The sequence below is a fragment of the Streptomyces sp. 7-21 genome (genome assembly GCF_016741785.1).
In the GTDB taxonomy this organism is placed as follows: Bacteria; Actinomycetota; Actinomycetes; order Streptomycetales; family Streptomycetaceae; genus Streptomyces.
In genome coordinates, this window is record NZ_JAERRL010000016.1 from 57672 (window position 1) to 110356 (window position 52685).

Annotated in this window: 37 protein-coding genes, 1 tRNA gene and 1 pseudogene (1 of these 39 only partly in view); 32 read left to right on the forward strand and 7 right to left on the reverse strand. The window is 74.7% G+C overall.

The genetic code is table 11. From position 1 onward, the window contains the following. A protein-coding gene (locus tag JK356_RS18790) for a hypothetical protein (protein ID WP_201869830.1) crosses the window boundary here: on the forward strand, positions 1–1025 show its 3' portion. Its footprint begins 4 nt before the window's first position; the window shows 1025 of its 1029 coding nt (coding positions 5–1029); its start codon lies off the left edge, out of view; its stop codon occupies positions 1023–1025. Here the strand turns inward: JK356_RS18790 and JK356_RS18795 are convergent. Further along, positions 1001–2125, reverse strand: a complete 1125-nt coding sequence (locus JK356_RS18795) for an LLM class flavin-dependent oxidoreductase (protein WP_201869831.1) — start codon at positions 2123–2125, stop codon at positions 1001–1003. The two genes, JK356_RS18790 and JK356_RS18795, sit on opposite strands and share 25 nt — an antisense overlap. Before the next feature lie 119 nt (positions 2126–2244). Here JK356_RS18795 and JK356_RS18800 point away from each other — a divergent pair, with 119 nt between their 5' ends. Continuing rightward, the gene (locus tag JK356_RS18800) at positions 2245–3144 is read left to right on the forward strand and encodes an inositol monophosphatase family protein (RefSeq protein WP_201869832.1); all 900 of its coding nucleotides are present in this window, start codon (positions 2245–2247) and stop codon (positions 3142–3144) included. Here JK356_RS18800 and JK356_RS18805 read toward each other — a convergent pair. Then, the gene (locus JK356_RS18805; protein ID WP_201869875.1) at positions 3132–3377 is read right to left on the reverse strand and encodes a hypothetical protein; all 246 of its coding nucleotides are present in this window, start codon (positions 3375–3377) and stop codon (positions 3132–3134) included. The two genes, JK356_RS18800 and JK356_RS18805, sit on opposite strands and share 13 nt — an antisense overlap. Positions 3378–3481: 104 nt before the next feature. On the opposite strand from JK356_RS18805, the gene JK356_RS18810 reads away from it, so the two are divergent. Next, entirely contained in the window at positions 3482–5884 is a 2403-nt protein-coding gene (locus JK356_RS18810; protein ID WP_307815730.1) for a SpoIIE family protein phosphatase, read from the forward strand. Between the two features lie 126 nt (positions 5885–6010). Here JK356_RS18810 and JK356_RS18815 read toward each other — a convergent pair whose 3' ends face one another. The 3 genes from JK356_RS18815 to JK356_RS18825 all read right to left on the reverse strand — a co-directional run bounded on the left by JK356_RS18815 (position 6011) and on the right by JK356_RS18825 (position 8255). Then, entirely contained in the window at positions 6011–6253 is a 243-nt protein-coding gene (locus tag JK356_RS18815; RefSeq protein WP_307815740.1) for a DUF397 domain-containing protein, read from the reverse strand. 159 nt (positions 6254–6412) lie between these two features. Then, a complete protein-coding gene (locus JK356_RS18820; RefSeq protein WP_201869834.1) occupies positions 6413–7276 on the reverse strand; it encodes a helix-turn-helix transcriptional regulator in 864 nt (287 codons plus the stop codon). Positions 7277–7457: 181 nt separating this feature from the next. Then, positions 7458–8255 carry a GPP34 family phosphoprotein gene (locus tag JK356_RS18825; protein WP_201869835.1) on the reverse strand — a complete coding sequence of 266 codons (798 nt, stop codon included), beginning with the start codon at positions 8253–8255 and terminating at the stop codon, positions 7458–7460. Between the two features lie 235 nt (positions 8256–8490). Between JK356_RS18825 and JK356_RS22435 the strand changes: the two genes are divergently transcribed. The 11 genes and pseudogenes from JK356_RS22435 to JK356_RS18880 all read left to right on the forward strand — a co-directional run bounded on the left by JK356_RS22435 (position 8491) and on the right by JK356_RS18880 (position 32109). After that, entirely contained in the window at positions 8491–10815 is a 2325-nt protein-coding gene (locus JK356_RS22435) for a serine hydrolase (protein WP_307815731.1), read from the forward strand. A gap of 192 nt (positions 10816–11007) precedes the next feature. Continuing rightward, positions 11008–11187 (forward strand): hypothetical protein, encoded by a 180-nt coding sequence (locus tag JK356_RS18835; protein WP_201869836.1) that lies wholly within the window; start codon positions 11008–11010, stop codon positions 11185–11187. A 262-nt stretch (positions 11188–11449) separates the two neighbouring features. After that, a pseudogene (gene fabI / locus JK356_RS18840) lies at positions 11450–12217 on the forward strand (enoyl-ACP reductase FabI); the annotation flags it as partial. Between the two features lie 270 nt (positions 12218–12487). Continuing rightward, a complete protein-coding gene (locus JK356_RS18845) occupies positions 12488–13507 on the forward strand; it encodes a zinc-binding dehydrogenase (RefSeq protein WP_236671565.1) in 1020 nt (339 codons plus the stop codon). A gap of 33 nt (positions 13508–13540) precedes the next feature. Continuing rightward, entirely contained in the window at positions 13541–14887 is a 1347-nt protein-coding gene (locus tag JK356_RS18850) for an NAD(P)/FAD-dependent oxidoreductase (protein ID WP_201869837.1), read from the forward strand. Between the two features lie 114 nt (positions 14888–15001). Further along, positions 15002–23578 carry a type I polyketide synthase gene (locus JK356_RS18855; protein ID WP_201869838.1) on the forward strand — a complete coding sequence of 2859 codons (8577 nt, stop codon included), beginning with the start codon at positions 15002–15004 and terminating at the stop codon, positions 23576–23578. Then, positions 23575–27969 carry a type I polyketide synthase gene (locus JK356_RS18860; protein WP_201869839.1) on the forward strand — a complete coding sequence of 1465 codons (4395 nt, stop codon included), beginning with the start codon at positions 23575–23577 and terminating at the stop codon, positions 27967–27969. Before JK356_RS18855 ends, JK356_RS18860 begins: the two co-directional genes overlap by 4 nt. Continuing rightward, the gene (locus JK356_RS18865) at positions 27966–29732 is read left to right on the forward strand and encodes an NAD(P)/FAD-dependent oxidoreductase (RefSeq protein WP_201869840.1); all 1767 of its coding nucleotides are present in this window, start codon (positions 27966–27968) and stop codon (positions 29730–29732) included. The genes JK356_RS18860 and JK356_RS18865 overlap by 4 nt, the downstream gene beginning before the upstream one ends. Before the next feature lie 6 nt (positions 29733–29738). Beyond that, positions 29739–29993: an acyl carrier protein gene (locus JK356_RS18870; protein ID WP_201869841.1), complete on the forward strand. Its 255-nt coding sequence runs from the start codon at positions 29739–29741 to the stop codon at positions 29991–29993. Next, complete coding sequence (locus JK356_RS18875; RefSeq protein WP_201869842.1) at positions 29990–31237, forward strand: beta-ketoacyl synthase; 1248 nt, start codon at positions 29990–29992, stop codon at positions 31235–31237. Before JK356_RS18870 ends, JK356_RS18875 begins: the two co-directional genes overlap by 4 nt. Positions 31238–31416: 179 nt before the next feature. Then, positions 31417–32109, forward strand: coding sequence for a response regulator transcription factor (locus tag JK356_RS18880; protein WP_201869843.1), 693 nt, complete (start codon positions 31417–31419; stop codon positions 32107–32109). Between the two features lie 67 nt (positions 32110–32176). Here the strand turns inward: JK356_RS18880 and JK356_RS18885 are convergent, their stop codons facing one another. Together JK356_RS18885 and JK356_RS18890 are read right to left on the reverse strand one after the other, a co-directional pair. Further along, entirely contained in the window at positions 32177–33688 is a 1512-nt protein-coding gene (locus JK356_RS18885) for an amino acid adenylation domain-containing protein (RefSeq protein WP_307815733.1), read from the reverse strand. Further along, positions 33685–34821 (reverse strand): acyl-CoA dehydrogenase family protein, encoded by a 1137-nt coding sequence (locus JK356_RS18890; protein ID WP_201869873.1) that lies wholly within the window; start codon positions 34819–34821, stop codon positions 33685–33687. The genes JK356_RS18885 and JK356_RS18890 overlap by 4 nt, the downstream gene beginning before the upstream one ends. Before the next feature lie 388 nt (positions 34822–35209). Here JK356_RS18890 and JK356_RS18895 point away from each other — a divergent pair, with 388 nt between their 5' ends. From JK356_RS18895 to JK356_RS18980, 18 genes are all read left to right on the forward strand, one after another. After that, the gene (locus tag JK356_RS18895; RefSeq protein WP_201869844.1) at positions 35210–36529 is read left to right on the forward strand and encodes a cation:proton antiporter; all 1320 of its coding nucleotides are present in this window, start codon (positions 35210–35212) and stop codon (positions 36527–36529) included. Continuing rightward, positions 36526–37377 (forward strand): 4'-phosphopantetheinyl transferase superfamily protein, encoded by an 852-nt coding sequence (locus JK356_RS22440; protein WP_201869845.1) that lies wholly within the window; start codon positions 36526–36528, stop codon positions 37375–37377. The genes JK356_RS18895 and JK356_RS22440 overlap by 4 nt, the downstream gene beginning before the upstream one ends. Positions 37378–37489: 112 nt before the next feature. Further along, positions 37490–37780 (forward strand): acyl carrier protein, encoded by a 291-nt coding sequence (locus JK356_RS18905; RefSeq protein ID WP_201869846.1) that lies wholly within the window; start codon positions 37490–37492, stop codon positions 37778–37780. An 82-nt stretch (positions 37781–37862) separates the two neighbouring features. Then, positions 37863–38564, forward strand: a complete 702-nt coding sequence (locus JK356_RS18910) for a helix-turn-helix domain-containing protein (RefSeq protein WP_201869847.1) — start codon at positions 37863–37865, stop codon at positions 38562–38564. Between the two features lie 6 nt (positions 38565–38570). Then, complete coding sequence (locus JK356_RS18915) at positions 38571–39203, forward strand: TetR/AcrR family transcriptional regulator (protein WP_201869848.1); 633 nt, start codon at positions 38571–38573, stop codon at positions 39201–39203. A gap of 52 nt (positions 39204–39255) precedes the next feature. Next, on the forward strand, positions 39256–39921 hold the full coding sequence (locus JK356_RS18920; protein WP_201869849.1) for an HAD family hydrolase: 666 nt from the start codon (positions 39256–39258) through the stop codon (positions 39919–39921). A gap of 221 nt (positions 39922–40142) precedes the next feature. Beyond that, positions 40143–42203 carry a PEP/pyruvate-binding domain-containing protein gene (locus tag JK356_RS18925; RefSeq protein WP_307815737.1) on the forward strand — a complete coding sequence of 687 codons (2061 nt, stop codon included), beginning with the start codon at positions 40143–40145 and terminating at the stop codon, positions 42201–42203. Continuing rightward, positions 42200–43129 carry a hypothetical protein gene (locus JK356_RS22255; RefSeq protein ID WP_201869851.1) on the forward strand — a complete coding sequence of 310 codons (930 nt, stop codon included), beginning with the start codon at positions 42200–42202 and terminating at the stop codon, positions 43127–43129. Before JK356_RS18925 ends, JK356_RS22255 begins: the two co-directional genes overlap by 4 nt. A gap of 121 nt (positions 43130–43250) precedes the next feature. Then, positions 43251–43991 carry a dual specificity protein phosphatase family protein gene (locus tag JK356_RS18935; RefSeq protein ID WP_307815738.1) on the forward strand — a complete coding sequence of 247 codons (741 nt, stop codon included), beginning with the start codon at positions 43251–43253 and terminating at the stop codon, positions 43989–43991. Between the two features lie 121 nt (positions 43992–44112). After that, the gene (locus JK356_RS18940; RefSeq protein WP_201869852.1) at positions 44113–44571 is read left to right on the forward strand and encodes an Rrf2 family transcriptional regulator; all 459 of its coding nucleotides are present in this window, start codon (positions 44113–44115) and stop codon (positions 44569–44571) included. A gap of 234 nt (positions 44572–44805) precedes the next feature. Then, the gene (locus JK356_RS18945; RefSeq protein ID WP_201869853.1) at positions 44806–45783 is read left to right on the forward strand and encodes a sulfite exporter TauE/SafE family protein; all 978 of its coding nucleotides are present in this window, start codon (positions 44806–44808) and stop codon (positions 45781–45783) included. 35 nt (positions 45784–45818) lie between these two features. Continuing rightward, the gene (locus JK356_RS18950) at positions 45819–46526 is read left to right on the forward strand and encodes a DUF2267 domain-containing protein (RefSeq protein WP_201869854.1); all 708 of its coding nucleotides are present in this window, start codon (positions 45819–45821) and stop codon (positions 46524–46526) included. Positions 46527–46593: 67 nt separating this feature from the next. Beyond that, positions 46594–47640 (forward strand): glucose 1-dehydrogenase, encoded by a 1047-nt coding sequence (locus tag JK356_RS18955; RefSeq protein WP_201869855.1) that lies wholly within the window; start codon positions 46594–46596, stop codon positions 47638–47640. A 114-nt stretch (positions 47641–47754) separates the two neighbouring features. Further along, entirely contained in the window at positions 47755–48561 is an 807-nt protein-coding gene (locus JK356_RS18960; RefSeq protein ID WP_201869856.1) for a glycoside hydrolase, read from the forward strand. 155 nt (positions 48562–48716) lie between these two features. Next, positions 48717–49211: a TIGR02611 family protein gene (locus JK356_RS18965; protein WP_201869857.1), complete on the forward strand. Its 495-nt coding sequence runs from the start codon at positions 48717–48719 to the stop codon at positions 49209–49211. Between the two features lie 69 nt (positions 49212–49280). Continuing rightward, positions 49281–49356, forward strand: a tRNA-Arg gene (locus JK356_RS18970). A gap of 598 nt (positions 49357–49954) precedes the next feature. Further along, positions 49955–50287, forward strand: coding sequence for a trypco2 family protein (locus JK356_RS18975; protein ID WP_201869858.1), 333 nt, complete (start codon positions 49955–49957; stop codon positions 50285–50287). Between the two features lie 568 nt (positions 50288–50855). Then, a partial coding sequence (locus tag JK356_RS18980) for an ATP-binding protein (protein WP_201869859.1) occupies positions 50856–52685 on the forward strand: 1830 nt, incomplete at its 3' end.

Consider the following 52685-nt stretch of genomic DNA (forward strand, 5'->3'; position numbering starts at 1 on the left):
CGGCCTATGGCACGGCCCACACGACGGCCTGTTTGACGGCTGGCTTGACGGCCGGCGCGCCAGCGGACCTGGCGGCGCTGCGCGGCGGCAGCTCCGCGGGCGCCGCGGCGTACGCGGCACGCGTGCGCGCCGTCTCGCGGCGGCTGGTGGCGCTGGACAACGAGCCGGGCGCGCCGCCCGTCGCCCCGCTGGCCGTGCGGGCATTCGCGGACGTGCGCCGCGTGCTGCGGCAGGGCGGTGCGACGCGTGCGACGCGTGACGTCCTGGCGGCGGCCGCCGAGCTGGCGGAGATCGCCGGGTGGGCGCTGTTCAGCGCGGGACGGTTCGCCGCCGCGCGGCGGGCCAACCGGGAGGCGCTGCGCCTGGCGCGGCTGGCCGGCGACCGCCCCATCGAGCTGCTGGTCTACCAGAACATGGGCCTGCTGGCCGGGTGGACCGGCCGGTCCGGCGAGGAGCTGGCCCTGGCGCGGACCGTGCTCGACGGCCGCCGGCTACCGCCCCGCGTCGAGGCGCTGTTCCGCGCCCGCGAGGCCCAAGGCCTCGCGGGCACCGGGCGGGCGTGGGAGGCGCGCCGCTCCTTCGCCCGCGCCCGGGGGCTGCTGGAGGAGAGCGCGCCGGCGTCCACGCCCGGCTGGGCGTGGTGGATCACCCCCGAGGAGATCGACCGGCAGGAGGGCGGCGTGCTGCACCGGGCGGGCGAGTGGCGCGAGGCTATCCCCGTGCTCCGCCGGGCGACGGCGGACACGGACGTGCGCGTCGGCTACCACAGCGTCGCGGCCGTCCGGCTGCTGGCGTCCCTCGTCGAGGTGCGGTCCTGGCGCGAGGCGGAGCGGGTGGCGGCGGCGCTGCCGCCCGCCGTGGCCCAGACGACGTCCCGGGTGACCCTCGGCCTGCTGGCGGACGTGGCCCGGCGCGGGCTGCGCCAGTGCCGCGCCCCCGGCGCGCTGCGCGAGGCCCTGCACGGTGTCCTGCGCGCCGCGGACGCCCGCGCGGCAGCGGGTTACGCGGCGTTGGGCAGCCCGTAGGCGTCGGCGATCAGCTCGTAACTGCGCAGGCGTGCCTCGGGGCTGTGCGCGTTGGCCGTGATCATCAGCTCGTCGGCGCCGGTCCGCTTGGCCAGCTCGTTCAGGCCCTCCCGCACCGCGTCCGGGGTGCCGTAGACGACGTTGGCGAGCCAGCCGTCCACGATCTGCCGCTCGACGGGGCTGTAGGGGTGCGTCTCGGCCTCCTCGGGCGTCGGCACCAGCCCCGGCCGGCCGGTGCGCAGCCGCACCATCGACAGCGCCCCGGTCAGCACCTGCCGGTGCGCCTGCCGCTCGTCCTCGGCGGCCAGCGCCGAGACGCCGATCAGCGCGTACGGCTCCGACAGCACCTCGGACGGCCGGAACACCCTGCGGTACAGGTCGAGGGCGGGCAGCGTGTTCTCGGCGGAGAAGTGATGGGCGAAGGCGAACGGCAGGCCGAGCCGTCCCGCCAGCTCGGCGCTGAACCCCGAGGAGCCCAGCAGCCACACCGGCGGCCTGGCCGGGGACTGGGTGCCGCCCGGCACCGTGCCCTGCACCGGCCCCGGCACGGCGTGGATCCGGGAGTAGGGGTGATCGGCCGGGAAGTCGTCGTCGAGGAACCGCACCAGCTCGGCGAGCTGCTGCGGGAACTCATCGGCGCCGTCGGCCCGCCCGCGCCGCAGCGCCGCCGCCGTGGCGGGGTCCGTGCCGGGGGCGCGGCCCAGGCCCAGGTCGATACGGCCGGGCGCCAGCGCCTGGAGCGTGCCGAACTGCTCGGCGATCACCAGCGGGGCGTGGTTGGGCAGCATCACGCCGCCGGAGCCCAGCCGGATCCGTTCGGTGAGCGCGGCGAGGTGGGAGAGGATCACGGCGGGAGAGGAACTGGCCACCCCCGGCATCGAGTGGTGCTCGGCCACCCACATCCGGTGGTAGCCGCGCCGCTCGGCGGTCCGGGCCAGCCGCGCGGTGGTGCGCAGCGCGTCCGTGGCCGTCAGGCCGCTGCCGACCACCGCCAGGTCCAGCACGGACAGCACCGCCGGCGCGGTCCCCTGCGGCTTCCCCCTCACTGGATCAGCCTCGCCGCCCCCGCCGCTGTGCCGTTCCGCAACGCTATTGGCCACTGCTGCTCGCCTCCCTGAAACGTTCGGGCCCAAGAATGGGCAACCAGCGCCCGGCCGGGGGCATTCCTTACGCAGGGAGATGTGCGGGGAGACCAGCGAGAACCACGAAGGAGGGGGACGTGCTAAACGTGCTGAACGTGGTGAGTGCAGCCCTGAACGACCTGTCCGCCGTTCCGCGCACCGAGCGCCTGATCGCGGTGGCCCGTGACGCCTGCCGTGAGGCCGCCGCCCTGCTGCGCCGCCGCGCGGCCGAGGGCACGCGGGCGCGCGCCAAGAGCGACTACGAGCGGGTCTCGGACGCCGACGTGGAGGCGGAGGCGCTGCTGCGCACCGCCCTGCGCGCGGCCGTCCCGGGCTCGGGCGTGGTCGGTGAGGAACTGCCCGAGGACCCGGTGCAGGCGGGCCCTGGCGCCCCCGGCCCGGCGGTGACCTGGTACGTGGACCCGCTGGACGGCACCCACAACTTCCTGCGCGGGCTGCCGTTCGCCTGCGTGTCGGTCGGCGTCGCCGTCGACGGCCGGCTGGTCGGCGGGTGCGTGCACGACATCTTCCGGGACGAGTCCTTCACCGGCGGCGACGGCGTGCCGCTGCGGGTGGAGGGCGCCGCGGGCCCGGTCGCCGGCGCCGCGCCGCCCGACCCGGCGCAGGCGCCGCTGGTGCTGACCGACGTCCCGATGCCGGGCCGCGACGGCCCGGCGGAGGCCCGGTTCTTCGCCGATCTGGTCAGCCGGGCCGAGCCGCGGCGGCTGTACTGCACCGCGCTGTCGCTGGCCTGGGTCGCGGCGGGCCGCGCCGACCTGGCGTGCAACCTTCCCATCAGACCGTGGGACGTGGCCGGCGGGGCCGCCCTGGTGCGGGCGGCCGGCGGGCGGTGCGTTCCGGTCGGCGGTCCGGAGGTCACCCATGCCCCGGGCTTCGTGGCGGTACGGGCGGAGGCGGGCGAGCAGGCCGAGCGCGCCGGGCACTGGCTCCAGGCCCGCCTGACCGCCCTGTACCTGCGACGCGACTACGGCAGGTAACGCTCGGCCGCGGCCGGTCCTTCCTCCTTGAGGAGTCTGCGCGCCTCGGCGATGCGTTCCGGGGTCGGCTCCAGGCCCTTGAGCCGGACCAGGTCCTCGGGATCCATGGGCCGCTCGCCACCGGTATGGAGCAGCCGGTCGGGGGTGGGCCGCGACGTGTCGCCGCGCCGCTTCTCGCCGGCCTCGTCGGGTGCCGGCTCGTGCTTGTCGGGCGTGCCGGGTGTCTCGGGCATGAGGTAACACCTCCGTGCGTCACGTGCCAGCCTATGCCCCGATACCACCTCTATGCACCTGGATCAGAGCAAAAAACCCGACCATCGCATTTACGCTGTTTGTCGTGACCCAACCGGAGGCGAATGCCGCCGCGTTCACCGCGACCGCCGTCGTTGACATGACCGGCACGGTGACCGGCTGGAGCGAGGGCGCCGAGCGGCTGCTCGGCTGGACGGCGGCCCAGGCCGTGGGGCGCCCGGCGGCCGAGCTGCTCGGCGGCCCGCCGCCCGCACTGCCGGACCCCGGCGCGCGCACGGAGCTGCGCGCCACCGTTGTACTCCGGCGCAGCGAGGGTCCGGCGCTGGAGACCGAGGTGACCGCGCATCCCTGGCTCGACGCCTCCGGCAGCCCGCGCGGCTACCTGCTCACCGCCCCCTCCGAGGAGCTGCGGCTGCGCGAGCGCGACCGCGCCATCGTCGAACGCGCGATGCGGAAGGCCCCGATGGTGCTCGGCGTCTACGACGCGCGGCTGCGCAGCTGGTGGGGCAACGAGGCGGCCGAGACCGCCGCGGGGCTGGACCTCGGCACGGTACGGGGCCGCCGCTACGAGGAGCTCTTCCCCGAGCAGGAGAACGACGACTACCTCGCCGCGCTCAACGAGGCGATCACGACCAAGAAGCCCGTCCACCGCCTGTCCTTCGGCCGCGCCCCGACCGAGACCTACGACCGCGCCTGGGCGATCAGCGTCTGGCCGCTCAAGGACGAGGACGGCCGCGTCGAGGCCGTCGCCAACTGGGTGTTCGACATGAGCGCCGAGCACTGGGCCCGGCAGCGGCTCGCCGTGCTCAGCGAGACCAGCGCCGCCATCGGGCGCACGCTGGACGTGCGGCGCACCGCCCGGGAGCTGGCGGAGGCGGCCGTGCCGCGGTTCGCGGACCGGGTGACCGTCAACCTGGTCCCCGGGATCACCCGCGGCGACGAGCCGTCGCCGCGGCTGTCCCGCACCGTGGTCCTCAGCCGCACCGTCGCGCTGCCGGAGCGGGACGGCGAGACGGACCGCGAGATCACCTACGACGCCGGCACCGCCGTGGCCCGCTGCCTCGCCAGCGGTACGCCGTCCGTGCGCCTGACCACCACCGCCACTCCAGAGCCGCGGTTCGGCTTCGGCCCGGCGAGCGCCTCCGACCCCGCCCGCTGGCCGCCCGGCCAGCCCGTGACCGACGACGGACTGCGCGAGGAAGGCGTCCGCAGCCGCATCATCGTGCCGCTGCGCGCACGGGGCGCCACCCTGGGCGTGGCCCTCTTCGAGCGGACCGAGCGGCCCGAGCCGTTCACCGCCGACGACCTGACCCTCGCCGAGGAGCTGTCCGCGAAGGCCGGCATCGCCCTGGACAACGCCCGGCGCTTCGCCCGCGAGCGCACCACCGCGCTCACGCTCCAGCGCAGCCTGCTGCCGGAGCGGATGCCGGGGCAGGCCGCCGCCGAGGTCGCCTCCCGCTACCTGCCGGCGGGCGGCGGCGTGGGGGTCGGCGGCGACTGGTTCGACGTCATCCCGCTCTCGGGCACCCGCGTGGCGCTCGTCGTCGGGGACGTCGTCGGTCACGGCCTGCACGCCTCCGCCAGCATGGGGCGGCTGCGCACGGCCGTGCGGACGCTGGCCGACGTCGACCTGCCGCCGGACGAGCTGCTGACGCACCTGGACGACCTGATCCTCCACCTCAGCGACGACCTGTCCGGCGAGCCCGCCGAGGCCGGCGCCACCTGTCTGTACGCCGTGTACGACCCGGTGGCGCGCAGCTGCACCCTCGCCAGCGCCGGGCACCCGCTGCCGCTGATCATCCCGCCGGACGGCCCCGCCGACGTGGTGCCCGGCTCACCCGGGCCGCCGCTGGGCATCGGCGGGCTGCCGTTTGAGGTCTCCGAGTTCGACGTGGCCGAGGACAGCCTGCTCGCGCTCTACACCGACGGCCTGACCCGGGCGCGTGAGCGCGCGTCGGGCGACGGGCTTGACGAGCTGCGGCGCGTGCTCTCCGGCCGCCCGCGGGGCGGCTCGCTCCAGGACGCCTGCGACGCCGTCTTCGACGCGCTGCGGCCGGACCATGGCGCCGACGATGCCGCCCTGCTGCTGGCCCGCACCCGCGCCCTGCGGCCGGACCACGTCGCCAGCTGGGACATCCCCTTCGATCCGGCGGAGGTGACGCGGGCCCGGCAGCTCGCCGAGGAGCAGCTCGCCGCGTGGGGGCTGCCGGAGGCGTCGTTCGTCACCGAGCTGGTCGTCAGTGAGCTGGTGACCAACGCGCTGCGGCACGGCCTGCCGCCGGTGCGGCTGCGGCTCATCCGCGACCGGAACCTGATCACCGAGGTCTCCGACGGCAGCAGCACCGCCCCGCACCTGCGCCGCGCCCGGCTCTTCGACGAAAGCGGACGCGGCCTGCTCCTCGTCGCCCAGCTCACGCGCGGCTGGGGCACCCGCCACACCACCACGGGCAAGACGATCTGGTGCGAACAGCCGCTTCCGGACACGTGAGCCGGAGCGGCCCGGCCAGATGCCGCCGGAGGCCGGATGCGGTGGCGTCGTGCCAGCGGACCGGGCCCGGGGCGCGCCGGGTCCGGTCCGCTGGGCGTGAGGGGCCGCGCGGCCGGACCGGCCGCGTCAGCGCCGGTGCCCGGCCCGGGCCAGCGCGCCGCCGTCCACGGCGCCGATGAAGGCGGACCAGGCCGCGTACGGGAAGCCCAGGCGCGGCCCGGCGGGCGACTTGGAGTCCCGGACGGCCAGCAGATCGCGCGACCGGGGCCTCACCTCCAGGCAGGCACCCTGACCGGCAGAATAGGACGACTTGACCCAGGCTGCCGTTTCGCCTCGCACAATTGCCATAGCTGCTCCGGAGTGTGACATCACGGGGTAGGTCCCGTCGGTACGCTGATACGCCCGCGACCGTACTAGTCCAGGCAGCCGGGCAATGCCCTGCTTTCACTCAACCGGATGTATTTCCAGGGCATGTGACAGCCTGACGGCCCATCACGTGTATGTTGCCCCGCCCTTGTGCGGCGCCGGCTAGGCCCGGTGCTCCACGGCGATCTGCTCGATGAAGTCCCGCGTCTGCGCGGGACTCAGCGCCTGCGCCCGCAGGTGCTCGTACATGACGCTGTAGTGCTGCACGTCGTGCGGCTTTTCCAGGTACAGGTCGCTCGTGCCGCCCTCCAGATAGATGACCGTCGAGTCGGTCGCCTCGGGAAACTCCATGATCGTGTACTGCCCGTTGACGCCGGGGTGAGCGCCGATGGAGAACGGCAGCACCTGGAGCGTCACGTGCGGCAGGCGCGAGACCGCGACGAGCCGGTCGAGCTGCTCGGCCATGATCTCGGGGCTGCCCACGAGCCGCCGCAGCGCGGCCTCGTCCACGACCGCCCACAGCCGCAGCGGGTTGTCCGGGTCCTGGATCCGCTGCTGGCGGCGCATCCGCACCTGGACCCGGCTGCTGACCTCCTCCTCGCTGACCTCAGGCAGGGCGCCGGAGATGACGGCCGCCGCGTACTCCGGCGTCTGGAGCAGCCCCGGCACGACCTGCGGCTCGTACACCCGCAGCGAGGAGGCGTCCGTCTCCAGCCCTATGTAGACGCTGTAGGAGGGCGACAGTTCGGCGAACGCGTGCCACCAGCCCTGCTGGCGCGACTCCCGTGCCATCTGCATCAGCGACTCGACCAGCTTCTTGTCCTGGACCTCGTACACGCCGCACAGGTCCCGCACGTCACGCGGGCTGATGCTGCGGCGGCCGTTCTCCAGCCTGCTGATCTTCGACTGGGAGACGAGCAGCCGGTCGGCGACCTCCTCCGCGGTCATGCCGCGGTCCTCTCTCAGGCGCCGCAGCTCCTGACCCAGCCTGCGGCGCCGGACAGTGGGATTGACGTTTCCCGCCACGAACTGTGCACCTCCGTCGAGTTGGCGATAACTCGCTGCTGCCAGCAGCCTGCCATCTGGGGCACCCCGTCCGTGCGGAATCCGTAAGGACAGGCAGGGCGGCGGCCGTTCGACGGCCACCGCCCCAACCCGCCGCATTGCGGCTCCCGTTGTGGTCAGCCTTTTCTTCAGGTGCGGCTGCCTAGCGCGACAGCGAGGGACGCGCGGCGGCGCGGGTCACTCCTCTCCGCCTGGCTTGCTCGGAGACCGCCCGCGACGGCTGCCCGACCGCAGCCATCGCCGCCGCTGGCGCTGAGGCCCTGGCCCGTCCCGTCTTGCGGCCGCCCGACGGCGAGCGGCGCGCCGCGGCCTGCCCGGCCACCCCGTTCTGGACGTCCATCACGGCGTGTGCCACGAGGCCGCCCATGGGGTCGTGCCGGATCAGGTCCCGGAGCCGGGAGCGGGACGACCGCCCCTCGTTCCCGGGATACAGGTGCTTGCCGAGACCGACCGCGTGGGCCAGCGCCGCGAGCGCCGCGGTCCGCGCGTCCGGCGGCGTGCCGGTGCGGATCGCGGTGTCGAGCCGGGCCTTGATCTGCCTGCTGACGGCGGTGTCCGTCGCCTGGTACCGCGTCGTCGGCAGCACCCCGCACATCTGGTTCTCGACCGCGGCGACCATGCCGCAGCGCTCCAGGTGTGTGAGGTAGGTCTGGCGGAGCCCGAGCCTGGGCCCGCCGATCCAGTGGACCGCGCGCACGGGCGCGCCGCGCCTGCGCAGCAGCTCCAGCGCCGTGTCCAGCGTGGGATCACCGGTCGGCCGTGCCAGTATCACGGCTATTCGGTCCCCGTCTGGGGCTATGCGTCCCGCGAGAGCCAGCTCCACGAGCTGCGCCCCGGCGAGACCAAGGTCGAGCGACTGCGGCTGCGCGGTGGTACCCGTGGCCGGGTCCAGCGCGAGCAGCAACAGCTCCTCCGGAATGGTTCTACGACTCCTGCCCATCCATGCCTCCCCGCGTGGATGAAAGACAGGGTGACGCCTCTCACATTGTTCTGTCGAGAGTGCGTGGTTGTTTTGTGCGGGAACCCGTAGATATGTCGTTGTCGTCCCACAGAGGGAGCGAGCGGATCCCGCCAGGGCGGGTGCCGCAAACCCAGGTGCACAGGGCCAGGCAGACTGGTATGGCGACCGGCCAGCTCATTGGCGGGTCATTTTCCGAGGTGTGAGGGAGGTACGGGTGGCGGGCGAGTCCCCGGACACGACGGAACGGGAACGGGTGCGGCAGCGGGCGTCATCGGCCGCTGAGGCGGAGGGGCAGTCGTCCGGGAAGACGTCCGAGGGGGGGCGAACGGTTCCCCGGCAGGACGGTGTTTCCGGGGATTCCGGCGACGGCGGCGACGGCATCGGCCAGGCGACGGCGGTGCTGCGGCTGCCGGACCAGCCGGACCAGCCAGAGCAGCGTCAGGCCCCTGAGGATCCCGGGGCCTCGCAGGCGCCTGAAGCACCCGAAGAGAACACCTCTCCCGCTCCGGCGGCGACGGCCCCTCGGGGCGAGGACAGCAAGGGCAGCGAGGGCAGCAAGAACCGCGAGAACCGCGAGGAGCGCGAGCGGGCCGGGGAGTCCGGGAAGCCCGCCGCCGTGCCGGCCCAGAAGACCGGAAAGGCCCCGGCGGAGCCCGCCGGCGACGCCGCCGCGGGCGGGTCTGGCGGCGCTGCTGAAGGCGGTTCCGGCGACGCGTCCCCCGGCGCGGGCGACCGCACGGACAGGAACGGTTCTGCTTCCGGCAGTGACGGCGAGGACGTGTCCGAAAACCGCCCCTCCGGCGGCGCCGGCGCTGACGGCGGGGAGCGCGGGAGGACCGGCGCGTCCGGCGGCCCTGGCACCAGCCCCGGCAGCAGCTCTCACACCAGCAGCCCCAAGAGCGACGAGGACAGCGGCATGGCAGGCGGGAAGAGCGCCGGATCCACGGACCCCAGACCCGGCGCGCCCGGCGAGAAGACCGGCGAGAAGTCCCGCGCCGTGGCGGAGGCGAAGAGCGACAAGCCCACCAAGGACCTCAGGCCGGCGGAGGCCACCCGCGCCCTGAGCGGGGCCGCCGTTGACCAGGCGACGACCACCCTGCGCGCCCCCGCCCAGGACAGCGCCCCGCCGGCCCCGCCCCGCCCGTCCTCACCGCCGGCGGACAGCCCCTCCGGCGACTCCGCGACGGCGATGCTGCGCACGCCGCCCAAGCCGGCGGTGCCGCCGCCCCCGTCTCCCGAGGAGGAGGCCGACCCGCTCCAGCTGCTGGCGCGGCTGACCAACAAGCCGGCGCCGCCGGAGACGCCGCTGCGCACCGCCGTGCGCCGGATCAAGATCTGGTCCCCGCTGGTGGTCCTGCTGCTGGTGGTGCTCGCGGTCGTCCAGCTGTTCCGCCCGCTGCCGGACCCGTCGCTGGAGCTGACCGCGGCGGAGACGCACACCTTCGCGGGCGAGGCGCCCCAGGTGCCGTGGCCCGACGCCGGCCAGGCCGTGCTCGACGTCGACGGCGTGGGCACGTTCGGCTCCTCCGGCGAGATGGAGCCGGTGCCGATCGCGTCCGTCGCGAAGGTGATGACGGCCTACGTCATCCTCAACGAGCACCCCATGGAGCCCGGCGCCGAGGGCGAGATGATCCCGATCGACCAGCAGGCCGAGGAGGAGGGCCAGGTCGACGACGGCCAGTCCATCGTCGAGGTGCACGCCGGTGACGAGCTGAGCCAGCGTGAGCTGCTCCAGGCGATCATGATCGCCTCCGCCAACAACGTGGCCCGCCTGCTGGCCCGCTGGGACGCCGGCTCGGAGGAGGCGTTCGTCGAGAAGATGAACCAGACCGCCGAGGAACTCGGCATGGAGAACACCACGTACACCGACCCCAGCGGTCTGGAGGAGTCCACCGTCTCCACCGCCGCCGACCAGGTGATCCTGGGCCGGGCCGTGATGGAGATCCCGGTCTTCCGGGAGCTGGTCGGCGTCTCGTCCTACACCGACAGCTACGGCACCGTGCACACCAACTACAACTACCTGGTGCCCGTCGACGGCGTGATCGGCATCAAGCCCGGCACCACGTCGGCGGCCGGCGGGAACCTGCTGTTCGCCGCCGAGCAGGAGGTCGCCGGGACGACGCAGCTCATCGTCGGCGCGGTGCTGGCGCAGCCCCCGCACCCGTCCGACAACTCCATCCTCACCGGCGCCCTGACGGCGGGTGACCAGCTGATTGACTTCGCCCAGGACGCCCTGCTGTCCGAGAACATCTTCGAAGCGGGCGACGTCGTCGGCGAGGTGGACAACGGCCTCGGCGGCAGCACGCCGGTCGTGGTCACCGAGGACGTGCCGGCCGTCGGCTGGAGCAGCCTTCAGGTGCGCCTGGAGCTGACGGAGGCCGAGGACGGCGTGCCTGGCTCGGCCGAGGCGGGCACGGTCGTCGGCCATCTCGTCGTCGGGGAGCCCGGCAGCGGCACCGGCGGCACCACGGTCCCCGTGGCGCTCGGGGAGGACATGAGCGAGCCGGGGATCGGGGACAAGCTGCTCCGGCTCGGCTGACGCTGTCACGCGCCGCGGTGGATTCCGCCTGGTGCGGGGTCTGCCGCGGCGCGCCGGCGCGCGCTACAGTCGGGTCTCTCTACGGGACTCGGATGCGACTCCAGCGTGAGGGGGCAGCCGGCGTGGAGTGTCCATCGTGCGGCTCGGGAGCGGGCCGCAGGCTCAACAACGGTAATTGGGTGTGCAACGACTGTGGCTCGGTCACCGCAGGATGAGGCCGCCTGGCTGGATCTCGATCCGGCTACGCGGGAACGCTTCGACTTTCTGGACCCGGAGGACTTCACCGTGGGCCCGACGCCCGAAGCAGCTGAACGGTGGGCGCGTTTCACCGCGATCCTCGACAAGGCCGAGAACTACCGGCCGCCGCAGTAAACCGATCACCTCGGCGGCGTTGATCTGACGTTCCTTCAACCCTGTGGGTGGTCAGCTGACCGAGAGTCATGACCGCGAGGGCGCCGACGATCGCGGCGGCGGTTTCCCTTTTTCGGGCCGCAGCCGGCTCCGGTGCGGGTGGGGCAGTCGGCTGAGCGCTGCCGGCGGGGCCGGTTCTCCCGCCGGGCCCCGGTTTTCCTGCCCGCGGACTCGGTCGTGAGGGGGAACCGCCCGCGGCGGACGGCTGTTAGCGTCGAAAGCTGTGCTGCTTCAGAACAAGCGGTTTCTCATCACCGGGGTATTCAATCAGTCGTCCATCGCCTTCGCGGTCGCGCGCCTCGCGCAGGAACAGGGCGCCGACATCGTGCTCAGCGGCTTCGGGCGCGGGCTGCGGATCACCAGACGGGTGGCACGCCGCCTGCCCGACCCGCCGGAGGTGCTGGAGCTCGACGTCACCCGCGAGGAGCACATCGCCGCCGTAGCCACGGCGCTCGGCGAGCGCTGGGGGCGCGTGGACGGGGTGCTGCACGCCGTGGCGTTCGCGCCGCGCACGGTCATGGGCGGCGGTTTCCTCAGCGCCGAGTGGGGTGATGTCGCCACGGCACTGCGGGTCTCGGCCTACTCGTTCGTGGCGCTGGGCCGGGGCCTGCGGCGTCTGCTGGCCGCCGCGGGCGGCGGGTCCGTGGTGGGGCTGGACTTCGACGCGACGGTCGCCTGGCCCGCCTACGACTGGATGGGCGTCGCCAAGGCGGGCCTGGAGTCCTGCTGCCGGTACCTGGCGCGGGACCTGGGCCCGCAGGGCACGCGCGTGAACCTGGTGGCGGCGGGCCCGCTGCACACGGCGGCGGCGCGCGGCATCCCGGGCGCGGAGGTCGTCAGCGGCCCGTGGCCCGGCCGGGCGCCGCTGGGCTGGGACCCGTCGGACACCGAGCCGGTGGCGCGGGTGGTCTGCGCCCTGCTGTCGGACTGGATGCCGGCCGTCACCGGTGAGATCGTCCACGCGGACGGCGGGCATCACGCGGTGGGGGCGGGCGGCGGCGCGCTCCCCCGCAGGGATGACTTTTCCTCCTTTGGTGGTGACGGAGGAGTTCATCAGGGCGACTGAAGACGCCCTGCGTGTCCAGTCCCTAGCATTTTCTGCGTGATCACCACGGATGCTTGGGTGTTGCACGCCGGTCCCCCGGACATGGATCCAGAAAATCCCGAGCCCGGGGAACTCAGCCGGGAAGAGTTCACTTTCCCCGATATCGCGGGTAACGAGGCCCTCGTGGAGCCGCTTTACGGTTCCTGGGAGGCCAATATGAGCCACGCCCTTGACCGCAGTCCGGTGGACGTATGCCGTCAGCGCGGCGAGGACCGCATCGTTATCGGCAATTTCGCCGCGGTCCGCGTGATCCGCACCGGCAGGGACGTGACCCGGGTGAAAGAGGGCGACCTGTGCCTGCTCCAGGCGTTCGCCCGCACCGACGCCCTGGGATACGTGCGCCTGGTGCACGCCTACGACGCGCCGGGCACCATCGGCGTGCTGGCCAAGCGCACGAAGATCGGTGAGCACCTGCTGCTGCCGATGCGCGGCGACAGCCGGTTCTCCGTCCGCCAGTGGGCGGCCGGGTACGGGCGGTACTGGACCGCCTGGGACAACTGGAAGGTGGCGTACGCCTGCTGGCGCTCCCAGGTCCGGTACCCGCCGCAGGACCTGCCGGTGCAGCCGCTCGTCTTCGGCTGGGGCGGCGGCGTGACGCTGGCCGAGCTGGAACTGGCCAAGCGCGACGGGTTCGCCGTGGCCATGGCCTCCGGCAACCCGCGGCGGCTGGCCGAGTTCGAGGCCAAAGGCATTATCCCCGTGGACCGCGGCCTCTTCCCCGACCTGGACCACGACGAGGAACGCCTGGCCGCCGACGCCGGTTTCCGGCGCCGGTACCGCGCTTCCGAGCGCGCCTTCCTGCGGATCATCGCTGAGCTGAGCAAGGGGCAGGGCGCGGCGGTGATCATCGACAACATCGGCCGGCCGGTGTACCGCGCCTCGCTGCGGGCGCTGGGGCGGCAGGGCGTGCTGACGACGGTGGGCTGGAAGCACGGCATGCGGCTGGAGACCGCGCGGGCGACCGAGTGCATCAAGCGCCACATCCACGTGCACACCCACGCGTGCTGCTTTCACGACATGGAAGAGATCCGGGATTTCCAGGAGCGGACCGGCTGGATTCCTGATCTCGGCGACCAGCGCGTCTACCGGTTCGACGACATTCCGCAGCTCGCCCGCGACTACGCCGCCGGACGGCTCGACACGTATTTCCCGCTGTTTCAGGTCAACGACAACTGACGCGTTCCTGCGCTACGAGATTGGGGAACAGCTGTGCCTGACGTCGACTTCGACATCGGTATTATCGGCGGCGGCCCGGCCGGGTCCACGGCCGCCTCGTATCTGTCCAAGGCCGGGCTGAGCGTCGCCGTTTTCGAGGGCGATATCTTCCCGCGCGAACACGTCGGCGAGTCGCTGATCCCCGCGACCACACCGGTGCTCGATGACATCGGTTTCCTGCCGCAGATGGAGGCGGCGAAGTTCCCCCGCAAGTACGGCGCGGCCTGGACGTCGGCGGCCCAGAAGAACATTCCCACCCTGGGTTTCCAGGGCAGCTCGCACGGTTTCGGCCTGGCGGAGATCGAGTTCCACGAGCGGGAGCAGCTGGGCGTCAACCAGGACTACACGTACCACGTGGACCGCGGGAAGTTCGACCTGATGCTCCTGCAGCACGCCCACTCGCTGGGGGCCAAGGTGTTCCAGGGCACGCGGGTGCGGCGGGTGGACTTCTCCGAGAAGGAACCGCGCGTGATCTTCCCGGTGGGCCGCTCCGAGGCCGCCGTGCGGGTGCGGATGGTGGTCGACGCCAGCGGCCGGGGCACGTTCCTGGGCCGGCAGCTGAAGCTGAAGGTCAACGACCCGGTGTTCAACCAGTACGCGATCCACACCTGGTTCGACAACCTCGACCGCACCGCCCTGGCGGTCAACAAGGAGCAGGCCGACTACATCTTCATCCACTTCCTGCCGGTGACCGACACCTGGGTGTGGCAGATCCCGATCACCGACACGATCACGAGCGTCGGCGTCGTCACGCAGAAGAAGCACTTCTCCGCCTCGAAGAACGACCTGCCCGGTTTCTTCTGGGAGTGTGTCGGCAGCCGGCCCGAGCTGAAGAAGGCGCTGGAGCAGGCCGAGCAGCTGCGGCCGTTCAAGCCCGAAGGCGACTACAGCTACGCGATGAAGCAGATCTGCGGCGACGGCTGGGCGCTCATCGGCGACGCGGCGCGGTTCGTCGACCCGATCTTCTCCAGCGGCGTGAGCGTGGCGCTGAACGGGGCGCGGCTGCTGTCGCGGGACATCATCGCCGCCGCCGAGACCGGCGACTTCAGCAAGCCGTCGTTCACCACCTACGAGACCAAGCTGCGCCGCGCCGTCGCCAACTGGTACGAGTTCATCTCCATCTACTACCGGCTGAACATCCTGTTCACGGCGTTCGTCCAGGACCCCAGGTACCGGCTGGACGTGCTGAAGATGCTCCAGGGCGACGTCTACGACGACACCGAGCCCAAGGCGCTCCACGCGATGCGGGAGATCACCCGCCAGGTCGAGGAGAACCCCGACCACCTGTGGCACAAGCACCTGGGCTCGCTGCGCGCCCCGAGCGCCGCACCGATGTTCTGACCAGCGCTGTTTCGCGAACGACCAGACGTGAGCCTGCGGACGGAGGGGGCCGGGCAGATGGGTGAGGGTGTCCCGGGGACGCGAGGAGACCGAGGCGTCCGGGAAGTCCACAGCGTGGGCCGGGGAGATCCGCCGGGCGCCGCCGGCGGCGAGCCCATCGCGATCATCGGGGCCGGCTGCCGGTTCCCGCGCGGGGCGCGCGACCTGGCCGGCTTCTGGCGGCTGCTGCGGGAGGGCACCGACGTCATCGGGGAGGTGCCGCCCGACCGCTGGGACGTGTCACGCTACTTCGACCCCGACCCCGGCAAGCGCGGCACGATGTACACGCGCAGCGGCGGCTTCCTCGACGGCGTCGACCAGTTCGACCCCGGCTTCTTCGGGATCGCGCCGCGCGAGGCGCACGAGATGGACCCGCAGCAGCGGCTGCTGCTGGAGGTCGCCTGGGAGGCGCTGGAGGACGCCGGGCAGGACCCGTCCGCCCTGTCCGGCACCAGGACGGCCGTGATCAACGGCATCATCGGCATGGACTACACCCTGCTGCACAGCAGGGCCAACGGCCCCTCGGGCATCGACGCCTGGTACGCCAGCGGGCGGGAGTTCAGCTTCGGTCCCGGGCGGCTGTCCCACCTGCTCGGGCTGCGCGGCCCCAGCCTGTCGGTGTCCACGGCGTGTTCGTCGTCGCTGGTCGCGGTGCACCTGGCGTGCGCCAGCCTGCGGTCGGGCGAGTCCGACCTGGCGCTGGCGGGCGGCGTCAACCTGATCCTGTCGCCCGAACTGACCATCTTCCTGTGCAAGGTGCGGGCGATATCGCCGCGCGGCCGGTGCACGCCGTTCGACGCGGCGGCGGACGGCATCGTGCGCGGCGAGGGCTGCGCGATGGCCGTGCTGAAGCGGCTGTCGGACGCCGAGGCCGACGGCGACGACGTGCTGGCCGTGATCCGGGGCAGCGCCGTCAACCACGACGGCGCCAGCGCCGGCCTGACCGCGCCCAGCGGCGCCGCGCAGCAGGAGCTGCTGCGGCAGGCGGCGGCCGCCGCCGGGGTGGACCCGCGCGAGGTGGCGTACGTCGAGGCGCACGGCACGGGCACCCCGCTCGGCGACCCGATCGAGGTGGCGGCGCTGCGGAACGTGCTGGGCGAGGGCCGCCCCGCCGACCGGCCGCTGCTGCTGGGCTCGCTGAAGACGAACTTCGGGCACATGGACTCCGCCGCGGGCATCGCCGGGCTGCTGAAGGCGGCGCTCGTGCTGCGGCACGGCGAGGTCCCGCCCACGCTCCACCTGCGCGAGCGCAACCCGCGGGTGCCGTGGGACTGGCCGGTGGACGTGCCGGTGGAGGTCACGCCGCTGCCGCCGGGCGACGGGCCCCGGCTGGCGGGCGTCAGCGCGTTCGGCCTGAGCGGCACCAACGCGCACGTGGTGCTCCAGGCCCCGCCGCGCCGCGCGCCGCGTCCGCCGGAGCCGGACGGCACCGGGGTGCCGGTGCTGCTGCCGCTGTCGGCGCGCCACCCCGACGCGCTGCGGGACCTGGCCCGCTCCTACCGTGACCGGCTCACCGGCGCGGACGCCCCCGCAGCGCGGGACGTGGCGCACACGGCGGGCGCGCGCCGGGCGCACCACCGCGAGCACCGGCTGGCGGTGACGGGCACGAGCGCCCGCGACCTCGCCGGGCAGCTGGCGGCGTTCCTCGACGGCGAGGCCGTGCCCGGGGCCGCGGCCGGCGGCAGCGACGAGGAGCGGCGGCCCCGCGTCGCGTTCGTCTACGCGGGCCAGGGCTCGCAGTGGGCGGGCATGGGCCGCGACCTGCTCGACCAGGCACCGGCGTTCGCCGAGGCCTTCGCAGCGTGCGAGGCCCTGGTCGCGGCGCACGCCGGCTTCTCGCTCCGCGAGGAGCTGACGCGGCCGGCTGAGTCCTCGCGGCTGGCGCGCACCGAGATCGCCCAGCCGGTGCTGTTCGCGGTGCAGACCGCGCTGACGGCGCTGTGGCGGTCCTGGGGCATCGAGCCGGTGGCGGTAGCCGGGCACAGCATGGGCGAGGTGGCCGCCGCGCACGCGGCGGGCGCGCTGGACCTGGCGGACGCGGTGCGCGTCATCACCGCGCGGGGGCGGCTGCTGGCGGACGCCGCCGGGTCCGGCCGCATGGCGGCGGTGGACCTGCCGGAGGACGAGACGCGCGCCGCGCTCGCGCCGTTCGAGGGCCGGCTGTGGGTGGCGGCGGTCAACAGCCGCCGGTCGACGGTGGTTTCGGGCGAGGCCGCGGCGCTCGCGGAGCTGGCCGGGCAGCTGGCGGAGCGCGGCGTGGCGTGCCGGACGCTGGCGGGCGACGGCGAGGGGTACGCGTTCCACACCCCGCTGATGGCGCCGTACGAGCCGCGGCTGGCACGGCTGCTGGCCGGGCTCGAGCCCCGGGAGCCGGAGGTGTTCACGGCCCCGGCGACCCCGGGCGGCGCCGCGCCGTTCACGGCGGCGTACTGGGGCGCCAACGTGCGCCAGCCGGTGGCCTTCGCCCAGGCGGCGCGGGCGCTGCTGGCGCGCGGCTGCGACGCGTTCGTCGAGATCGGGCCGCACCCGGTGCTGGCCGTGCCGCTGGCGCACGAGGCCGACGCGGCGGGCGTGCCCCAGGCGCTGGTGGTGCCCTCGCTGCGGCGGGACGTGCCCGCGCTGACCACGGCGCTCGGCTCGCTGGGCGCGCTGTACGCGGCCGGCGCCCAGGTGCGGTGGCGGGAGGTGCCGCCGCGCGGCGGTCGGCCCGTGAAGCTGCCGGGGTACCCGTTCCAGCGCAGGCGGTTCTGGCTGCGCACGGGCGTCGGCAGCCCCGGGCCGGACGCCGCCCCGGCCCCGGAACCGGCCGGGGCACCCGCGCCGGAGCCCGCCGCCGCATCCGCGCCCGAGCCCGCGCCGCGGCCCCCGGCGGCCGCCCGGCCCGCCGCGGCGCTGGCGGACCAGCGCGCCGCCGAGGACCTCGTCGCCCGGGCCGTGGCGCGCGTGCTCGGCCACGAACCGCAGGCCATCGGCCGCCGCCAGGGCTTCACCGAGCTGGGCATGGACTCGATCACCGCCGTCGAGCTGCGGACCCTGCTCCAGCGCGAGACCGGCGGCCCGCTGCCCGCCACGGTCGCCTTCGACCACCCCACCGTGGAACGGCTCGCCGCCCACCTGCGGCAGCGGGCACACCGCGGCACCGCCGGCGCGGCCCCCGCGCCCGCCGCGCCGCGCGCCGGGGGCGGCGCCGGCCGGGAGCCGATCGCGGTCATCGGCATCGGCTGCCGCTTCCCCGGCGGCGCGCACGGCCCCGACCGCTACTGGCGGATGCTCGCCGCGGGCACCGACGCCGTCACCGTCTCCCCCGAGGGCCGGTTCGCCGACGGCTCCCGCTGGCTGGGCTCGTGGCTGGAGGACGTGGACCGCTTCGACGAGCGGTTCTTCCGGGTGCCGCCCGTCGAGGCCCGGGTGATGGACCCGCAGCAGCGGCTGTTCCTGGAAACCGCCTGGGAGGCGCTGGAGCACGCCGGGCAGCCGCCCGCGCGGCTGCACGGCAGCGCGACCGGCGTGTTCGTCGGGATGAACTCCCACGACTACGCCGAACTGATCGCCGCCACCCCCGGGAACGTCGACGCCTTCTACGGCACCGGCAACTCGTTCTGCGCGACCGCCGGACGGCTGTCGTACCTGCTCGGCGCGCACGGCCCGAGCCTGGCGGTGGACACGGCCTGCTCGTCCTCGCTGGTCGCCGTCCACCTCGCGGTGCGGTCCCTGCGCTCCGGGGAGTGCGACCTGGCGCTCGCGGGGGGTGTGAACGTCATCGTGCGCCCCACGATCCACCGCGCCAGCGAGGCGGCGGGCGCGCTCGCGGGCGACGGCCGCTGCAAGACGTTCGACGCCGCCGCCGACGGCTACAACCGCGGCGAGGGCTGCGGCGTGGTCGTGCTCAAGCCGCTGGCGAAGGCGCTGGCCGACGGCGACCCGGTGCTCGCCTGCGTACTGGGCTCGGCGATGAACCAGGACGGCCCCAGCAGCGGCCTGACCGTGCCGCACGCCCCGGCCCAGGAGGCGCTGATCCGGCAGGCGCTGGCGGACGCGGGCGCCGCCCCGGCGGACATCGGCTACGTCGAGGCGCACGGCACCGGCACCCCGCTGGGCGACCCGATCGAACTCCAGGCGCTGGGCGCGGCGCTGGGCGAACGCCCCGGCGGTGCGCGCTGCTGGGTCGGCTCGGTGAAGACCAACTTCGGTCACCTGGAGGCGGCGTCGGGCATCGCCGGGCTCATCAAGGCGGTGCTGGGGCTGCAACGCGGCGAGATCCCGCCGCACCTGCACTTCCGCCGGCCCAGCCCCGAAATCCCATGGGACGAGCTGCCGTTCGAGGTGCCGGTGACGGCGACGCCGTGGCCGGACGGCGGGCGGGCGCTCGCCGGGGTCAGCGCGTTCGGCTTCAGCGGCACCAACGCGCACGTGGTGCTCGGCCCGGCGCCGCCGCGCCCGGAGCTGCCCAGCCACCCGGACGACGGGCCGGGCCAGCGGCCCTGGCTGCTGCCGCTGTCGGCCAGCAGCCGGGAGGCGCTGCGTGAACTGGCCGGCTCCTGTGCGTCGCTGCTGACCGAGTCGGCGGAACCGGCGACGCACGACGTGTGCTACACGGCGAGCGTCCGCCGCGCCCACCTCCCGCACCGGCTCGCGGTCACCGGCCGCACCCGGGCCGAACTCGCCGAGCGGCTTGCCGCGTTCGCCGCCGAGGGCGAGGCCGCGGCCGGCACCGGGCTGGTGGTGGACCGCGTCCCGGCCAGCGGCGAGGGGCGGCGGCTGGCGTTCGTCTTCTCCGGCCACGGCTCGTACTGGCGCGGCATGGGGCAGCGGCTGCTGCGCGAGGATCCCGCGTTCCGCGAGGAGGTGGAACGCTGCGACGAGGGGCTGCGCCCCCATCTCGGCTGGTCCGTGCGGGACGTGCTGGCGGCCGGCGCGGACCCGGGCTCCGGGCCGCGCGTGCAGGAGCTGACGTTCGCGCTCCAGGTGGCGCTGGCCCGCCGCTGGCGCGCGCTGGGCGTGGAGCCCGCGGCCGTCGTGGGGCACAGCGTCGGCGAGATCGCCGCCGCGCACGTGGCCGGGGTGCTGCCGCTTCAGGACGCGGCGCGGCTGGCGCACGCCCGCGCCACGGTCCAGGAACGGCTGGTCGGCAGCGGCGAGATGGGCGTCGTGGGGCTGCCGGCGGACGAGGCCGCCACGGTGGTCGCCGACGCCGGACTGGACGACCGGCTGTGGGTGGCCGTCAGCAACAGCGCCCGCAGCACGGTGCTGTCGGGCGACCCGGAGGCGCTGGCCGAGGTGATGGCCGCGCTGAAGCGCCGGAACGTCTTCTGCCGGCGGGTGCGCGCCGCCGGCGCGGGCCACTGCCCGCTGGTGGAGCCGCTCGACGCTGAACTGACCGCCGCGCTCGGCTGGCTGACGCCGCGTCCGGCCGAGGTGCCGCTGTATTCGTCGGTGACGGGCGGGCGGGTGTCCGGCGAGGAGCTGGACGCCGCCTACTGGGGGCGCAACCTGCGGCAGCCGGTGCGGTTCTCGGCGGCGGTGCGGGCGCTGGCCGGCGACGGGTGCGACGCGTTCGCCGAGATCTCGCCCGACCCGGTGGTGCTGGCGTTCCTCGAGCAGGACCTGCGGCAGCCGGGCGGCGGCGGCCCGCTGCTGGTGCCCTCACTGCGGCGCGACGCCGACGAGTTCGCCGTGATGCTCACCTCGCTCGGCGCGCTGCACGCCGGGGGCTACCCCGTCGACTGGGAGCGGCTGTACCCGACGGGCGGCCGGGTCGCGGCGCTGCCGACGTACCCGTGGCAGGGCCGGCGGCACTGGCTGGACACCAGCGCCGCCGCGGGCGGCGGTCCGCGCCCCGGCGTCCACCCGCTGCTGGCGCGGGCGCTGCGGCCCGGCAGGGGCGCGGGCGGGGCGCGGCTGTGGGAGGCCGACCTGGATGAGGCCACGCTCGGCGCGCTGCCGGCCGGGCGGCTGTGGGACGCGCGGCTGGTCCCGGGCGCCGCCTGGCTGGAGATGGCGCTGGCGGCGGGGCGGCAGCGGTTCGGCGACGGGCCCCTGGCCCTGGCCGGCGTCCGGCTCGGCGAGCCGCTGCTGCTGCCCGGCCCCGCGCCGGAGGACGCGCCGGAACCGGCAACGGACACCGCGCCGGAAACCGCACAGCTGACGCTGCGCGGCGAGGAGTTCACCCTCGACACGCTGCCGGGCGAGGGCGGCGGCGACGGCGGATACGACGGCGGCGGCACGGCGGCCGGCGCGGGCGGTGCCGCCACCGAGCGTGCGCGGGGGCGGCTGCGCGCGGTGCCGCCGCCCCCGCTCCCCTCCCCCGCGCCGTGGGCGCGGCCCGGCGCGGAGCGCGACCCGGCCGAGGCCGCCGCCGCGCTGGCCGCGCACGGCGTGTGTCTCGACGGGCTGCGGGTCACCGCCGCCCGCGCCAGCGACCGGACCCGCACCCTCACCCTGGCCTGGGAGCCGGGCGGCGCCGTCACCACTCCCTGGGTGCTGCCGCCCGGCATGCTCCAGGCGGCGCTGACGGCCATCGCCCTCGCCGCGGAGCCCGCCGCCGGCCCGCTGCTGCCGGTCGCCGTGGCGCGGCTGACCGTGGCCGCGCGCCCCGAACCGGGGCGGCGGGTCACCGTCCACGCCCGCCTCACCGGGCGCGACGACGGCGCGGTGACCGGGGAGGTGTGGATCGCGCGCGACGGTGACGGGCACAGCGACGGCGCCCCGCTGGTGGCGCACGCCTCGGGCGTCGAGCTGCGCACCCCCGCCGCCGAGCCGCTGGCCGAGGAGCGGCGCGCGCGCCTGAGCCGCGTGCTGTACACCGAGACCTGGCACGCCCGGCCCCGCCAGGACACCGCCAGGGCGGCGCCCGACCCGGCCAAAGCGTGGCTCGTCCTCGCCGACCGCGGCGGCGTCGGCACGGAGCTGGCCGGGCAGCTGACGGCGCGCGGGCACCGTGTCGTGCTCGTCGGCCAGGACGAGGCGGCCGGCCCCGACGGGCTGGAGAAGCTGGTCCGCGAGACGCTGCGCGACCCGGGCTGCGCGGGCGCCGTGCACCTGTGGGCGCTCGACCTGCCGGACGGTCCCGCCGGCCTCGCCGACGGCGGCGCCGGGGCCGCGTACGACTCGGTGCTGCGCCTGGCGCGGGCGCTCGGCGCAGGCCCGCCGGCCGGCGGCGCCCGGCCGCCCGCCCGGCCCGCCTGGTACGTCACGCGCGGCGCCCGCGCCCTGGGCGAGGAGGGGGCGCACGCGCCCGCGCAGGCCCCGCTGTGGGGGCTCGCGGCCACCGCCGCGCTCGAACACCCCGCCGCCTGGGGCGGCCTGCTCGACCTCGACCCGCGCGCCTCCGCCCGGGAGGCGGCGGCGGACGTGCTCGCCGAACTCCTCGCGCCGGACGGCGAGGACCACGTGGCGCTGCGCGGCGGCCGCCGCCTGGTGCCGCGCGTCGCCCGGGCCCGCGTCACCGAACCCGCCGTCACCTGGCCCCGGCTCGACCCGGCGGGCACCTACCTCGTCGCCGAGGGAGGCGGCGCGCTCGGCGCCCGCGTCGCCGGCTGGCTGACCGGGCGCGGCGCCCGGCACGTGCTGCTCGCCTCCCGGCACCGCACCCCGCCGGGAGACGCGTACCCGGCCGGCGTCCGCGCCGTCACCTGCGACCTGGCGGACCCGGCCGCCACCGACCGGCTGCTGGCCGCGCTGGCGGCCGAGGGCAGGCCGCTGCGCGGCGTCGTGTGGCTGGCCCCCGACTGGGAGCTGGGCGACTCCGCGGACCTGGGCGCCGCCGCCCTGACGGCCGCCGTGCGCGACCGCGCGCTGGGCGCCTGGCTGCTGGACCAGCGGTGCGGCGACCAGCTCGGCCTGTTCACGGTCTTCGCCGGCGTCGCCTCCGGCTGGGGCTCGCTCGGCGTCGCCCGCCAGGCGCCCGCCGACGCACTGCTGGCGGCGCTGGCCGCGCACCGCCGGGCGCGGGGCCTGCCCGGGCAGTGCGTGCGGTGGGCGCCGTGGGACGGTGTCGGGCTGCTCGGCGAGCCGAGCCGCTCGATGATGGTGCGGGCCGGCCTGACCCCCCTGGCGCCGGACGCGGCCGTCGAGGCGCTGGACTACCTGACCGCCACCGGCCGCACCGGGATGGGCGTGTGCGAGGTGGACTGGGGGATCATGCTGCCGCTGTACCGGCAGACCGGCTGGCCCCTCTTCGACGGCCTCGACGCCGACAACCCGGCCGCCTCCGGCGAGGCGGAACAGCTGCGCCAGCGCCTGGCCGCGCTGCCCGGCCCCGAGCGCAAGGCCGCGCTCACCGACGCGGTGCTGGCCGAGACGGCCATCGTGCTCGGCGCCGCCTCGGCCGACGAACTCGACGCCAGGGAAGGCTTCTTCGACCTCGGCATGAGCTCCATCACCGCGCTGGAGCTGAAGGTCCGCCTGGAACGGCGCTTCGGCGCGGCGCTGCCGAACACCCTCATCTTCGAGTACCCCACGCCCGAGGCCCTGGCCGGCTACCTGGACAGCGACGTGCTCGCCCTCCCCGGCCCGGACGGCGGGCCCGCGCCCGGCCCCGGCGGCGGCCCGGCGGCCGGGGCGGACGACGACGACCTGCTGGCGCGCTTCGACCGCGAGATGGCGGCGGCGGCGCATCTGACGGCACGCACGGAGAGGCGGACGACGCGATGACCGGTGCGGAACCCGACTACCGGGCGCGGCTGGGCCGCGCGCTTGACACGATCTCCCAGCTGAGGGCCCGCCTGGAGGAGCTGACGGACCGGGACGGGCCCGGCCACGAGCCGGTGGCGGTGACCGGCGTGGGCTGCCGGTTCCCCGGCGGCGCCGACTCACCCGAGGCGTTCTGGCGCCTGCTGCGGGACGGCACGGACGCCATCACCCGTTTCCCGGCCGAACGCGGCGACGCCGGCGCGGTGTTCGACCCGGACCCGGACGCGCCGGGCAAGGCGTACTGCGTCGACGGCGGCTTCATCGACGGCGTGGACGCCTTCGACGCCTCGCTGTTCGGCGTCTCTCCCACCGAAGCGGTCGCCATGGACCCGCAGCAGCGGCTGCTGCTGGAGGTGACGTGGGAGGCGCTGGAGCGGGCCGGCATCGCGCCCGACTCGGTGCGGTCGACGGCGACCGGCGTGTTCATCGGCGCGAGCACCACCGACTACGTGCGGCTGCGGCAGGAGCTGACGTCGCCCGAGGACGTCGACCCGTACCAGCTGATGGGCGAACCGGCGTTCCTGGCCGGGCGCGTGGCCTACCACTTCGGGCTGCGCGGCCCGGCGCACGTGGTGGACACCGCCTGCTCGTCGTCGCTGCTGGCCACCCACCTCGCGGTGCGCAGCCTGCGGTCCGGCGAGTGCGACATGGCGCTGGCGGGCGGCGTCAACCTGATGCTGACGCCCTACGGTTTCGTGCTGGTCTCCAAGGCGCGGGCGCTCGCACCCGACGGCCGGTGCAAGACGTTCGACGCCTCGGCCGACGGCTACGGACGCGGCGAGGGCGTCGGCGTCGTCGTGCTCAAGCGGCTCTCGGACGCGCTGGCGGCGGGCGATCCGGTGCTCGCCGTGATCCACGGCTCGGCGGTCAACCACGACGGCCGCTCCAGCGGCATCTCCGTGCCCAGCGGCACCGCACAGCAGGAGGTGGTGCGGGCCGCGCTCGCCGACGCCCGGCTGGACCCCGGGCGGATCGGCTACGTGGAGGCACACGGCACGGGCACGGTGCTGGGCGACCCGATCGAACTGCGTGCGCTCCACGCGGTCCTGGGCGGTGACCGGCCCGGCGGGCGGCCGGTGTGGGTCGGCTCGGTCAAGACGAACGTGGGCCACCTGGAGGCGGCCGCGGGCGTGGCGGGCCTGGTGAAGCTCGCGCTGTCGCTGCGCCACCGCGAGATCCCGCCGCACCTGCACTTCACCCGCCCCAACCCGAACGTCGACTGGGACGAGCTGAGCCTGGCCGTGCCGGTCAAGCCGGTGCCATGGCCAGAGGAAGAGCCCTACGCGGGGCTGAGTTCGTTCGGCGTCAGCGGCACCAACGTGCACCTCGTGCTCGGGCCGCCGCCGGCCGCGCCCCGGGGCGGCCGGCCAGCCGGCCAGCCGGCCGAGGAGCAGGGCGGGACGCGGCACGAGGTGCTGGTGCTCTCCGCCCGCACCGGCGCGGCGCTGCGCGGCCTGGCGGCCCGGTACGCGCGGCTGCCGCAGGAGCTGGCCGGCACGCCGCTGCGCGAGGTGTGCCGCGGCGCGGCGCGGGGGCGGGCTTCGCTGCCGCACCGGCTCGCGGTGGTGGCGGGCTCGGTCGAGGAGGCGGCCGAGCGGCTCGGCCGCTACGCGGAGGGCCGCGCGGCGCCGGGGCTGGCGGCCGGCCGGGCCACGTCGCGGCGGCGGGCGCGGGTGGCGTTCCTGTTCTCGGGGCAGGGCAGCCAGTACCCGGGCATGGGGCGGGAGCTGTATGAGACGGAGCCGGTGTTCCGGGCGGCCGTGGACCGCTGCGAGGAGGCGCTGCGGGACGCCTGGGACGTGCCGCTGACCCGGCTGCTGTACGGGGACGGCAGCGGTGCGGAGCTTGACCGCACCCGGTACACGCAGCCCGCGCTGTTCGCCGTCGAGTACGCGCTGGCGGAGCTGTGGCGCTCCTGGGGGGTGCGGCCGGGCGCCGTGCTCGGGCACAGCGTCGGCGAGTACGTCGCCGCGTGCGTCGCGGGCGCGCTTCCGGTCGAGGACGCGCTGGCGCTGGTCGACGCGCGGGCCCGGCTGATGGAGGAGCTGGCGGCGCCGGGCGCGATGCTCGCGGTCCGCGCGGGCGAGGACGAGGCGCGGGCCGCGCTGGCGGCGGCGGGAGCCGGCGAGCGGGTGGCCGTCGCGGCCGTCAACAGCGACCAGGACGTGGTGCTGTCCGGCCCGCCGGAGGACATCGGACGGCTCGCCGGCCGGCTCACCGGCGACGGCGTGCGGGTCACCCGGCTGCGCGTGGCGCGGGCGTTCCACTCCCCGATGGTCGAACCCGCGCTCGACGGGCTGCGGCGCGCGGCGGCCTCGGCCCGCTTCGCCGCGCCCCAGGTGCCGCTCATCTCCAATCTGACTGGGCGTCAGGTTACGGCGGCTGAGCTGGCGGACCCCGGCTACTGGTGCCAGCACGCCCGGCAGCCGGTGCGGTTCCGCGACGGCATGCGGACGCTGGACGACCTGGGCTTCGCCACGTTCCTGGAGGCGGGCCCCGGCCGGGCGCTGCTGGGGATCGGCGCCGCCTGCCTGCCCGGCGCGGAGCGGGCGTGGCTCGCCAGCCTGCGGCGCGGCGTGCCCGCGACCGAGCAGATCCGCACGGCGCTGGGGGAGCTGCACGTGCTGGGCGTGGAGGTCGACTGGCCGGCGGTCTACCCGGGCGAGGGTGCCGGGCCGCCGCTGCCGGTGTACGCGTTCGACCGGGAGCGGTACTGGTTCACCGCCACGCGCGACCCCGCCGCCGCGGCGGCGGCCGGCCCCGGCAACGGCGCTGGCGCGGCGGACGGCGGGGAAGCGGCCGGCGGGGAGGAGCCCGCGCTGCTGCGGCGGCTGCGGGCGGCCGGGCCGGCCGAACGAGCCGTGCTGGTCGCCGACTACCTGCGCGATGTGCTGGCCGCCGCGCTGTGGACCCCGGCTGAGGAGATCGACACCGACGCCGACCTGCTGAAGCTGGGCGTCGACTCGCTGCTGGTGATGCAGGTCGTGACCGCCTGCAAGAGCGACCTGGGCGTGGTCTTCTCGCCGCGCGAGCTTTTCGAGAACGCCACCGTGGACGAGTGGTCGGCGCTGGTGACGGACCGCGCCGAGCGGGAGCACGGCCTGCCGGGCGCGGGCACGCGCGGCGGCCCGGCGGCCGTGCGGGACTGGAGCGATCCGGCGCAGCTGCTGCCGGAGGCCCGGCTCGACCCGGCGATCCGCCCCGCCGCCGCGCTGGACGGCGGCTGGCGGGATCCGGAGCACGTGCTGCTCACGGGCGCGACGGGCTTCGTCGGGGCGTTTCTGCTGGAGGAGCTGCTGCGGTCGACGCGGGCGCGCGTGCACTGCCTGGTGCGGGCCCGCGACGCGGCGGCCGGGCTGGCGCGGCTGCGGGCCAACACCGAGCGGTACATGCGCTGGCCCGAGGAGCACGCCGACCGGATCACGGTCGTGCCGGGCGACCTGGCGCAGCCGCGGCTGGGGCTCGGCGAGGAGGAGTTCGGCGCGCTGGCCCACCGCGTCGACGCGGTGTACCACAACGGCGCCAGCGTCAACTTCGTGCAGACGTTCCGGCAGCTGCGGGACGCCAACGTCGGCGGCACCACCGAGATCCTGCGGCTGGCCTGCACCGGGCCGCTGACGCCGGTGCACCACGTCTCCACGTTCGCGGTGTGGGGCGTGCCGGAGGACCTGACGAGCACGTTCGCCGAGGACGACGATCTCAGCCGCGCGGGGCGGCTGCCCAACGGCTACCTCCAGACCAAGTGGGTCACGGAGAACGTCGTGCGGGCGGCGCGGGAGCGCGGCGTGCCGGTCAACGTCTACCGGCTCGGCCAGATCATGGGCGACTCCCGGGGCGGCGCCTGCGTCACCTCCAGCTTCACCTGCGCGGTCATCAAGGGCTGCATCCAGTTCGGGGCCGCACCGGAGCTGGACATGCTGGTCGAGATGACGCCCGCCGACTACGTCAGCCGGGCGCTGGTGCACATCTCGCTCACCGACGACGGCGCGTTCGGCAAGACGTTCCACCTGCTCAACCCGGAGCGGCTGCACTTCAGCGACCTGATCGGCTACATCCGCCGCAGCGGCTGGGCCGTGGACCGGCTGCCGGGCGAGGAGTGGGTGGAGCGGTTCCGGGCCCGGCTCGGCACGGGGCCGGCCAACGCGCTGGACCCGCTGATCGACACCATCAGCGAGATCGTCCGCACCGGCCAGGACTCGATGACGTACCTGACGGACCGGCTCAGCGCGGCCCTGGCGGGCAGCGGCATCACCTGCCCGCCGCTGGATGACGCGCTGCTCGACACCTACTTCCGCTGGATGGTCTCCACCGGTTTCCTCGACCGGCCGGACGCCCGCAGGGAGGGCACGTGAACGCAGCAAGGACAGACCTGGACACCGAGTGCGACGTGGCGGTGATCGGCCCCGGCCTGGGCGCGTGCGTGCTCGCCGCGGCGCTGGCGCGCGGCGGCCTGCGCACGGTCCTGATCGGCGGCCCGCGGACCGCCCCGCCGTTCGGCGAGATGCTGGGCCGTTACGCGGCGCTGCTGCTGGAGGTGATCGCCGAACGGTACGGGGTGCCGGAGCTGACGCGGCTGACGCTCTTCGACGAGGCGAACGAGGTCACCGGCGGCGCCTGCGGCGCCGAACGCTGCCACGGCTTCGTCTACCACCGTGAGGGCCAGGCCCAGAACCCGGCCGAGCTGACGCAGCTGAGCCCGCCGCGGGGCGTGCCGCCGGAGCCGCTGCTGGCCCGGCCGGAGGCGGACGACTACCTGTGGCGGGTGGCGGTGGGGCACGGCGCCGTGCCGCTGCGGGGCGAGGGCGCCGCCGTGGTGGCGGCGGACACCGGCGGCGAGGGCCCGTCGGTGACGCTGGCCGGCGGCGGACGGGTGCGGGCGAGGTTCCTGGTGGACGCCAGCGGCCGGGAGTCGGTGCTGGCGGCGCGGGTGCGGGCGCGGGAGGAGCCGGCGCGGCTGGTGTCGCGGACCCGCACGATCGCCACGCGCTTCACGGGCGTGCGGGACCTGGCGCAGGCGGCCGGGCAGCCCCGGGCCTACAAGATGCCGGTGCCGTGGGGGCAGGGCAGCACGCAGCACCTGTTCGACGGCGGGTACCTGTGGGTCTTCCCGTTCGGGAACCACCCGGGCGCGCGCAACCGCACCACGAGCGTGGGCCTGACGCTGGACGCCGACCGCTTCCCGGAACGGGAGCCGCCGCAGCGGGAGTTCGCCGCGTTCCTGCGCCGGTTCCCCACGCTGGCCGCGATGTTCGCCGACGCCGAGCCGGTCCAGCCGTGGACGTCGACGGGGCGGCAGCAGTACTCCTCGGCGGTCACGGCCGGGGACGGCTGGTGCCTGATCGGCGAGGCCGCCGGGTACGTGGACCCGTTCCTGAACCGGTCGCTGATCAGCACGCTGGAGGGCGTCAACGCGCTGGCGTGGCGGCTGCTGGCGGCCGGCCGGGACGGCGACTTCTCGGCGCGGCGGTTCACGGCGGTGGACCGGATCAACCAGCAGGTGCTGGCGGAGAACGACGCGCTGGTGTCGATGGTGCTGGCGGCCACCCGGGACCACGCGCTGTGGAAGGCGGTGCTGCTCGTGCTGGAAGCCGGCCTGCGGTACGGGCAGTTCCCCGCGCAGATCGCGCTGGGCACGCTGCGGGCGGGCGGGGGCGACGGGGAGCTGCGGCGGCTGGAGGAGGTGCCGTACTTCGGCTCGCCGTTTCCCGGGCACGAGGGGTACCACCGGCTGTTCACGGCGGCGGCGGCGCAGTGCGCGGAAGTGCGGTCGGGCCACGCCGATCCGGTGGCGGCGGCCGAGCGGATCGTGGCGGCGCTGCGCGAGGCGGACTTCGTGCCGCGGTTCTTCGGGCTGAGTGATCCGCAGCGGCGGGTGCTGCGCCTGAACCCGGTGATCCTGCTGCGGATGCTGCTGTGGGCGCGCCGCTCGGCGCCGCCGGACATCGGGCCGCTGGTGCGGACGGCGGTCGCGACGCTCGCCCGGGAGCGGCGCGAGAGCAAGCGGCGGGCCCGGCGCGGGCGCCAGGCGGCAACCCAGCGGGGACAGCAGGCGGAACAGCGGGCCGGGGACGCACAACGCGAAGCGGGCAAGCAAACGCACAGAGAAGGGGTCTGACAGGGCATGGCTCTCAGCGAGCAGGAGATTCTCAGCGGGGTGACGGAGATCCTCGGCGACGCCGCGGGCGTCCCCGCCTCCCGGGTGCGGCCCGAGCGGACCTTCGCGGGCGACCTGGAGGTGGACTCCCTGTCGATGTACGAGGTCGCGATGATGACGCAGGAGCGGTTCGGCGTGGAGGTCCCGGACGAGGACATGAAGGCCCTGCGCACCGTGGCCGACCTGGTGGCGTACATCAGGCGCGAGAGCGCCGCGGTATGAGGCCGCGCGAGGCGGCGCCGCGGGGCCCGGGGCGCCGCCGGGTGGTCGTCACCGGGCTCGGCGCGTACGCCCCGGTGGGCGAGGACGCGGCCGGGGTGTGGGGAGCGGTGTGCGCGGGGCGTTCGGGGGTGCGGGCCCTGGCCGAGCCGTGGGCCGCGTCGCTGCCGGTGCGGATCGCCGCGGCGGCGGCCGGGGATCCGGCGTCGCGGCTGACGGCGTTCGAGTGCCGGCGTCTGGACAGGGTGCAGCAGTTCGCGCTGCTGGCGGCGCGCGAGGCGTGGCGGGACGCGGGGGCGCCCGAGGCGCCGCCCGAGCGGTTCGCCGTGGCGGTGTCCTCCGGGGGCGGCGGGCTGGGCGGGATGCTGCGCCAGCACGACGTGCTGCGCGAGGAGGGCTGGCAGCGGGTCTCGCCGATGACGATGCCGATGTACATGGCGAACGGGCCGGCGGCGTGGCTGTCGCTGGAGTTCGGCGCGGCGGCTGAGGTGCAGGCGCCGGCGAGCGCCTGCGCCTCGGGGGCGGACGCGATCGGGCGGGGGCTGGAGCTGATCCGCACGGGGCGGGCCGACATCGTGCTGGCGGGCGGCGCGGAGGCGATGATCCACCCGGTGGTGCTGGCGGGGTTCGCCGCGATGCGGGCGCTGTCCCGCCGTAACGGCGAACCCGCCGCCGCCTCCCGGCCGTTCGACGCCGACCGGGACGGCTTCGTGCTGGGCGAGGGCGCCGCGGTGCTGGTGCTGGAGGCCGAGGAGCACGCGGTGTGCCGGGGCGCCCGGATCTACGCCGAGCTGGCGGGCGTGGGCCGCTCGGCCGATGCGTTCCACATCGCCAACCCCGAGCCCACGGGGGCGGGCGCGGCCGAGGCCATGCGCCGGGCGCTGGCCGATGCGGGGCTGGCGGCGGCCGCGGTGGGGCACGTCAACGCCCACGCGACGGGCACGCCCCTGGGGGATCTCGCGGAGGCGTCGGCGGTCCTTGGGGTGCTGGGCCGGGCGCGGGTGACCGCGGTGAAGTCAGTGACGGGGCATCTGCTGGGCGCCAGCGGGGCGCTGGAGGCGCTGGTGACGGTGCTGAGTCTGCGCCACGGCGTGGTGCCGCCCACCGTCAACGCCGTCAAGCCGGACGTGCCGGAGGGACTTGAGGTGGTGCGGGAGCGCGTGGCGGCGGGCGAGGCCGCCCTGAGCAACTCCTTCGCGTTCGGCGGCCATAACGTCACTCTGGCCTTCCGGCGTCACTCCGGGTGACTCACATGACGGTTTTTCCCTGACGCGCTCATGCTTAAATCGCCAGCAGAAACGACACTGCATTTTTTCTGTCGAAAATTAGTCTTATCTGACCACGAACGAATTAAACGCACAATACCAAGACGGCCCGACGCTGTGCTAGTTTGAGTAAACGATGATATCTCCGATCGGGGGTGCTGGTGCAGCAAGGAGCGATCACACGAGTTCTCATCGTCAATGACCGTGCCGTCACCCGCGCCGGTTACCACATGCTCTTCGACCGGAACGCGGACTTCGCGGTAGCCGGAGAAGCCGCGGACGTGTCCCACGCCCTTTCCGCCATATCCACCCTCCGCCCCGACGTCGTCCTCGTCGACGCGCACCCGCAGACCTTCGACGTGGTCGACGCGGTGAGGCGGCTGACCCACGCGCGCGATCCCGGCACCGCGCCCGTCCTCGTCCTCATCGACGCCTTCGACGAGCGCGCCAACCGGCTGCTGCGGGCCGGGGCGCGCGGCCTGCTGCTGAGCCAGGCGTCCCCGGCGGAGATCCTCGCCGCCGTGCGCCTGATCGCCGCCGGTTACGCGCTGGTCTTCCCGCACAAGGGCCGGGGCAGCCTCGACCCCGCGCCGGTGACCGGCGGCGGAGGGCGCGACGCCTCGCACTTCTCCCTCGACCACCTCACCCGCCGGGAAGCCGACGTGCTCCGGCTCATCGCCCGCGGCTTCAGCAACGCGGAGATCTCCGCCGCGCTGTTCGTCAGCGAGTCCACCGTCAAGTCCCACGTGCAGCGGATGCTCGTGAAGCTGGAGCTCCGCAACCGGGTGCACGCCGTGATCTACGCCTACGAAGCGGGCCTGGTGCGCTCCGGTGCCGCCTGGGCACCCGCCTGACCGCACGGCGAAGGGCCCCTGCGGCGTCTGCCGGGACGCCGCAGGGGCCCTTCGGCACGGGTGCGGGCTACGGCGCGGCGGCGTCCGCGACCTGGCGCGCCATGCGCGCCCGGTCCTTCTTGCCGTTCGCCGTCCGCGGCAGCTCCGGCACCACGTGCACCGCGTCGAGCACCATCGACGGCGGCAGCCGCTCGGCCGACCACTGCTTCAGGGCCAGCAGCGTGGGCCGCTGGCCCGGCCTGGGCACCACGACGGCGTGCAGCTGAGCCCGCAGGCCGGAGCCGGTCACGACGGCCGCGGCCTCCTCGACCGCCGGATGCGCCCCGAGCACGGACTCGACCTCGCCCAGCTCAATCCGCTGGCCCCTGATCTTCACCATCTGGTCCCGGCGCCCCAGGTACACCAGGTTCCCGTGCTCATCCATCCGCACCAGATCGCCGGTGGCGTACGGGCCGCGCTGCGGCTCGCGCCCCCAGTAGCCGAGCATGACCGTCGGCCCGGATACCCACAGCTCATACGCGCCGTCCTCACCGGCCGGCACGAGTTTCATCGAATCGCCCGAACACATCGTGCCGATCGGCAGCTCGGACGTGCGTGCACAATCGGCCCCGGTGACCTCATACGAGGTGCAGACGTTCGTTTCCGTGGGGCCGTACCAGTTGAACATCCGGACCGTCTTCCATTGCGACCGCAATTCCTTCACCAGCGGCAGCGGAAACGGCTCCCCGGCAAAGACGCAGACCCGCAGCTCGGGCGGCGGCGGCTCGTCGAAGAGCCCGCCCCTGGCCATCATCAGCGTCAGCGCGGACGGCACCGAGTACCACACCGTCAGGCGGTGCTCCCGCAGATACCGCACCAGCTGCTCCGGCGCGTACGCCATCTCCTGCGGGATGAGGAAGACCGAGGCGCCCGCGTGGAACGCCGCGTACAGATCGAACACCGACAGGTCAAAGTTGAACGGCGCGTGGTTCGACAGCCGGTCGTCCGGGCCGAGCCCCAGGTGCTCGCTGGCCCACCGCACGAACGCCAGCGCGTTGCGGTGGCTCAGGCAGACGCCCTTGGGCTCGCCCGTCGAGCCCGAGGTGTACAGGATGTACGCGGGATCATCCGCCGAACCCCCGGGGCCCGGCTCGCCGTTGCCCGTGGGCGCGTCGGCCAGCAGCTCGTCCAGCGTGAGGACCGGCGGCCCGTCCCAGCCCGCCTCCCGCGCCCGCCCGGCGCCCGCCCCGTCCGCCACCACCAGCGCCGGCGCGCACCCGTCGGCGATGCGCCGCACCCGCGAGGGCGGGTTGGACTCCGTCACCGGCACGTACACCGCGCCGCGCCGCAGGCAGCCCTGCATCAGCGCCACGGCCCGCGCGCTCTTGCCCGTCCACAGCAGCACCCGTTCGCCCGCGCCGACCCCCCGCGCCGCCAGCGCCGCCGCGTACCGCCTGGCCAGCCGGTCCAGCTGCCCGTACGTCAGCCGCCCGTCCGGGGCGTGCACCGCCAGCGCGGCCGGATCCCGGCGCGCCGCCGCGGCCACCAGCTCCTCCAGGCGCCGGGGCCTGGCCTCCGTGCCGTCCAGGGCCCCGCTCACAGCCCCATCTCCCGCGCCACCAGCTCCCGCTGGATCTCCGAGGTGCCCGAGAACAGCAGGCTGGGGACGGCGTCCCGCAGCTCCGCCTCGATGCCCTCGTCGGTCAGGTAGCCGCGCGCGCCGAAGACGCGCACCGCGTCCAGCGCGCAGGCGACCGCGCCCTCCGAGGCCGCCAGCTTCGACAGCGCCACCGACGTCCGGGCCGGCTGGCCCTGGTCCATCTCCCAGCAGGCCCGGTACAGCAGCAGCCGCGCCGACTCCAGGCGCATCCGCATGTCGACGATGCGGTGCGAGACGGCCTGGAACGAGGAGAGCCGCTGGCCGAACTGGCGGCGCTGCCGGGCGTGCGCCGCGCATCTGTCCACCAGGCGCGCCATCATGCCCAGGTACCCGGCGAACAGGCAGGCCCGCTCCCAGCCCATCGAGTGCTGGAAGACCGCCGCTCCCATCCCGGGCACGCCGAGCACGTGGTCGGCGGGGACGAAGCAGCCGTCGAAGCGGACGGTGGATGCGGGGGTGGAGCGCAGGCCCATCTTGCCGAACGGCTCGCCGGTCACCACGCCGCGGGCGTCCGCCGGGACCAGGAACGCCGTCTGCCCCAGGTGCCCGCAGTCCGGGTCCGTGGTGGCGTAGGCGACGAACACGTCGGCGGCCGGCCCGTTGCTGACGAAGCTCTTCTCCCCCTCCAGCACGTAACCGCCGTCCACGGCACGGGCGGTGACGGCCAGCCGGGAGACGTCGGACCCGGCCTGCTCCTCCGTCATCGCGTTGCCCGCGACCAGATCGCCGGAGCACAGCCCGGGCAGATAGCGGGACTTGACGGACTCAGTGGCGAAGTCGCGGACCGGCACCGTGCAGGCGAAGAGGTGGGCGCTGGCGGCGAAGACGAGGCCGGTGTCCTCGCAGCCCTCGCCGAACGCCTCGTACTGCCGCGCGGTGTCGAGCGCGCCGAGCCCGCCGCCGCCGTACTCCGTGGGCACGCAGGCGCCGAGCAGACCAAGCTGCCCCAGCGTGCGCCACGCCTTGGGGGTAAACGGCTCGGGTACCGGGCGGCGCGGCGGGAAGTAATCGCGGACGGCCTGTCGGGTCGTCACAAAGCGGTTGTGCTGATCAGCGTTCCAGCCGAACTCCATGGAGGGCCCCCTGTGGCCGCGCGACCGTTGGACGAGGACGGCGGTGAAGAATTCCGCGGTGGTCATGCGTGGTCGTGCTCTGGCACGGGCGGAAGAACGCCCGTGGCGAGGTTATCCGAATAACTCCCGTTCCCGGCAAGGGTGAACGGGATCGCGCGCCGGTCGCCCGCCACCCGGGCGCACGCGCCCCGCGCTTTTCCTGCCGCCGCCGTGCCTCCTCCCCAAGTGCTCAAACGCCCGTTCGGCATCGCCGCTTTCCCCCACTCGGCCAATGGCGGAAAGGGCCCGCGGCCGGAAGACTGGAAGCCCGCCACCGCCCCTTTTCCCGATGTCCCCGGACTCAGGACTCCCCGGACGTCTCGGATTCCCTGGCCCTCCTGGAGGCACCATGGCAGCTGGACCGGGTGACCTGCCGCTCGAAGCGGTGGTCATGGCCGACATCGCCCTCGTTCTCATGGCGGTCACAGCCGTGGTCCGCCTCACCGGACGGCTCCGGCAGCCGCCCGTCATCGCCGAGATCGTCACCGGGCTGCTGCTCGGCCCCAGCGTCCTCGGCCTGCTGCCGGGGGAGCTGCCGGACCGGCTGTTCCCCCAGGACGCCCGGCCGCTGCTGTCGGCCGTCGCCCAGTTCGGCCTGCTGCTGTTCATGTTCCTGGCGGGCTGGGAGATGGACCTGACCCGGCTGCGGGGCCGCCGCGGCGCCGTCACCGGCCTGGCCGCGCTCGCCATGGGCGTGCCGTTCGCCGCGGGCCTGGCCGCCGCCGCCCTGCTGTACGGGCGGCACGCGGGCGGCGGCACCAGCGCCACCGTGTTCGCGCTCTATCTCGCGACCGCCTTCTCCATCACGGCGTTTCCCGTGCTCGCGCGCGTCATCACCGACAGCCGCCTCACCGGCACCCGCGTCGGCACCGTCGCCATGGCCTGCGCCGCCGCCGGGGACGTGCTGGCCTGGTGCGCCCTGGTGCTCGTCGTCGCCCTGTCCGAGGCGACCGGCCCGGGACGGTTCCTCGCCGTGCTCGGACTGACCGCCGCCTACGGGCTGGTCATGCTCATCGCCGTGCGGCCGGCGCTGCGCGCCCTCATGCGCCGGGCGCACACCCGCGCCTACAGCGGCTCACTGCTCACCGTGATCGCCTCCGGCGTGCTGCTGTCCGCCTACGCCACGTCGTGGATCGGCGTCCACGCCATCTTCGGCGCCTTCGCCTTCGGCCTGGCCATGCCGCGCGGGCTGCCCGAGGCACACCGGCGCGGCGCGCACCGGCAGGTCGCCGCGCCGCTCCAGCGGGTCGCCGCCCTGCTGCTGCCGGTCTTCTTCATCGTCACGGGGCTCAGCGTGGACGTCGGCGCGCTCGGCTGGTCGGGCGCGGTCGCGCTCGCGCTCGTTCTCGTCACCGCGGTCGCGGGCAAGCTCGCCGGCGCCGTCCTGCCCGCCCGCCTCACCGGCATGACCTGGCGCGAGGCCACGGGCTTCGGCGTGCTGATGAACACCCGCGGCCTGACCGAGATCGTCATTCTCGACATCGGCCGCCAGCTGCACGTCATCAGCGCCGAGATGTTCACGATGATGGTCGTGATGGCGCTGGTGACCACGGCCATGGCCGGGCCGGTTCTGCACGCGCTCGGCCTCACCCCGCCGCCCCGGGCCCCGGACCCGCCGGTGCCCGCTCCGGCCGCCGCCGTCGCCGCGGCGCGGGAGAGCACGCCGTGACCGCCGCCGTCCCCGTGCCCGCCCGCCCCCGGCTGCTCACGCTCGCCGACCGCCTCCACGCCTGGCACGGCACCGCCGGCCCCCTGACCGCCGCCGGCCTTCGCCACCCCGCGCTCTCGCCGGAGGAACGCGCGCGCGCCGCCCGGTTCCTGCGTCCGGAGGAAGCCGGCTGGTACGCGCACAGCCACGCCGAACTCCGCCGCCTCCTCGCCCGTTACCTCGCCACCGCTCCCGCCCGGCTCCGCTTCGGCCGTGCGCCCTGCCCCCGCTGCGGCGACGGACCGGGCGGCGCGCACGGGCGTCCCCGCGTCACGGAGCCGGCCACCGCGCTGTCGTTCAGCCTCTCCCGGTGCGGCCCGGACTGGCTGCTGGCCGTGGCGGCCGACGGCCGGCGCGTCGGCGCGGACGTCGAGCGGCTGCGCCCGCTGCCCGCCGCCCGGCTCGCGGCGGCCTGCCTGACCGACGCCGAGCGGGCCTGGGTCACCGGACCGGGCGCGCCGGACCAGCACGGGCGGTCGCGGCGGTTCCTGCGCTGCTGGACCCGGAAGGAGGCGGTCGTCAAGGCGGCGGGCGTGGGTCTGGCCACCGACCTGGCGCGCATCGAAACGCACGCGGCGCGGCCGGGACCGGCCGTCGTCGCCCTGCCCGGCCCCGGCGGCGGGCGGTTCGCCGTCACCGACCTCGCGCTGGCGCCCGGCCTGGTCGCCAGCGTCGCCGTCGAGTCGCCCGGCGGGGCGCGCGAGGGCGACGAGGGCAGTGAGAGCGGTGAGGGCGACGGGCAGTGGGGACCGGGAGCACAGCGAGGACGACCCCGGCGGAAGGATGACCCCGGCGGAATTCATCCCTAAGTCCAGGCCGCCGATTCATCACCGGAGCGGAAGACGCCGCGCGCCGCGGCTGACTACCGTTGTCCCCGGGTGCACCGTTCCCATAACTCGCGGATTCCGAAAGGCGAATCGCATGGCCAACGACGACCGGCCCGAGGGGTACGAGGAAACTCTGAAGCGGCTCAAGGACTTTCTCGAGGAACGATTCCTGCCGGACGGCGAAACGGGACTGACCCCGACCTCGCCGCTGCTGGAATGGGGGATTCTCACCTCCCTGAGCACGACGGAGCTGATCTCCTATATCCAGGACCAGTACGGCGTGACCATTCCTCCCGAGCACATTGTCGGCGCCAACTTCAAGAACCTCGACGCCATCACCAGGCTCGTGCTGTCCCTGCACGACGGCCCCGTGGCCCGCGCCTGATCCCCGCACCGCCCGCCGTCCGGCCCGGGCCGCCGCGCCGGCCGGGCGGCGGGCTCACAGCCCCGCAGCGACGGAGGTGACCATGCGCGGCCAGAGCGAGCCGGGGCCCGGCCCCGCGGCCGGCGGATCCGGCACGAGACCCGGCGATCCGGGAGGCCAGGGCGGCGGCAGCCGCGGTGAAGCGAGCCGCCTCAGCACCGGAAACCGCGCCCGCATCCTGCGCGCGGCGCGCCAGGAACTGGCGGAGCACGGCTACGAGGGCGCGTCGCTGCGCGGCGTCGCCCGCCGGGCCCGCGTCGATCTGCGGCTGGTCCACCACTACTTCGGCCGCAAGAACCACCTCGCGCACGCCGCGACCCAGCCGGCGCGCGCCGCCGGGTCCCGGTTCCGGCACGGCCTGCTGGCGGCCTGGGACGCCGACCCGCTGGGGTGGCGGGCGCTGATCGCCGCCGCGATGACGCACGAGCCCGCGCGTTCCCGGCTGCTGACGCTGCTGGCCCGGCTGCGCGGCGCGTGCCCGCCGGCGCCGGGCCCTCACCAGCCGCAGCTGCGCCGCGCCGCCGCGACCAGCCAGCTGCTGGGGCTGGCGCTGCTGGGCGAGGCGGGGACCCTCGCCGCGACGGGCGAGCCGGGCGGCGGCGCGTACTCCCGCCGCGTGGCGGGCGCGCTCGACGCGTACCTCCATGCCTGCACCGCCAGTCCAGCCAGCATGGCCAGTCCAGCCAGCACTGCCAGCCCTGGCGGCCGGGCCAGCGTCCCGGCCGCGGGCCGGCCCCGGGGGTGAGCGGCGATGGGCCGCCCGGGTAACGCGGCCGTGCCGGGCCGTTCGGACGGGGACGCCACCCGCGTCCGGATCCTGCGCGCGGCCAGGGAGGAGCTGTCGGAGCGGGGCTGCGGCGGCGCCACGGTCCGTGCCATCGCCGCACGCGCGGGCGTCAGCGACGCGCTCGTGTACCACCACTTCGGCTCCCGGGGCGGCGTGCTGTCGGCCGCGCTGCGGGACGCGGCGCGGGTGCTGCGGTCGGCCCCGGCGCCGTCGTCGCCGGCGGACGCGGGCGCGCTGCTGCGGGAGGTGCTGCCGCGCTGGGAGTCGGCGGAGCGGCGCAGCGCCGTACTGGCCGTCATCCGTTCGGCCCTCACCCGCCGGGACGCCGCCCGGCTGCTGCTCGACGGGCTGGTGAGCCCGGAGCGGCTGGGGCTGTGGCCGGGCGGCTTCGCGGGGGAGGCATGGTGTCCGCACGCGATGATGGTCGGCGCGCAGCTCGTCGGCGTGATGACGGCGCGTCACATCATCCGGGTTGAGCCGCTGGCCTCGGCCGCGCTGGACCAGCTCGTCGAGCAGCTCTCCCCCGCGATCGACCGCTACCTCGACGACCACGCCGCGTCGGACTGCCGCGGCGCCCACGCCGGTTCACCCGATTAGGCGACACCGCGCCCGGTTCCGCCGTCCGTGCTCCCGCGGATACGCTGCGTGCATGATTCGGGCAGTGGTGTTCGGCATCGGCGAGTGCCTGATCGACCAGACCCGCGAGTTCGGGGAGTGGGCCGACTGGCTCGGCGTCCCCCGTCACACCTTCGCGGCGCAGTTCGGAGCGGTGGTCGCCCAGGGCCGGGACCACAGCGAGACGTTCCAGGTCTTCCGCCCGGGCTTCGACATAGCCGAGGAGCGCGCCAAGCGTGAAGCCTGCGGCAAGCAAGAGTGGTACGGGGAGAACGACCTCTACCCCGATGTCCGGCTCGCGCTGAAGGAGCTGCGGTCGGCGGGGCTGTGGATAGGCATCGCCGGCAACCACACGGCCCACATCGGCCAGGTGCTGCGGGTGATGTTCGCCGGGCACGTGCACATGGCGGCCACCTCCGGGGACTTCGGCGTGGCCAAGCCGGACCCGCGCTTCTTCGAGCGCATAGTGGCGCACACGGGCTACGAGCCGGAGGAGGTCCTGTACGTCGGTGACCGCCTCGACCACGACGTCATACCGGCGGCCGCGGTAGGGCTGCGGACGGCACTCCTGGCGCGCGGCCCGTGGGGCGTGATCCACCAGCACCATCCCGACGCCCACCGGCTGCCCACGATGCGGCTGACCTCCCTGCGTCAGATCGTCGCCAGGGTGGCCGAGTACAACACCGTGACCGCTGCCTGACCGCCGCCTGCCGCCGTCTGCCGCCGTCTGCCGCCGTATTCTCCGTCCCCCCCCCGCAGCTTCCGTTCTCCCCTGCGTCCTCTCCCCGTCTCGTCCCCCAGGTCCTCCCCGGCCTCTGCCGTTCCCTCGCCCGGCCTTCTCCCGGTGGCGCCCCGCGACGCGGCCCCGAACGCTGAAGAAGCGCTGACGTGAGGGCCGCGGGCAGGAAGGGAGCCGCCACCGTGGGCATCGACGCGGACCGGCTGGTGGTCGTTCCGCTGCGCGACGCCCTGGCCGCTGACCCGGAGGTGGCGGGCGGAAAGGCCGCCGCGCTGGCGGTGGCCGCGGCCGCCGGGCTGCCGGTGCTGCCGGGTTTCGTGCTCGTTCCCGCGCCGCGCGCGCCGGGCCGCCCGGCCGGCGAGGAGCCGCTGCGCCGCGCGTGGCGCGAGCTGGCCACCGGGCAGGACAGCGAGCGGCCCCTGGTGGTGCGGTCCTCGTCCCGGCTAGAAGACACCGGCACCTCCGCCATGGCGGGCAGGTTCGCCTCCGTCCTCGGCGTGACCGGGTGGGAGGACTTCACCGCCGCCGTGCGGACGGTGCTGGAATCGGAGCGGCGCGCCGGGCCCGCGGCGGCCGACACGATGGCGGTGCTGGTGCAGCCGATGCTGCGGGCCGCCGTGGGCGGGGTGCTCTTCGGCGCCGACCCGGTGGCGGGCCGGGAGGACCGCCTGCTGGTCTCCGCGGTGCGGGGCGGCCCGCACCGGCTCGTCAGCGGCCAGGTGCGGGGCACCCACTACGAGCTGTCGCGGCTGGGCCGGGTGCTGTCGGCGGAGCCGGACGGGCGGGGCGGGGAGCTGCCGCTGGGCCGACGGCAGCTGGGGCGGCTCGCCCGGCTGGCGCGGCGGGCCCGGCGGGTCTTCGGCGGCCCGCAGGACATCGAGTTCGGCTTCGGCGCCGACGGGCGGCTGTGGCTGCTCCAGTCCCGGCCGGTCACGGCCATGGCCGCGCGGGCGCCGCGCGGCGCCCGGCTGCTGGGCCCGGGGCCGGTGGCGGAGACGTTCCCCGGCGTGCTCCAGCCGCTGGAGGAGGACCTGTGGCTGGCGCCGATGGCGCACGGCCTGGCGCTGGCGCTCGATCTCGGGGGCGGCGCCCCGCGCCGCGTGCTGCGCACCGTCCCGGCGGTCCGGACGGTGGGCGGCCGGGCCGTGGCCGACCTGCGGCTGCTCGGCGCCGTGCCCGCGCGCCACCCCGTGCTGCACGCGCTGAACCCCCTGCCGGGGACGCGCCGCACGCACGCGGCGTGGCGCATTGGCCGGCTGCGGGCGGCGCTGCCGCTGCTGGCCGTGGATCTCGTCGCCGACGTCGACCGGGAGCTGGCGGCCCTGCCGCCGCCCGGCTCGGTGCCGACGGGCCAGCTGGTGGCGGCGCTGTCGTGGGGCAGGGCGGTGCTGTCGGCGCTGCACGCGCAGGAGTCGCTGGCCGGGGCGCTGCTGCGTCCGGGCGGCACGACGGCCGCCGGGGAGGCGCTGGCGGTGCTGGCCGCGGCGCAAGCCCGGGGCGCGCGCGTCGACGCGGGGCTGATCGCCCGCAACCCGGTGCTGCTCGCGCTGGTGCCGCCGTCGCTGGCCCCGCCGCCGGGCGGGACGGCGGCGGCCCTGCCGCGCCGGACGGGCCCCACCGGAACGCCGCGCGGGGTGGCCGCGCTGCCGGTGCGGGAGGGGCTGCGGCTGCGGATCCGCTGGGTGCAGGAGATGCAGGCGCGGGTGGTGCGGGAGCTGGCGGCCCGGCACGCCGGGGGCGACGTGGCCAGGCTCGCGGTGCTGCGCTGGGAGGAGCTGGCGGCCGGGGCGGGCGGCGCGGACCCGCCGCCGGACGCCGCGGCCCGCGCGCCCCGGCCCCAGTCGCCGCCGCTGCCCGAGGCCTTCCGGCTGGCGGACGACGGGCGCGTGGTGCCCGAGCCGCACGGCCGGCGGCGCCCCGGCGCGGGCCAGGGCGCGGGCGGCGGCTACGGCACCGGCACCGCCTGGCACGGCGAGGGCCCGCGGCCCGGCGACGCGGTGCTGGTGGTGCGGGCGCTGGACCCGCAGCTGGCCGCCGAACTGCCGGGGCTGGCCGGGCTGGTGTCGGAGACCGGCAGCGTGCTGTCGCACCTGGCGGTGCTGGCGCGCGAGTACCGGGTCCCGGCGGCGGTGGGCGTCGCGGACGCGCTGGAGCGTTTCCCGCCCGGCACGCGGCTGGGCGTGGACGGCGCGACGGGCCAGGTGGCGGCCGAGGACGAGCCGCGGGCGGAGCGCGCTCCGTGAGGTACGCGGGCTGGCTGGGCTGGGCGGCCGGGTGGGCGACGGCGCTGGCGGCGGCCGGGTACGTCGTCGTCTACCTCTACCGCTGGGAGTGGCAGCGGGCGCTGCTCAGCGGCGTGCTGCTGCTGGTGGTCGAGGTGCTGCTGGTGGCCGCGCTCGTGCTGTCCCGGCTGGGGGCGCTGCGGCGGCGGCTGGGCACGGCGGAGGCGCGGACCGAGGAGCTGCTGCGGCGGGTGGAGGAGGGCGGCGGGCCGGACGGTGACGTGCGGGGCGGGCGGGGCGCGTTCCGGTGGCTGGACGAGGGCGGTGGCCGGTCGTTCGTGTTCGTGCCGGTGCTGGTGGCGACGGGCGCGGTGCTCTCCGGCCTGGCCCTGGTGATCCGCTGGCTGGCGGGCGCGACGGTGCGGCCGGGGGCGGACCGGCGGCTGGCGGGGCGGCTGGCGGCGCTGACGGCGCCCGAGGGCGGCATCGCGGGCGGGGCGCGGCTGGAGGACAGGCCGGCCGTGCCCCCGGCGCGTCCGGGCCGGGTGGCGGCGGGCGCCGTGGGCGCGCTGGCGGCGGGGGCGCTGCTGCTGGCGGCCGTCGATCTGCTGGCCGACGTGACGCAGACCCGTCCGGGCCAGACTCCCGACGCCGAGGCGACGGTCGTGGTCTTCCGGGTGGAGGTGCGTTCCGGGGGCAGTGACGGGGACGGGCCCGGGGCTGGGGACGTCGCGCAGGCGGCGCGGGAGCTGTGGCAGGGCTGCGTCAGGTCCACGTCGGTGGTGCGCCAGGAGACCTCGCTCTCCGGCCTCGGCGGCGGGGTGTTCTCCGGCGCGCTGCGGCCCGCGCTGCCCCGGCACGACGTGCTGCGGCTGCGGGGGTGCCTCGCGGACGCCAGCGCGGGGCGGGCCCTGGCGGAGGTGCTGGGCGAGGCCCAGGTCCGCTGACCGGGCACCCGGATGATCTGTGCGCTTGACCACACCAGGGTGCGAAACGCTCCCAGGGTGCGGCGGCCGGTGACTACGGTGCCCGGAACGTCCCCCCACCTGCCGAGGAGCCTTGCCGCTCGTGACGTCCCGGATTTCCCTCCCGCAGTCCCCCGCTCAGTCCGCCGGTGCGGCGCCCCCGCCGCGCCCCGCCCGTCCGCTGGCCGCCGGAGTGCGCCGCCTGTTCTCCCGCCGCTGGGCGAAGTGGCTCGGGCTGGCCGCCGCCGGCTACCTGGCCCTGTGGCTGTGCTCGGTCCTCGGCATGCTCGGCCTGTCGGCCTGGGCCGGGCAGCACCACCCGACCGGCAGCCAGGTCGCCGGCATCAACAACTTCCTGCGGGTCGACGACCGCCTGCTGCGCGGCGCGGCCCCGGGCCCGGAGGGCTACCGCGAGCTGGCGGAGCGCGGCGTGACCACCGTCGTCGACCTGCGCGCCGAGGACCTTCCGGCGCGGGAGCTGGCCGAGCCGCGGCAGGCGGGCCTCGACGCGGTGCGGCTGCCCATCCGCGACGGCCAGACCCCCACCGACGCGCAGGTGGACCGGCTGCTGCGCGCGGTGGACGAGGCCGAGGGCGACGTCTTCGTGCACTGCGGCGCGGGCGTGGGCCGGACCGGCTCGATCACGTCGGCCTACCTGCTGCGGACCGGCCAGGCCGGCTCCCTTGAGGCGGCGGCGCGCACGCTGGCCGTCGGCCCGCCGTCGATCGAGCAGGTCTACTACGTGCTCACGGCCGGCGAGCAGGACGCGGACCAGCCGCCCGCGGCGGTCTCCGCGGTCAGCCGCCTGCTGGACGCGCCCCGCCGCATCGCCTCGTATCTGTGACCGCCTGGCGAGGCCACGGCGGCGTGCGGCGCCCCGGTGTCCGCCGGGGCCCGTGCGCTGCCTGGGACGTTGTCGCACTCCTGCCTCGAAGCAGCGCAGGTCCAGCACGGATAATGGGCATATGCGGGTTTCGGCGAGAGCAGATTATGCGGTGCGTGCGGCGCTGGAGCTGGCGGCCGCCCCGGAGGGCGAGCCGGTCAAGGCTGAGGCGATCGCCGAAGCCCAGGGGATTCCCCACAAGTTCCTCGAAAGCATCCTGGGCGACATGCGGCGCGCCCGGATCGTTGTGAGCCAGCGCGGCGGCAACGGCGGCTACCGGCTGGCCGCGCCGCCGGAGTCCATCAGCGTCGCTGACGTCATCCGGGCCGTGGACGGCCCGCTGGTGTCGGTGCGCGGGGCGCGCCCGCCCGAGCTGTCCTACACCGGCCCCGCCGAGTCGCTGCTGCCGATCTGGGTCGCGGTGCGGGCCAACGTGCGGAAGATCCTCGGTGAGGTCTCGCTCGCCGACGTGGCGTCGGCCCGGCTGCCCGCGGCCGTGCACACGCTGGCGGAGCATCCCGACGCCTGGACCAACCCGTAGCGGCCCGCTGACACGCGCCGGCCTCTGCCCCGGCCTGGCATATGCCAGCGCCATAGGGCGCCGCCGGCACGACCGGAGAGGGGCGCGGCACGCGGCGGAGCCCCCCTCTTCACGCCCCTTCACGCCTCTCCCTCACGGTGTCCAAGTGGCGAAACACCCTTGACCAAAGCACCACTGCGAGTGTTTCCCTAGAAAGCCGGTAGGAAACGTAGGGAAGACCGGACAGGGGCCCCCATGAAGACACTCATCGTGCTGGCGTTGGCCGGCCTTGGCGCACAGCTTGTCGATGGCGCCCTGGGCATGGCCTACGGGGTGACGTCGACCACCCTCCTGCTGGCAGCCGGCACCAATCCGGCCTCTGCCTCCGCCACCGTCCACCTCGCCGAGATCGGCACCACCTTCGTCTCCGGCGTCTCCCACTGGCGCTTCGGCAACGTCGACTGGAAGGTCGTCCTCAAGGTCGGCGTCCCCGGCGCCATCGGCGCGTTCCTCGGCGCCAACGTGCTGTCGAACCTGTCGACCGAGGTCGCCGAGCCCGTGATGGCGCTCATCCTCCTCACCCTGGGCCTCTACGTCTTCCTGCGCTTCACCTTCACCGGGCTGCCGAAGGCCAACCTCGGCAAGCCGCTGCGCAAGCGGTTCCTCTCCCCGCTCGGCCTCGTCGCGGGCTTCGTCGACGCCACGGGCGGCGGCGGCTGGGGGCCGGTCGGCACGCCCGCCATCCTCGCCAGCGGCCGGATGGAGCCCCGCAAGGTCATCGGCTCCATCGACACCAGCGAGTTCCTGATCGCCGTCGCGGCCAGCGTCGGCTTCCTCACCGGGCTCAGCGACGAGGGCGTGAACGCCTCCTGGGCCGTGGCCCTGCTGATCGGCGGCGTGATCGCCGCCCCCATCGCCGCCTGGCTGGTGCGGCACGTCCCGCCGCGCGTCCTCGGCTCGGCCGTCGGCGGCCTGATCATCCTGACCAACGCCCGCACGCTGATGCTCAGCGACTGGCTCCAGTGGGGCGACGGCGCCCGGCTCGTGGTGTACGTCTTCCTCTACGCCGTCTGGGCCGCCGCGCTCACCTACGCGATCCGGGCCCACCTGCTCGAGACCCGCACCGGGACCGCCCCGTCCGCACAGTCCGCGCAGTCCGCCGTGTCCGGCGGGGAGCCCACGGAGCCCACCGGTGAGGACGAGCGGCGGGAGGCCCTGGAGCCCGGCGCCTGACGTTTCGCCCGGGGACCCGCGGGAACCCGGGCGCCGTGCTCACACACGAACGCCTGGTGGAGACGGTCGCCTCCCGGGCCCGCCTGGGAGACGCCGACGAAGCCACCCACGTCGCGCGGACCGTTCTGGCCGACCTGGCCCTGCGCCTGAGCATGCCGGAACGCCGCCGCCTGCGGCAGGCGCTGCCGCCGGCCGACCGCGACGCCGCCTACGCGACCGTCCCGCCGCGGCACGACGGCCCCACCGAGTTCTTCCGGGACCTCGGCGCGCACCTGCGGATCCCGCCGGAGCGCGCCCGCTACCTGGCCGCCACCGTCCTGTCCACGCTCGGACGCAGCGACCCGCACCTGGCGGAGTACCTCGCGGGCCACCTGCCCGAGGGCTTCTCCGAGCTGTTCGCCGGGCCCGCTCCGGACCCGGCGCGGCGCCACCCCGGCACCTCGCCGCCCGCGCCGCTGACCGCCTCCGAGCTGCGCAAGGCGCTGCGCGCCCGCCCCGAGTGGTCGGGCAGCACCCACCACATCGAACGCACGGTGCGCCTGCCGCCTGACCGGGTGCACCCCCTGCTGCACCGGATCGCGCTGGCGACGCGCGGCATCCCCGGCCGCGTCGAGCACCACGTCTCCGGCGGCCAGATCACGTTCACCCTCCGCACCCGCGGCGCCGGGGCCGTCACCGACAACGACCTGCGCCTCGCCGACGCCATCGACGCGGCCGTCGACTCCTTCGGCTCCGGCGGCTGACCCGGCGGCCCGGGCGCCACGCGGGGCGCCGAGACCCGCGAGTTCCGACGAAAGGGCCCACAGCAGCATGCGCGCGCTCACCGTCCGCCCCCAGCACCCCGGCTCACTCGCCGTCGAGGACGTGCCCGAGCCCTCCCCGCAGGAGGGCGACCTGCTCGTCGAGGGCATCGCCGTCGGCGTGTGCGCCACCGACCGCGAGATCGCCGCCGGCGGCTACGGCTGGGCGCCGGACGGCACCGACCGCCTGGTGCTGGGCCACGAGTCGTTCGGCCGGGTCCGCGAGGCCCCCGACGGCAGCGGCTTCGAACCCGGCGACCTGGTGGCCGGGGTGGTGCGGCGGCCCGACCCGGTGCCGTGCGGGGCGTGCGCGCGCATGGAGTTCGACATGTGCCGCAACGGCCGCTACACCGAGCGCGGCATCAAGCAGCGCGACGGCTACGCGAGCGAACTGTGGCGGGTGGAGCCGGGATACGCGGTGCGGCTGGCCGACAGCCTGGCCCGCACCGGCATGCTGCTGGAGCCCGCCACCATCGTGGCCAAGGCGTGGGAGCAGATCGAACGGGTCGGCGAACGCTCCTACTTCGCGCCCCGCCGCGTGCTGGTGACGGGCGCGGGCCCGATCGGCCTGCTGGCCGCCCAGCTCAGCATCCAGCGCGGCCTGGAGACGCACGTGCTCGACCGCGTGCCCGAGGGGCAGAAGCCCGCGCTGGTCCGGGCCATCGGCGCCGCCTACCACGCCGACGACCCCGGTGAGGTGACCCGGCACCTCGCCCCGGACATCGTCATCGAGGCCACCGGCTCCCCCGAGGTCGTCGTCAGCGTGCTGCGCGGGAACGCCGCCTACGGCATCGTCTGCCTCACCGGCGTCTCGCCCGAGGGACGCCGCCTGACGATCGACGCGGGCGGCCTCAACCGGGAGATCGTCCTGCAGAACGACGCCATCCTCGGCTCGGTCAACGCCAACTTGCGGCACTACCACAAGGCCGCCGACGCGCTGGCCAAGGCCGACAACGACTGGCTGGAGAGCCTGCTGACCCGCCGCGTCCCGCTGGAGCGCGCCGCCGAGGCGTTCACCAAGACCGAGGACGACATCAAGACCGTCATCGACCTCTGACGGCCCGCCCGGCCGGCACGCCCCGCGCATATTGACATGAACGCGACGTGACCCAATGCTGTGGGCGCCACCCGTCACCGCCTGCCTGCCGCACCGGGTCACGGAGGTCACCGCATGCCCGCACACCCCCGCCGCCGCACGCTGCTCACCGGGGCAGCGGCCACCGCAGCCGCCGCAGCCTTACCGCTCGCCCAGCCCCGCCCGGCCCGCGCGGCCGCCTGGGAGACGGTCCTCGACGGCTCCTTCGCGAGCTACGAGACGCTGGAAGCCAGCTGGAACTACCTCTACCCGTGGGGCTCCGACCACAACGGCACCGCCCGCATGTACGGCAGCCCCACCGATCACCACCACGTCTACCTCGAGAACGGCGTGCTGGTCCTGAAAGCCACCCGCATCGACTGGGACGAGGGCAACAGCTCGGCCGACCCCTACCTGCCCATCCGCTACCACTCGGGCGCGATGCACGCCAAGCACCAGGTGCTGGTCAGCGACCAGTTCCCCGACTACGAGATCAAGGGCGAGTTCCAGGCGCCGAGTTCCCCCGGCACCTGGCCCGCGTTCTGGCTCACCGGCGTCAGCAGCTGGCCGCCGGAGAGCGACATCCTGGAGGGCGACAACGAGAACTGGTTCAACACCTTCCGGACCGCCTCGGACGTGTCGACGACCCGCGTGCCCGTCCCGTCCCCCGGCTCCTGGCACTCCTACCGCGTCTGGATCACCAAGACCAGCGGCAGCGACGTGGACATCCACTACTACCTGGACGACCAGTGGCAGGCGGTCCACCATGGCGCGGGCTTCGCCGGCCAGCCGCTGTGGGTCATCTGCAACCTCCAGATGGAGGGATCGTCCGGCGGCTCCGGACCCACCACCGACACCTACTACCGGGCACGCAACATCTACATCGGCCGCACCAGAGCCTGAGGCGGAGCAGGACCCCCGGGGCAGGCGCCCGTCCTCCTGTCCGTTCCGCCGCGGTGGTGTGCGACCGCAACCGGACACGGCTTAGGCTCGTCCTCCCGGGCGGGCCGCCGACGGGCGGCGGTTGGATTACGGCATCACCAGGGGGTTGACCACACGTGACGCACCAGACGGCGACGCAGAGCCACGAGCCGGACGCTGGCCTCCCTCCGGTCGCCACTCCCCAGGCCGCGCCCGCCGCGGCCGCGTCTGCCGCCACGCCCGGGAAGACGGCGGACGACAAGCCCAGGGGCTCCCGGGCACCGGCGTTCATCCGCCGTTCCCGTGCGCTGCACCTCGGCTGGCAGGCCGGCGTCTTCGTGGTCGGCCTCTGCGTCGTCATCGCGGGCATCATCATGCTGCCGCTGCCCGGGCCCGGCTGGCTGGTGATCTTCGCCGGCATGGCGATATGGGGGACGGAGTTCGTCTGGGCGCAGGTCGTCCTCCGCTGGACCAAGCGCAAGGTCGCCGAGGCCACCCAGCGCGCCCTCGACCCGCGCGTCCGCCGCCGCAACCTCATCCTGACCGTGATCGGCCTCATCATCTGCGGCGCCCTGCTCGCCGTCTACCTGTGGCAGTACGGCTTCGTCATGCCCTGGGAGATCAGCCGCTGACCCCCGCGGCCCGGCGATCCGCTAACCTGTCCTGAGTCGCCCCACGGGCGACCGGCCCGTACGGGCCCTGCCTCCGTAGCTCAGGGGATAGAGCACCGCTCTCCTAAAGCGGGTGTCGCAGGTTCGAATCCTGCCGGGGGCACCAGCGCAAAGGGCCAGCCAGAAGGGTCTCCCTCCCGGGCTGGCCCTTCACCGTGATCGCTGCCGTGCCACGCGCGTGCCACAAGCCCCACTGCGCGTGCGCACCACTTCGCGCCTTGCGGATCACCGAGCAGCTCGCGTCCCGCTCGCTGCGCGTGGCCTGGCCCCTTTCGGGCCTGCGCTCCGTCTCCGCCCCGCTCCAGCCCGGGCGGCGCCCGTGCCGCGCGCTGAGACGGTCAGCCGCTTGCCGCGGAAGGACAGATCGTGGCCGGATCGGTCGGCGCCATGACGTCAGCCAGTCACTTGGGCGCGAGCTTTGCAGGTCATGGCCCCGACGCCGGACTGCACCGAAGATCCACTGCCTGCCCGACGCGCGAGAAGCTCACGGGCCAGCGCCAAACAGCCTCTGGCCAAGCGCTCCGCCGACCTCGACACTTCGGCCACTTACTCGATCACATGCGGTCGATTTCAGACAATATTCGAGCTGAAATCGACTGTTGCGTGCGCTGCAGGCGTTGCAGGAACTCCTCCTGTGGTACAGGCCGTCTGCATCAGTACGCAGTCCAGCGAAAGTCGGGCACTTAGCCAGACAGGGGGTTGCCGTGGCTGAGGAGATCGGTATTGCAGAGGCTGTGGAGCGGCTACGGACGGAGCTGGTGGCCGCCGCCGAGGGAGACAAATCCGGTGTGACGTTTGAGGTGGGGCCGGTCGAGCTGGAGTTCTCTGTAGAGATGAGGAGGGAGGGGAAGGGTAAGGCTGGTGTCAAGGTGTGGGTTGTATCGGCTGATACGGAGGCGGGGATGTCGAAGGCATCGGTGCATCGGGTGAAGCTGGTGCTGACACCGAAGGATGCCAGGACCGGAGATCCCTACGAAGTGAGCGCACGTCAACCCGACGATACAGGCGAGTTGCTGGGGTCTCAGTTCGGCGAATGATCGCGGGTTTGTGTGCCGGAGCGCTCGCACGGGCCGAAGTGAATGGCAGAGGGGGAGACTGCGAGAAGTGAACAGGTCGCGGGTGGCGCTGGTTCGATCCGGCGGCGAACGCGGTTCGGGGTATGCCCTGGGAAGCCGACTGGTCTTGACGGCGGCACACGTGCTCAAGGACCACCAGCAGGTCACGGTGCAACTGCTGGGGCGTACGGGGTCCGTGCCGTGCACGGTGGTCTGGCACCGGTATGAGCCTGGTCCGCGCCTATGGGACGCCGCCCTGCTGCTGGCGGAGCAAGATCTGTTCAGCGAGCGAGTGCCCGGTGTGCGGTGGGGGCGACTGGCGACCACGCTGCTCTGTCCCGCACAGGCCGTGGGCTACCCGCTTGTCGGTCAGGCGGGAGCGAATGTGGCGTCGTTCACGCAGGTACCCGGGCATGTGATGCCGGAAAGCGGCCGGGACAGGGACCGATATGTCATGGACTGCCACCAAAGGGCTGGAACCTACCAAGGCTCCCCGCCATGGGAAGCCCTGTCGGGTGCCCCTTTGTGGTGCAGCAGCAAAGAAGGAACAATGCTGCTCACCGGCGTGGTGGTAGGGGCTCCCCCCAGCCGGGACCACTCACAGCTGGAAGCCCTTCCCGTCTACATGCTGGCGTCGGACCCGGTCGTGCGGCAGCTGGTCGAGGAGCACACCGGCCAGGAAATGCAGCTGGAACCGGCGGACCTGCAACACCTGACCGACTGGAGCACCATCCCGCGTACACCACATTCTCCGGCCGATCTGCTGCGCCCGGAGCAGGCGGTGGTGTCCTTCATGGGCCGCGAGAGCCTGCTGGAGGAGCTGACCGACTGGTGCCAGTCGTCACTCGAACAAGCACAAGACACCCACGAAGGCGGGGCGGCTGGTGTGTGGAGGTGGGGGCAGCGGCCGGTGCAGGCTCGTCTGCTGACTGGAGCGGGTGGTGCGGGCAAGAGCCGGCTGGCCGCCGAACTGGCTACCCGCATGGCACACCAGAACTGGATCACCCTTCGCCTGACTGCCGATACGACGGTGCCGCTGGATGCCCTGTCGCAGGTGCACCGACCGCTGCTGGTCATCGTCGACTACGCCGAAACACGCGTCGAGCAGCTACTGGCCTTGATGCAAGCAGTCGACCACGATCAAACCACCACCCCAGTACGCGTGTTGGCTTTGGCCCGCGCCGCGGGGGACTGGTGGACCCGGGTCATCGAGCATCCGCACAGTCTGGCTTTGTCCACTGCTGCCGTTACTCCGATGCCGGCGCTGCACCACTCCGTCCAGGACCGTCACAGGGCCTACCAGCAGGCTCTGCGTGACTTCGCTACGCGCTTGCGTCACCTGGGCTGGCTCTCGCCCGACGTCGACTTGGCAGCTTTGCTGTCTGCGCTTACCGCCCCAGACGCGATGCCTGCCCTGGCGGAAGCTGAGTTCGACACGCCCCTGTCGGTGCAGATGGCCGCTCTCCTCGCCCTCCTTGACGCCACCCAAGGTTCCAGCGTCTCCCACCAAGCCGCACCATTGGAAGGTCGTCTGCTGGGACATGAACGCAAGTACTGGGACGAGACCGCCAGTGCACCCGGACGGGGACTGAACGGGGAGCGCAGTGGAAGCGAGACGCGTGAACTCGCGGTCGCCCTGGCCTGCCTGGTGCCCGCGTCCGACCGTGACCACGCCAGACAACTGCTCGCCCAGCTTCCCGGTCTGGGTGACGAAAGTGCAGCCGCTGTGCGTGGTGCATTGACGACGTGGCTGGGTGATCTTTATCCGCTACCGGCAGGCTCCGTGTGGGGCAGCCTCCAACCCGACCGTATCGCCGAGTACCACATCGGCACCCAGCTCAGCCGTGAACCTGCCCTATTCACCGGCATCCTGTCCACCCTCTCTGGCACATCTGCTGAGCAGGCCCTGACCGTGCTGGCCCGCACCGCCCAGCATCCCCGCCATCACGAGTCAGTGAACGCCATCCTGCGTGACGCCCTGATCGCTGCCCCGAACGCGCTGGGACCGGCCGCTCTCACCACAGCCACCCGCACCGCCCACCCCTCGCCCTTGATCGCTGCCCTCACTCACCTGACCCGCACTACGCAGGACATCACTCTGCTGCACCACCTAAGCGACCAGCTACCAGACTTCACCCTGGCCCTTAGCGAGTGGGCCGCCGACCTCACCACAAGCCTGGTTGAATACCACGACACACACGGACCCAACCTGCCCGACCTCGCCATGTCGCTGAACAACCAATCCGTCCGCCTGGCGGATGCGGGTCGGCGCGAGGAAGCCCTGAAAGCCATCACCCGCGCCGTCGACACCTACCAAACCCTCGCACAGCAACAACCCGACGCCTTCCTACCCAACCTCGCTGCCGCGCTGAACAACCAA

Bases quoted from the DNA above. Each gene is read 5' to 3' on its own strand.
- JK356_RS18915 (WP_201869848.1), top strand. From the start codon at position 38,571: ATGGGCCGCCCGGGTAACGCGGCCGTGCCGGGCCGTTCGGACGGGGAC.
- JK356_RS18960 (WP_201869856.1), top strand. From the start codon at position 47,755: ATGCCCGCACACCCCCGCCGCCGCACGCTGCTCACCGGGGCAGCGGCC.
- JK356_RS18940 (WP_201869852.1), top strand. From the start codon at position 44,113: ATGCGGGTTTCGGCGAGAGCAGATTATGCGGTGCGTGCGGCGCTGGAG.
- JK356_RS18920 (WP_201869849.1), top strand. From the start codon at position 39,256: ATGATTCGGGCAGTGGTGTTCGGCATCGGCGAGTGCCTGATCGACCAG.
- JK356_RS18815 (WP_307815740.1), bottom strand. From the start codon at position 6,253: ATGTCACACTCCGGAGCAGCTATGGCAATTGTGCGAGGCGAAACGGCA.
- JK356_RS18860 (WP_201869839.1), top strand. From the start codon at position 23,575: ATGACCGGTGCGGAACCCGACTACCGGGCGCGGCTGGGCCGCGCGCTT.
- JK356_RS18870 (WP_201869841.1), top strand. From the start codon at position 29,739: ATGGCTCTCAGCGAGCAGGAGATTCTCAGCGGGGTGACGGAGATCCTC.
- JK356_RS18845 (WP_236671565.1), top strand. From the start codon at position 12,488: ATGAGCCACGCCCTTGACCGCAGTCCGGTGGACGTATGCCGTCAGCGC.
- JK356_RS18910 (WP_201869847.1), top strand. From the start codon at position 37,863: ATGCGCGGCCAGAGCGAGCCGGGGCCCGGCCCCGCGGCCGGCGGATCC.
- JK356_RS18805 (WP_201869875.1), bottom strand. From the start codon at position 3,377: ATGCCCGAGACACCCGGCACGCCCGACAAGCACGAGCCGGCACCCGAC.
- JK356_RS18825 (WP_201869835.1), bottom strand. From the start codon at position 8,255: ATGGGCAGGAGTCGTAGAACCATTCCGGAGGAGCTGTTGCTGCTCGCG.
- JK356_RS18875 (WP_201869842.1), top strand. From the start codon at position 29,990: ATGAGGCCGCGCGAGGCGGCGCCGCGGGGCCCGGGGCGCCGCCGGGTG.
- JK356_RS18895 (WP_201869844.1), top strand. From the start codon at position 35,210: ATGGCAGCTGGACCGGGTGACCTGCCGCTCGAAGCGGTGGTCATGGCC.
- JK356_RS18890 (WP_201869873.1), bottom strand. From the start codon at position 34,821: ATGGAGTTCGGCTGGAACGCTGATCAGCACAACCGCTTTGTGACGACC.
- JK356_RS18905 (WP_201869846.1), top strand. From the start codon at position 37,490: ATGGCCAACGACGACCGGCCCGAGGGGTACGAGGAAACTCTGAAGCGG.
- JK356_RS18945 (WP_201869853.1), top strand. From the start codon at position 44,806: ATGAAGACACTCATCGTGCTGGCGTTGGCCGGCCTTGGCGCACAGCTT.
- JK356_RS18955 (WP_201869855.1), top strand. From the start codon at position 46,594: ATGCGCGCGCTCACCGTCCGCCCCCAGCACCCCGGCTCACTCGCCGTC.